The organism is Pseudomonas sp. MTM4 (assembly GCF_019355055.1).
Taxonomy (GTDB): Bacteria; Pseudomonadota; Gammaproteobacteria; order Pseudomonadales; family Pseudomonadaceae; genus Stutzerimonas.
The window spans coordinates 1718185-1774464 of sequence record NZ_CP048411.1 but is presented as its reverse complement, the minus strand read 5'-3'; the positions used below and the strand labels follow the sequence as shown (position 1 = coordinate 1774464).

Below are 56280 nucleotides of genomic sequence, written 5' to 3'. Positions count from 1 at the left end.
TCTTCAGGGACCAGCGCGGTGTGTTCGTCGCCTTCGACCACCAGGGTTTCCAGCACCAGCTCGCCGCCCTTGAGCAGGCAGTCCTTGAGGTCCAGCAGGTGATCGACGGGGGAGCGCCGATGGTAGAGCACGCCCATGGAGAACACCGTGTCGAAGCCTTCGAGCTTGGCCGGCAGTTCCTCCAGGGCCATCGGCAGGTGCCAGACCGGCAGCTCACCGAGGTAACGCTTCATCGCGTGGAACTGGCAGAAGAACAGCCAGTTCGGGTCGATACCCACCACCGAGTCGGCGCCAGCACCGAGCATGCGCCACATGTAGTAGCCGTTGCCGCAGCCGACATCGAGGATGCGCTTGCCGGCGAGATCGAGATGCGGCGACACGCGATCCCATTTCCAATCGGATCGCCACTCGGTGTCGACGTGCACGCCGAACACATCGAACGGACCTTTACGCCATGGCGACAGACCGAACAGCGCATCACGGGTGACGGCGCGGGTAGCGTCGTCGTTGCACTCGGCCTCCAGACGGAAAGCATCGCGCAGTTCGACGGCGCTGGGGTGAATGTCAGGCAGCGCATCGACGGCACGACGCCAGCGCGGCAGATCGCCGTGGCCGATGGCGAGCTTGGCGTCGAGTTGCTGTTGCAGGCCATTGGCCCATGCGGCCAGCGGGGTGCCGGCCAGGCGCCAGGCGAGGGGAGTCAGATCGAGGTTCATGGCAGGGCGATCAACGAGGCGAAATTCAGGCACTGGAACCACGGCACCACCTTGGAGAAGCCGGCGTCCAGCAGGCGCTGGCGGTGGGTTTCCAGGCTGTCGGGCTTCATCACGTTCTCGATGGCGCTGCGCTTCTGGGCAATTTCCAGTTCGCTGTAGCCATTGGCGCGCTTGAACGCGATGTGCAAGTCGGTCAGTAGCGCGTGCTCCTGCTCGTCTTCGAAGCGCAGCTTTTCCGAGAGAATTAGCGCGCCGCCTGGTACCAGCGCTTGGCGAATGGCGCCGAGCAGAGCCGGACGCTGTTCGCGCGGGATGAACTGCAGGGTGAAGTTGAGCGCCACCAGCGAAGTCGGTTGGTACTGCAGCGCCAGCACATCGGCCTCGATCACCTCGACGGGCAGCAATTCCTGAAACATCGAATCCTGAGCATGCAGATATTCGCGGCAGCGCTCGACCATCGCCGATGAGTTGTCGACTGCAACGACTTGGCAATTGTCGGTTTTCACGTGCCGGCGCAGCGCCTGGCTGACCGCGCCCAGGGAACAGCCGAGATCGTAGAGGCAGGTATTCGGCTGGGCGAATTGCGCCGCCAGCACGCCGATGTTCTCGACGATGGTCGGGTAACCCGGCACCGAGCGCTTGATCATGTCAGGGAACACGCGCACCACGTCTTCGTTGAACGCGAAGTCCTGGGGTTGGGCGAGGGGCTGGGCGAACAGGCGGTCTGGGTCGTGGATCACGGCGGTGTCTGGACAGGCTGAAAAACAGGGGCGGCATTGTAGCGGAAAGCCGCTCGTGTCGCCGTTGCCGACTGGACGATCGGCACGGATAAGGCAGTCGCGGTTACTGCACTTCGATACGGCAGTCGAACAGGCCGGCGGGCTCGTCCTCGGTCTCCCATGGACGCTGATAGGTCAGGTACAGCCGACCTGCGCCGGCCTGTTCGGCCTGGAAACGCCAGGTGGAAATACCATCGCCGCCGATCAGATCGTTTTTCGCCGAGCTGAACACCTCGGGACCGAGGCTCTTCAACTGTTCGGACGAAACTTCACGAAGATGCCAGCGATAACCGGTGGCCGGGTTGCTGGGCAGGCTGAGGATCAAGGTCTGGCCACGCTGCAACGACAACGGGCAGGCCGCGTCGTCATTCAGCGCGACACTGCCGGAGGGCTTACTGGCGCAGCCGGCAAGCAGCAGCACGGAGGCGAATGACAGCAGGCGGGGCAGTGTAGACATGGGCGAACGGGGCTCTATATAGGCGGGCTTGCGTCGAACCATAAGGCGCCTGCGGCCAATCGTAAAGGCTGTGCTTTTACCAAGAAGCAGGTTGCTGGCGATGCCTGGGCACGGATCGCCAGCACGCTCGGTGGTCAAGATTGCGGCTATCGGAGCCTGAATGGAAGGGCTCCGACACTGCACTGGATCGTCAGAACAGCACCTTGACCACATCACTGAAGCGCTTGGCGAAATGCATCGTCAGGCCTTCCTTCAGATAGTCCGGTAGCTCCTCGAAATCCCCGCGGTTCAGCTCAGGGATGATCAGTTCATAGAGTTTCAGGCGTCGCGCGGCGATCACCTTCTCGCGCAAGCCGCCGATGGGCAACACCAGGCCGGTCAGGGTCAGCTCGCCGGTCATCGCCACGCCCTTTTTCGGCGCCTGATTACGCGCGAGCGACAGCAATGCGCTGGCCATGCTAATGCCGGCGCTGGGGCCGTCCTTCGGTGTCGCGCCTTCGGGCACATGCATATGCACGAAAGCTTGATCGAAGAACTTCGGATCGCCTTTGAATTCCTTCAAGTGCGCGTTCACATAGCTGAAGGCGATCTCGGCCGACTCCTTCATCACGTCGCCGAGCTTGCCGGTGAGTTTGAATCCGCGGTTGAGCGTATGGATGCGTGTCGCCTCGATCGGCAGTGTGGCGCCTCCCATGCTGTTCCAGGCCAGCCCCGTGACCACGCCGACACCGGTGAGCAATTGTTCGGGATGCCAGAACGGCATGCCCAGATAGCTTTCGACGTTTTTCGGGCCGATCTTGATCTTGCTGTCTGGCTCGTCGAGCAGCTTGACCACCGCCTTGCGCACCATCTTGCCAAGCTGTTTGTCGAGTTGGCGCACTCCTGCTTCCCGCGCGTACCCCTCGATCAAATGGCGCAATGCACTGTCGCTGATGGACAGGCGATTTTTAGGTACGCCGGCCCGCTCCAGTTGCCGCGGCCAGAGATGGCGCTTGGCGATGGCGAGCTTTTCTTCGGTGATGTAGCCGGACAGCCGAATGATTTCCATCCGGTCGAGCAGCGGTCCGGGAATCGAATAGAGGCTGTTGGCTGTGCAAACGAACAGCACCTTGGACAGATCGAGGCGCAGATCCAGGTAATGGTCGAGGAAGCCAACGTTCTGCTCGGGGTCGAGGGTTTCCAGCAGCGCCGAGGCCGGGTCGCCCTGATGGCTGTTGCCGAGCTTGTCGACCTCATCGAGCATGATGACTGGGTTCATCACCTCGACTTCCTTCAGCGCCTGCACCAGCTTGCCGGGCAGGGCACCGATATAGGTCCGCCGATGACCCTTGATCTCCGCTTCGTCACGCATGCCGCCGACGCTGAAACGGTAGAAGGGCCGCCCCAGCGATTCGGCGATGGATTTTCCGATGCTGGTCTTGCCCACGCCTGGCGGACCGACCAGCAGCACGATAGACCCGGCGATCTCGCCGCGGAACGCCCCGACGGCGAGAAACTCGATGATGCGGCTTTTGATGTCGTCCAGCCCGGCGTGATGATCGTTGAGTATTTTCCGTGCGCGTTCGAGGTCGAGCTTGTCCTCGCTGTACAGACCCCAGGGCATCGAGGTCGCCCAGTCCAGATAATTTCGCGTCACCGCGTATTCCGGCGAGCCGGTTTCCAGAACGGACAGCTTGGTCAGCTCATCGTCGATGCGCTTCTGGGCGGCGGGCGGCAGCACCTTGCCTTCGAGTCGTGAGCGGAATTCGTCGGCGTCGGCGCTGCGATCGTCCTTGGTGATGCCCAATTCCTGCTGGATGATTTTCAGCTGTTCCTTAAGGAAGAACTCGCGCTGACGCTCGCCGATCTTGCGATTGACCTCGCCGGTCAGTTCCTTCTGCAGCTTGGCGACCTCGACCTCCTTGCGCAGCAGTGGCAGCACCTTTTCCATACGCTTGAGCACGGGCACGGTGTCGAGCACTTCCTGCAATTCCAGGCCGGGTGCCGTAGTCAGCGCAGCGGCGAAGTCGGTCAGGGGCGACGGTGCGTTCGGGCTGAACCGGTTGAGATAGTTCTTCAGCTCTTCGCTGTACAGCGGGTTGAGAGGCAGCAATTCCTTGATCGCATTGATCAGCGCCATGCCGTAAGCCTTGACCTCGTCGCGCGGGTCCTCATCGCTCTGCGGGTAATCCACCTCGACCAGGTAGGGAGGCTTGCGCCGCAACCAGCCGCGAATGCGCACCCGTGCCATGCCTTGGGCGACGAATTGCAATTTGCCACCTTCCTTCGATGCATGGTGCACGCGGACCATAGTGCCGTGCTCGGGCAGGCTGTCCGGGTCGAAACTGGCGGCGTCCTGCGCCGGCGTGTCCATATAAAAGAGGGCCAGGCCCTGGTGCGGCGTCTTGCCAACCAGCTCCAGCGTTTCAGCCCAAGGGTCTTCGTTGACGATGACCGGCAAGACTTGAGCGGGAAAGAAAGGCCGGTTATGCACCGGAATGATGTACAGCTTGTCCGGCAGGTTCTGATCCGGCAGTACCAGTCCAGTGGATGAATCGTCCTGCTCGAATTGGTGATTGATGTCGTCGTTCATGCGGCACCTGTTGCGAGTACGTGCTCTTTAGATGGGTCTGCGGCAAATGATTTCAATCCAATTGGCCGCGCATTCCCGGCAACTGTAAAAAACCGGTCGGCTCCGGTAGAGTGCGGCGACAAGCCAGGTACCCCGCCATGCTCAACGCACGTCTGCTTCGCCTCGATGATCAGGCCCACGAACACGCACACGATTACCACCAATTGGTGCTGTCGCTGTCCGGCAGTGCGGAGTTCGAAGTGGATGGTTCGGGTGGGGAAGTCTGCCGCATGCGCGCCTGCCTGGTGCCGGGTCATGCCGAGCATGAGTTCGCCGGCAAGGGTGACAACCGCATGCTGATCATCGATCTCGACGAGCAGGACCTGAGCGCCGATGATCCTCGGCTGCTGGCCCAGCTGTTCGAGACCCCGCGTTATCCGGCGCTGGATGCCGATTTTCAGAATCTGCTCAATTACGCCGGTGCCGAACTGGCCCGCTACGGCAGCGATCCATTGCTGGCGCGTGCGCTGGGTGGCGTGCTGCTGCGGGCATTGCATCTGCGAGTGTTCGGTGAATCGACGCGTCGACCGACCGGCGCAATGGACATCGCCCGCCTGGATGCCCATATCGAAACCAACTTGGCGCGCCGCATTACCGTCGCCGAACTGGCCCAGGTCGCCTGCCTGAGCCCCAGCCACTTCCACGCGCAGTTCAAAGACAGCGTAGGCCTCACGCCGCATCAATACCTGCTGAAAAGCCGTCTGGATCGTGCGGCCCGGCTGCTGCGCGAAAGCCCGTTGCCGTTGGTACGCATCGCCGAAGAGTGCGGTTTTTCCAGTCAGAGTGCGCTGACTACCGCGACCCGGCGCTATCTCGGACTCACGCCAAAGCGCCTGCGCAGCAGCGAACGCTGAAGTTTTTCTGGCTAACGCTGAGACGTGCGGTGCAGTCTTGAAATCCCGTAGTTTTTTGCAAAAGTTCAGTAGCTTCGCGCAACAACACAAAACCCTCTCGCCGTAGATTCCCCTACCGTTTGGCGTCCGCTGCCGTGTAATCACTGGCGTGCGCGTCCGCTAATCTGATTCGAACAACACTCCACGAGAGGAGCGGCGCGATGTTCAAAGCCGGTCAAGTCTTGCAGGGCGATTTCGCCAATCTGAAAGCCGCCGAATTCTTCCCCGCCATCAGCGCCAATTACAGCGTTGACGAGGCGGCCTATCTGAATGAGCTACTGCAGCTGGCTGACCCCGGCGATGAGGGCATCGAAGCCATCCGCCGTGAGGCACGCAGCCTGATCGAGGCGGTGCGCGGCCGTGATAACGCCGTCGACACCCTCGATGCGCTGCTGCGTCAGTACAGCCTGGATACCCACGAAGGGCTGATGCTGATGTGCCTGGCCGAGGCGTTGCTGCGCGTGCCGGATTCGGCCACCGCCGACGCGCTGATCCGCGACAAGCTCAACGCCGCCGAATGGGAGCGTCACCTCGGCCAGAGCGACAACGTGCTGGTCAACTTCGCCGCCTGGGGGCTGGTGATGACCGGCAAGGTGGTCGACCCGGACAACACCGACGGCCGCCCGAAGAATGTCATTGGCCGGCTGATCAAGCGCTCCGGCGAGCCGGTGATTCGCGCCGCGATGAACCAGGCGATGAAGTTGATGGGCAAGCAGTTCGTGCTGGGTCGCACCATCTCCGAAGCGCTGAAGAACGGTCGCCCGGAGCGTGAGAAGGGCTACACCTATTCCTTCGACATGCTCGGCGAAGCGGCACTGACCGCCGAGGATGCCGCCAAATACATGGCTGACTACCGTCAGGCGGTTAAGACCGTCGGTGCCGAGCCTCAGGTGGGTTCTGGCCCGCGTCCGTCGGTATCGATCAAGCTGTCTGCACTGCATCCGCGCTACGAAGTGGCCCAGCGCGAGCGCGTACTCACCGAGCTGTTCGAGAGCGTCCGCGAGCTGGCCGTTCTAGCGCGCTCGCTTGATGTCGGCATCACCATCGATGCTGAAGAGGCCGACCGCCTCGAACTATCGCTGGAACTGTATGAAAAACTCATGCGCGACCCTGCCGTTGCTGGCTGGGGCGAGTTCGGTCTGGTCATTCAGGCCTACTCCAAGCGTTGTCTGCCGGTGCTGGTCTGGCTGACGCTGCTGGGCAAGGAGCTGGGCGCGCGCATTCCGCTGCGTCTGGTCAAGGGCGCCTATTGGGACAGCGAGATCAAGCAGTGCCAGGTCCAGGGACTGGATGGCTATCCGGTCTACACCCGTAAGGAAGGCACCGACACCTCCTATCTGGCCTGCGCGCGTTACCTCCTGTCCGAGCACACCCGTGATGTGATTTATCCGCAGTTCGCTAGCCACAACGCGCATACCGTCAGCTGCATCCTGAATATGGTCGGCGAGCTGAAGGCGCCGCGTGAGTTCGAATTCCAACGCCTGCATGGCATGGGCGACGCGCTTTACGACACGGTGATCGAGAAGTACCGCAAGAACGTTCGCATCTACGCGCCGGTCGGTGCTCACAAGGATCTCCTGCCGTATCTGGTGCGACGTCTGCTGGAAAACGGCGCCAATTCGTCGTTCGTCCATCAACTGGTCGACCCGCGCGTGCCGGTGGAAACCCTGATCGACCACCCGGTGACCCAGCTGCGTCAGTTTAAGACCCTCGGTAACCATCGCATTCCGCTTCCGCCGGCGCTGTACGGCAACCGGACCAACTCGCAAGGCATCAACATGAACATCCAGACTCAGTGGAACGAACTGTCCAGCGCCTACCAGACCTTCCTTGATCGTCAGTGGCAAGCGGCGCCGGTCATTGGAGGGCAGACGCTCTCCGGCACACCGAGCAAGGTGCACTGCCCGTATGACTTGGGCAAAGAAATCGGCACCGCGCAGTTCGCCACCGCCGAGCAGGCCAAGCAGGCCGTTGACTGTCTGGCCGCGTTCTGGCCGCGCTGGAACGCCACACCGGTCGAGCAGCGCGCGCGGATTCTCGAGCGCCTGGGTGATCTATTGGAAGCCAACCGTGCCGAGCTGATGACCATGTGCACGCTAGAGGCCGGCAAAACCCTGCAGGACGGCATCGATGAAGTGCGTGAAGCGGTCGACTTCTGCCGTTACTACGCGCAGCAGGCGCGTCTGAAGCTGGGTCGCGAAGAGCTCAAGGGCCCGACCGGCGAGCGTAACGAGCTGTTCCACGAAGGCCGCGGCGTGTTCGTCTGCATCAGCCCCTGGAACTTCCCGCTGGCGATCTACCTCGGTCAGATCACCGCGGCCCTGGTTGCAGGCAACACCGTCCTGGCCAAGCCGGCCGAGCAGACCAGCCTGATCGCTGCGCGCGCATTGGAACTGATGTTCGAAGCCGGCCTGCCGAAGGACGCGATTGCCTTCCTGCCGGGCGACGGCGCCACCCTGGGCGGCGTGTTCTGCCGCGATCCACGTGTGGTGGGCGTGTGCTTCACTGGGTCCACCGACACGGCGCGCATCATCAACCGCCAACTGGCCGAGAAGGAGGGCGCCATCGCCACGCTGATCGCTGAAACCGGCGGCCAGAACGCGATGATCGTCGATTCCACCGCGCTTCCCGAGCAAGTGGTCAAGGATGCCGTCGGCTCGGCTTTCACCAGCGCCGGCCAGCGTTGCTCGGCTCTTCGCGTGCTCTATGTGCAGCGCGACATTGCCGACCGTGTCATCGAACTGCTCAAGGGCGCCATGGCCGAGCTGAAAGTCGGTCCGACTCATCTGCGCGAAAACGACTTGGGCCCGGTCATCGATGCCGACGCCCGTGATGGTCTGCTGGCGCATATCCAGCAGCTCAAGGCCGAAGGCAAGCTGATCGCCGAAGCCAAGCTGCCGGGCAGCCACAATGGTCATTTCGTCGCACCGGTGGCGTTCGAGATTGGCGGGATCCACGAGTTGAAGAAGGAACACTTCGGTCCGGTGTTGCACGTGGTGCGTTTCGATGCGGCGGATCTGGAAAAGGTCGTCGCCGATATCAATGCCACCGGTTACGGCCTGACCCTCGGCATACACAGCCGCAACGAGGAAACTGCGGCGCGCATCGAGGCCTTGGCGCGGATCGGCAACCTCTACGTCAACCGCAACCAGGTCGGTGCGGTGGTCGGCGTGCAGCCGTTCGGTGGCTGCGGCCTGTCCGGCACCGGCCCGAAGGCGGGCGGCCCGAGTTACCTGCTGCGCTTCGCCAACGAGCGCACCACGTCCACCAACACCACGGCAGTAGGCGGCAACGCCTCGCTGCTGTCGCTCGGCGACGATTGAGGTAGACGGCCTGTATTCGCCGCGAGGGCGCGCCTCCCACAACGGTAGCGGTGTCCACCTGCTGCTTTATGTGGGAGGCCCGCCCCGGGGCGAAGCTTCTGGCTTTGCTTGCGGTACTTGATTTACCCCGGCCGCCTCGGCGGCCGGATCAAACAATAGAACAGTTGGCGGATCGCTCTTCCGCCACTGATGGACCCGATTGGGTCCGTCGTCGGTGATGGCGCGAACCGCCATCGCCCTCTGCCAGATGGGATCGGGAATACCCTCGCGCCCATCAACAATAACTAACGAGGGAACAAGATGAGCATCAGTACACCCACTCTGGTCACGTTCGTGATCTATATCGGCGCGATGCTGTTGATTGGCTTCGTCGCCTATCGCGCCACCAAGAACTTCGACGACTATATTCTCGGCGGCCGCAGCCTCGGCAGTTTCGTCACGGCCCTGTCGGCTGGCGCTTCGGACATGAGCGGTTGGCTGCTGATGGGCCTGCCAGGGGCGATCTTCGTCGCGGGCCTTTCGGAAAGCTGGATCGCGATCGGCCTGATCGCCGGGGCCTGGCTGAACTGGCTGTTCGTGGCCGGACGCCTGCGCGTGCACACCGAGCGCAACAACAACGCACTGACCCTGCCGGATTACTTCTCGCACCGTTTCGAAGATGACAGCCGCATGCTGCGCATTTTTTCGGCATTGGTGGTTTTGGTGTTCTTCACCATTTACTGCGCTTCGGGTGTGGTCGCTGGCGCGCGTCTGTTCGAGAGCAGCTTCGGCATTCCCTACGACGTCGCGCTGTGGGTCGGTGCCGCTGCAACCATCCTCTACGTATTCATCGGCGGCTTCCTCGCGGTGAGCTGGACCGACACCGTGCAGGCCACGCTGATGATCTTCGCGCTGCTGATCACACCCGTGTTCGTCGTGCTGGCGCTGGGCGACATGGGCGCCGCGATGGATACCATCGCCACCCAGAACCCGGCTGCCTTCGACATGTTTAGCGGCCTGTCCTTCGTTGCGATCATTTCGCTGTTGGCCTGGGGCCTGGGCTACTTCGGCCAGCCGCATATCCTGGTGCGCTTCATGGCCGCCGACTCGGTGAAATCCATCCCCAATGCCCGCCGTATCGGCATGGCCTGGATGATCCTGACCCTGGCGGGAGCCGTGGCGGTGGGCTTCTTCGGGATCGCCTATTTCGCAGGGCATCCTGAATTGGCTGGGCCAGTCAGCGAGAACGGCGAGCGTGTGTTCATGGAGTTGGTGAAGATTCTATTTAACCCCTGGGTCGCCGGCATCATCCTCTCCGGCGTGCTGGCCGCGGTGATGAGTACCCTCAGCGCGCAGCTGCTGGTGAGCTCCAGCGCCCTGACGCAAGACTTCTACAAAGCCATGTTGCGCAAGAACGCGTCGCAGACGGAACTGGTCTGGGTCGGTCGCGCAATGGTGCTGCTGATCGCGTTCATCGCGCTGGGCATCGCGTCCAATCCGGACAGCAAGGTGCTGGGGCTGGTGTCCTATGCTTGGGCCGGCTTCGGCGCTGCGTTCGGTCCGGTAGTGCTGATTTCGCTGCTGTGGAAAGACATGACTCGCAATGGTGCGCTGGCCGGCATGATCGTTGGCGCTGTCACCGTGGTGGTGTGGAAGGAATTCATCGGCCTGGGGCTGTACGAGATCATTCCGGGCTTCATCCTCGCCAGCATCGCCGTCGTCGTCTTTAGCAAGATTGGCCAGGGCGCCTCGCCCAGCATGATCAAACGGTTCGAAGAGGCAGCGAGCGAATACCACGGCCGCTGATTGAAGGTCGTTGAAAAGACAAACCCCGCTGTCGTTTACCGGCAGCGGGGTTTCTTTTTGTCGGGACGCCGCCGGGTGCGTTCAGTCGTCGGCAATAAGGTTTTCGCGATCATCTTTGGCGCCTGCCGCTATCAGATGTTCGGCCTGGTCTTCGGTGAGGTGCGTGCTGGCGCCGTCGATATGTGCGACCGACATGCGGGCGGCGGGATCGGTGCTGACTCGCACATCCATTATCGCGCTGCGGTAGGTGGTGCCCTGAATGACGGCAGAGCAGGTGCCGGTCGGAATATCGAGAGTGACTGTCATGGCAAGCCTCCGAAACGCTTTCGATGGAGCCGCAGCACGAGCGCGGCTGTTGCAAGTGAGACAGTGCCGGGCGCGATCCGTTTTGCACGGCGGGTCGCGTGTTGGGCTGACCGGCAGGAAATCGGCCTGTCAGGGTCGGCCTGAAGCCGACTGGTCGGTAATTGTCGATACCGCCTGGTCACAAGCGCGGACGGCGCCGAAACGCTATGCTTTCGGCCTGTCGACCATCCGTTTACCAGCACTGCGCAGCCTAGCGCTCGCGCTTCGTCAGTGGAGACGGGGGACAACCTCCGCAGCACAAGGAAATAACAATGAATGTGAGCACCCCAACACTGATCACTTTCGTGATCTATATCTTGGCGATGATCCTCATCGGCTTCATCGCCTATCGCGCGACCAAGAACTTCGACGATTACATTCTCGGTGGCCGCAGCCTCGGCAGCTTCGTCACGGCGCTTTCGGCGGGTGCGTCGGACATGAGCGGTTGGTTGCTGCTGGGCCTGCCCGGCGCGATTTTCGTTGCCGGTCTGTCCGAGAGCTGGATCGCCATCGGCCTGATCGCCGGTGCCTGGCTCAATTGGCTTTTCGTTGCCGGCCGGTTGCGCGTGCATACCGAGCACAATCACAACGCGCTGACGCTGCCGGATTACTTCTCGCACCGCTTCGAGGACACCAGTCGACTGTTGCGGATTTTCTCCGCGCTGGTGATTTTGGTGTTCTTCACCATCTATTGCGCTTCGGGTGTGGTCGCTGGCGCGCGCCTGTTCGAGTCGACGTTCGGTATGTCTTACGATACGGCGTTGTGGGTAGGCGCTGCGGCGACGATTCTCTATGTGTTCATTGGTGGTTTCCTCGCGGTGAGCTGGACCGACACCGTGCAGGCGACGCTGATGATTTTCGCGCTGCTGATCACCCCGGTGTTCGTCATCCTCGCCCTCGGCGATGTAGGCGCAGCCATGAACACCATCGCCGCGCAGGATCCGTCGAACTTCGACATGTTCAAGGGCCTGTCCTTCATCGCGATCATTTCATTGCTCGGCTGGGGGCTGGGTTATTTCGGCCAGCCGCACATCCTGGTGCGTTTCATGGCCGCCGATTCGGTTAAGACCATCCCCAACGCCCGCCGCATCGGCATGACTTGGATGGTTCTGACCCTGGTCGGCGCGGTGGCCGTAGGCTTCCTCGGGATTGCCTACTTCGCGGACAACCCGGCGCTAGCGGGTGCGGTGACCCAGAACGGTGAGCGAGTCTTTCTTGAGCTGGTGAAAATCCTGTTCAATCCATGGGTCGCGGGCATCATTCTTTCTGGCGTGCTGGCGGCGGTGATGAGCACGCTCAGCGCACAGCTGCTGGTCAGCTCCAGCGCCCTGACACAGGATTTCTACAAGGCCTTCCTGCGTAAAGGCGCGTCGCAGACCGAGTTGGTCTGGGTCGGTCGCGCCATGGTGCTGTTGATCGCGCTTATCGCCATCGGTATTGCGTCCAACCCCGAGAGCAAAGTCCTTGGCTTGGTTTCCTACGCCTGGGCCGGCTTCGGCGCTGCCTTTGGACCGGTCGTGCTGATCTCGTTGCTGTGGAAGCGCATGACCCGCAACGGCGCGTTGGTTGGCATGCTGGTAGGGGCGATCACCGTGGTCGTCTGGAAGGAGTTCATCGGCCTGGGGCTGTACGAGATCATTCCTGGGTTCATCCTTGCGAGCATTGCCATCTATGTCGTAAGCCTGATGGGCAAGGAGCCGGCTGCCTCCATTCAGCAGCGCTTCGAAACGGCTGACGCGGAATACCGTGCGGGTTGATCGCGGTGTTGGGCGTTTAGCTCGCCACGAGCATCATCCCTTCGCCTGAAACGGACGGCGCACTCAAAACCCCGGGCTCGCTCCCGGGGTTTTATGTTTCCGGACGATCACAACCGCTGGCAGCGTGACGCAAGGCCAGTGATCGACATTCGAATAAAATCTTAATTGTTACGATATAACATGTTAGATTCTCCGCCGCTCAGGAAGCTCCGCTCCTGCATCGCCACAGTTCGGCGGCCTTGGAAGGCACCGCCACATTCTGGAGAGTCGTATGAAACCGAAACATCACCCACTGGCCTGGGCAATCAGTCTGGCCTTTGTTCCCGCGGTCTGGGCGGCCGATCCGGTCGAACTTGATTCCGTCGTGGTCAGTGCCAGCGGTCTGGCCAAGCAGAGCCATGAGATGACGACACCGGCGGCGGTCATGGAGGGTGATGAACTGGTGCTGCGCCGTGAGGCGACTTTGGGCGAAACCCTGGAAAGCCTGCCTGGTGTACGTTCCAGCAGCTTCGGTGCTGGTGCGGCACGCCCGGTTATCCGGGGCCTGGACGGCGCGCGCGTGAAAGTCCTGAGCGATGGCATCGAATTGCTCGATGCCTCCACCATCAGCCCCGACCACGCTGTCACCAGCGAGCCGCTACTGGCCGAGCGCATCGAAGTGCTCAAGGGGCCGGCGACCTTGCTCTACGGCGGCGGTGCGATCGGCGGTGTGGTCAATGTGATCGACAAAAAGATTCCCACCTACGTCCCGGAAAAGGGCTACGAGGGCGAGCTGGAACTACGCGCCAATAGCGCGGCGAACGAAGGCGCTGGCGTGTTCGGCATCACCGCCGGTAGCGGCAACTTCGCCGTACGAGCCGAAGGCACCAAGCGCCAGGCCGGCGAATACGAAATTCCGGGCTCGCCAGATAAGCAAGCGGGTTCCTACAACGACACCGATAGCTTCACCCTGGGCGCCAGCTTCATTGGTGAGCGCGGTTACATCGGCATGGCCTATGGCGAGCAGAACAACCGCTACGGTTTGCTGGCCCATGAACATGCCGATTGCCATACCCACGGCAGCGACTGGCATTGCGGCGGTCACGATGATCATGCTCACGACGAGCACGGCCACGATGAGCATGACCATGAGCACGGCAGCGTCCCTTACGTCGACATGCATCAGAAGCGCTGGGATCTGCGCGGCGAGCTGAGCGATCCGCTGCCAGGCTTCGAGCTGGCGCGCCTGCGTGTCGGACACAGCAACTATCAGCATGAGGAAATCGAAGGCGGGGAAATAGGCACGCGCTTCAATAACGATGCCACTGACGCGCGCCTCGAACTGACCCATCAGCCACTGTTCGGCTGGCGCGGCGTGGTCGGCGCACAAACGCTGCGCCGCGACTTCGAAGCCCTGGGGGAGGAGGCCTACGTGCCGCCGACACTGACCCGCAACCACGGGCTGTTCCTGCTCGAGGAGTACACCACCGGGGCGTGGCGCTACGAGTTGGGACTGCGGCATGAGTGGCAGGACATCGAGGCCGATGGCCAGCGGGACACCGATCACAGCGGCACCTCGATTTCAGCCGGTGCGGTCTGGACCTTCGCGCCGGAGTATTCCCTGGGCTTCTCGCTGTCGCGCTCGCAACGCCTACCCACAGCCGAAGAGCTCTACGCCAATGGCCCGCACGCGGCGACTCGCACCGTCGAGCTGGGCAATGTCGATCTCGAAGAAGAGACCTCGCACAACGCCGAACTCACGCTACGCAAGTTCGCAGGCCGCACCACCTTCAGTTTCAGTCTGTTCCGCAACGAGGTAGACGACTTCATCTATGCCGCCGATACCGGGAACGACATCGGCGGCGGCTATCGCGAGATCGAATACCGCCAGCACGACGCCGTGCTGACCGGCGCGGAAGGCGAGGTGCGTTTCCAAGCCACCGATGCCACCGCCCTGACCCTGTTTGGCGATCACGTGCGCGGCAAGTTGCGTGACGGCGGCGGCGATCTGCCGCGCATCCCGGCAGATCGTCTCGGGGTGCGTGTAGACCAGCGCTTAACCACTGCCCTGAGCGGCCAGCTGGAGTTCTATCGCGTGCAGCGTCAGGACGAGCTGGCCGACTACGAGACCGAAACCGGCGGCTACAACATGCTCGGCGCTGGCCTCAGCTACAGCGGCTCGTTGCAGCAGACCGACTATCTGCTCTACCTCAAGGCCAACAACCTGCTCGATGAAAAGGCGCGCCAGCACACCTCGTTCATCAAGGACGATGTATTGCTACCCGGTCGCAACCTGACCGTTGGCATGCGCTTGGCTTTCTAAGGCGCTCACGGCGGGCAATGTCATCATTGCTCGCCGACTCGCTCGCGCACATCGGTATCCCACCCTGCTACCGGTCCCGTTGCCTTTATAAGCGCGCCGGCAGTCGAGATATTCCCAATACGACTCACCGGTCGTCTCCTCGGCATTTCCTGCATTTGACAGGTCCAAGCTTTCTGCCACGTTTAGTCGAAGTGCGCGTAGTGCTTCGCTTGGCAGTTCTGGCAAAAGCTCGCATCAATAGAACAAAAACAATAATTCAGGAGACTTCCCATGCTTCCAAGCAAGTTGGCTTCAGCCTGTGCGCGCGCCATTGCCGGCGTGATGCTGGTGGGTACGATCGGCATCGCCGCCGATGTTCAGGCCCGGTCGAAACCCATCAAACCACCGGTGTCCCACAGCGAATCACGTGACCAGGATTCGCGCATCTTTGTTCCCATCGTATCGCCGCTGGCGGCGTTTCCTGGGCTGCCGAGCGAGCGCTGGACCGGCATTTACCAAGGCTCGTCCTACCAAATCGAAGTTCCGCCGAACTGGAACGGCATGCTCGTCATGTACGCCCATGGCTATCGTGGCATCGAACCCGAACTCACCGTCGGACCACCCCCGTTCCGCCCATGGCTGCTGCAACAGGGCTACGCCTGGGCCGCATCCAGTTACAGCAAGAATTACTACGATGTGCGCGCCGGCGTCGAAGATACCAACGCCCTGGCGCTGGCCTTCAGCAGCCTGACCGGCAAGCCCCAGCCGACCAAGACCTACATCACCGGGCACTCCATGGGCGGCCACGTCGCGGCAGCGGCGGTGGAAGCGGAAACCTATGCAACGGCCAACAACCGGGTGCGCTACAGCGGCTCGGTGCCCATGTGTGGTGTGACTGGCGACGTCTATGAGTTCGAATACCTGATGCACTTCACCTTGGCTGCGCAGCATCTGGCCGGCCTGGGCCCGACCACGTTCCCGGCGACGGACTTCCAGGCGAAGCTGCCGCAGATTATCGGCGCGCTGTGGAATAGCTACCCGACCGAGCCATCAGCTCAGGGACTCAAACTCGAAGGCATCGTGCGCGAACTCAGCGGCGGCGAGCGCCCCATCTTCGCCGAAGGCTTCCGCACCGGCCTGCAGAGCGTCGTACTGGGGACCGGCGGCCGGGATGGCTCGGTAGACGGAATTCTCGCCGACTCGCTAACCGGCAACCTCGCCACCCGCTATCAGTTCGATACGAACAAGGCGATGTCCCGCGAGGAACGCGAGTTCAACGACTCGATCATCCGCGTGATCGGCCATCCCCCAGCCAACAGCATCCGCCCGGACGGCCTGCGCTGGATTCCAGTTGTGAACGGCCAGTTCAACGTCCCGGTGGTCAGCATCCACACCCTGGGCGACCTGTACGTGCCGTTCAAACACCAACAAATCTACCGCCGCAACGCCGAAGCCAATGGCAACGGCAACCTCCTGGTACAACGCGCCATCCGCGCACCCAGCCATTGTGATTTCACCTATCAGGAGCAGGTCGAAGCCATGGCCGCGATGCTGCAATGGGAACAGCAGGGCATCAAACCGGCTGGTGATGATGTGATCAATCCACGAGTCGTAGCGAACCCCGCCTATGGCTGCCAGTTCACGCGTAACGATGGCACTCAGAACCGGACGTCGCTGCCGGCTTGTCCGGAGATTTGAAACATTAGCCCTAGGCGACAAGCCCTGCACATGCAGGGCTTTTTATTAACCGAGTACCCTGGTCAGGCTGGCTTTTCTTTGTGAGGCCCGACGCATGACCGAACGCTCAGCAGCATGGGAATTCGTAGCGCCTGGACTTGGCCAACGCCGACGCTGGTCCCTGCGTAACAGTTCAGCGTCGTGGTCGAGAGAACCTCCCGCGAACTGCGCGGCACGCCCTGCCTCGAACGGGGGACGTAACCCCGTTGAAGCAGGAAATCTGCTGCTCACGCATGTTCGGCGACCGCCTGCGCGAGCTCGCCCCGATCCGCGAAGCCGTCGCCACTTACGCCGCCCGCCCGCGCCTGTAAAAAACTGCGCGCCCAACACTCCATGTGCAAACGCGTGCGCGTCAGCATCCGCACCGGCATCTTCAACCCGGACGAACCCCGGTTCGCCAAAGGCATTGTCTGCGAACTGCCATACCCCACCGACGACACCCTCTACATCACCCGCGCCGCAATCGCCGGGCTTGAGCTGATCTATCGCGAGGGCTTCGCCTTCAGCAAAGCAGAAGTGCTGCTGGTGGACCTCTGCCAGCGCGGTGAATACACAGGCGACCTCTTCAGCGAAACCCAACCCGCCGCTTCGGAGCGGGTCATGGGCATGCTCGATGCAGTTAACGCGAAGTGGGGGCGAAACACCCTCAGGCCGGGCCGAATCCCTACAGCGCCGGATTGGGGTATGCGGCGGGAAATGATGAGCCAGAGTTTACGACGAGGTTGGATCAGTTGTGGGAGGTGGGGTGTAAGTAGATGGTCAGTAATAGAAATCCCTGCCAGTGCAGGGCTCTTTGATCCGCAGAGAGCAAAATCGAAACCTTCGCTTAGGGTGTCGTTCCGTCTCTAAGCGTGTTGTTATGCGATTTCCAGCTTGCTCGCAAGCTCGTTTCGGCGCATTCCGTCACAGTGATTTCGGCGCATTATCGACACCACATCTGCAGTCTCGGATACTCACTGCGCTGGCTACAGCTAGCCTATCGACGACATGAATAACCCGCCCAGCGAACGCTTCTAACACTGCCGTAGGCCCGCGACGCAAGGATTAGCATGAAAGTAACGACAGATATTCGAAAAGGCGACCTGATACGGCTCAACGTGTCCGCGCTTCCGAGAGTGAGGTCGACATATATAACTTTCCTTATCCTTGCATGCCTTACTTTTGGCGTTCTGGCGTGGACTAAGGGCCTACCGGAGGACTCACATGAACTATGGGTCCATCTAACAAGCTCTGTTATTGGCGGATTAATAGGGCTGTTCTATTATTGCGGTCCTGTCTTTTTCTAGCGTTAAGAATGGAATTTTAGGCGAGCATACCTATACGTTAACCCCTGAAGGTCTGCATGAAAGAACAATAACTAATGAAGGCTTAACTAGGTGGGGTGGAGTGGCAAGTGTGCGGTATATGGGATCTTGTCTACTGGTTCAAATAGGGAGCTGCTTGTACCACATCATGCCTAGACGAAGCTTCGAGTCATCACAGGCTTTTGACGAGTTCGCAGCACAAGCAAGAGCATACTGGCAGCAAGCGCAAACCGAATAGGTGGCGAGGGTTAGTTGCGCTGTAAGTTCGATGAGCTTAATTAGATTTCCTATCCGGTTAGGTTAAAGCTGCTCGTTGGTCAAAGTAAAGGGTCTTCATCGGGTCGTTATGATCTGCACCTTAAATGATGATAATTATGAAACGATTTTTTATTGCATGCTTGCTAGTTATATTTACAACATCTTTGATTGCTTTTTTGCTGACGGCAGTAAGCTCTTTGTTTGATGGGTTTTCAACTATAAATTTTGCTGTTCTTGTTGCTACCATTGCAGGAGCGGTTTCTGTCGTGATAGTTGTTGTGTGGGTGGCTCCTATATATTTAATATTAGTCAAGCGGAATGTTGTGGGTTTAGGTTGGTATATCCTTTTGTCTTTAGTTCCCAGCTTAGCATTCCCCGTTTTCTACAGTATGTGGGCTGAGATAGATTTTGAGGCCACCATATTTGCTAGCTGTCTTATATCGGGTACCGCAAGCGCACTAGTGTTTTGGTATGTCGCAGTGCGCAATCAATGAAATTTTTCCGAAAGGTAGATGCAGCGATGGCATTATCGGTTGCCCTCATACCTGCCGTTGCTCAGCTGTTATTTGGCGATCCGCTTTACATCGGTACTTGGTACTACCTGGTCGTGCCTGTAACGGCAATTGCCATCGGTCTCATAGCCCGCGCAACACCGCTGTTTTTGCTAGGCACATCTGTAGCCATTTCTGTAACGCTTTTGGCATATGTCGCCATCAATCTATCGCTAGCCAGGCCTGAGGGTTTGCTTACTCTCGGCCACCTGTTCTCATTGCCGGGTGCCGCTATAGGTACGCTAATCGGTGCTTTGCTGTCGCGGCGACTTAGCAGGCTGTTTTCGGCTATGGCCCTTGGTTTCGCTGGGGCGCTAGTCGGCTTCTTCCTCAATCAGCTAGTTGTATGCAATACGCTCATGTGGTGCGGCGCGTTCTCCCTACCGGCTCGCTAAGGACTGATGGTTAAGTTGCTCGCTGTGTTAACCGCCGTACCGAGGTTTACGGCATGAAATTATTTTCCGCTGCGCATGCTGGCTGGTATTGGTCGCACATTTGCTTGAACGCAACCTTCGCACCCTTACGGCAGTCACGGTAGATCAGTGAGCCGCGTTTGTAGTTTTGACACACGCTGTTGTAGTCGATCTGGCCGTTAACCACTGTCCACGCGAACCTGCCGCCGACGCGCTGTTTGTTGTGGCCGTTTCCCCAGCTCCAGGGGCTTAGGTGGGGCTGGCGAGAAACGGGGCGTTTATGCGTATTGCTGGATGAGCTTGCGGCGTAGTAGCGGGCCGGGGGTGGCTGCATCGTATTGGCGATGGGGCGGGGCGTGTAGTTATCATCATTAAACGATGTTTGGCGGGACTGCGCTTCCGACGTACGCTTGTCGAACCGGTCGATTTCCTCCTGGCTCAGCTGTCGCTGCTCGGGGGCTGGTGACGGTGCTACTGCCGGGGCTTCGTAGCTTGCAATGGAAGTCTGCTGGCTAGCCGGCTGCATAGCTTGTGCTGGCTCTTGGTTAAACCAAGGCTTGCCGCCGACATGAATGCTCTGCTTGATCATACTCATGTCCAGCACGATCGGCTTTCCGAACGTTAATGCCAGTGCCGTAATGACCGCTGAACCGAACCCCAGTATCGCTAGGAATAGCCATGGCCCTTGCTTTTTCCTGCTGCGTAGATATTCGGGTGCATCGTCCCAGTCTGATCTCATGTCGTCTCCTTGCGTTCAATTCAGGATCAGTAGATAAAATATCTGTCCCTATTCTTGTTATGCAGAATTCTTGCCCTGGCAGCGGGTTAAACAAACCTGTCCTCCGCTTATCTAAATTACTAAATGCTCTTTATTTATCTTATCTTTATAGGCTAGATGCAAAGTTTCTAGATAGCGCTGTCCAATTCCGGTGATTTCGAAGCTCACTTTAATCTGGCTTTCAGCGGGTTGCGATAGGCCGAAAGACTTTACTTCTACCATTTCTATTTTTCGTTTGACAATTCGATGCGCTACTAGCTCGTCGCCTAGATGATCTGAAAGCGTATGGCTATTATGGTAGGCATGCATGAGCGTATGTAAGCTTGTTATTCGAATGTAGTTCGTGAATTGTACTTGATCGTTAAAGACTCCATAGTCGATGTCTCCCTTGATTAGCCTTCGTAAGGCTGTACCGATAATTGCGGACTTTTGAGCTGACTCCGCGCTGTCGATGGCGTCTAATATTTCATCTAGAAACTCAGCCCTTGCCTCGTCAGATAGCTGAGCTGCAAACTTCTAAGATTCCCCGTCATCTATGCCTTCGCTTGCTGCTTCAAGAAATGCATAGACTTTTTGTCGTAGCTTTCTTTTCTTAAAACTTCCAAACGCCTTATACATTCCGTGCGCTATAGATATTACTGGTATTGATTTTAGTGTTTCGTCATCTATAGCTACGTCAATTGCCAGCTCAGCATATTCGCCGATTGGGAGGTCTTTAAAAACTTCTATTGCTGATAATTTTTTTTACCATTGTCCATTTTGGTGCCTCAAATGCTAGTCCATCAACGGGCGTACCAGCGCCTAGCAACTTTTAATGTGTCGCTATCCCGCGTTTTGATTTGGCAAGTTTGAATCCGGTAAGGGGACAGCCAAAGCCGCTAGCAACCCCAATCTGAAACAAGCCAAACTCTAAACAGAAAAGCCCTGCAAGTGCAGGGCTTTTCTAATCTGGAGCGGGCGAAGGGAATCGAACCCTCGTCATGAGCTTGGGAAGCTCAGGTAATGCCATTATACGACGCCCGCGTAGGGAGCTTTTTTACCAGAAGGGCGAGGCGAGTAGAAGCGGTGCGGCGTTTATTCCTACTGCTATTTCAGATCTGTTCGATTTCGTCCGGCGTGAGGCTGCGGTATCCGCCGGGGGCAAGGGTGGGGTCGAGCAGCAACGGGCCCATGCGTTCGCGGTGCAAGGCGATGACCTTGATATTGAAGTGGCCGAACATGCGTTTGACCTGATGGTAACGGCCTTCATGCAGGGTCAGGCGGGCTTGATGCGAGCCCAGCAGTTCAAGTTCGGCGGGCCGGGTGGTGAGGTTCTCGAAGCGAAAGTAGAGGCCTTCGGCGAAGCGGTCGACGCAGATCGGATCGATGGGGTCTTCCGTTTCCACAAAGTAGGTTTTACCCAGCAGGCTTTCCGGCTGGGTGAGGCGCCGGGACCAGAGTCCGTCGTTGGTGATGATCATCAGTCCGGTGGTGTTGAAGTCCAGCCGACCGGCGATGTGCAGTTCTTCCTTGTCCTGTTCGTTCAGCAGATCCAGCACCGTGGGGTATTGCGAATCGGCGGTGGCGCTGACGCAGCCGACCGGTTTGTTCAGCATAAAGAAGCGCGCGGGTTTGCCTGCCTGCAGCACCTCGCCATCCAGCTCGATACGGTCGAAGATGCGGACGTCATGGGTGCCGTCCCAGACCGTTTTGCCATTCACCAGGGCACGGCCCGAGGCCAGCAACAGACGCGCCTGTCGGTGGCTGCAGTGGGGCAGGTTGGCGAGGAAGCGGTCGAGGCGCATTACGGGTTTGCAGGCGACTCGCCGCGAGCGCAGCGCGGGCAGATGCAGGCTTTATTAAGCGCGTCGTCAGGAATCCGTTCACGGGCTTCGGGCGCTATCTCGGCAGTGAAGCACCAGCACGGCTGGGTGGCGGTGGCAGGATTGCTGAGACCACATGTGTTGGGCTCGCCACAGATAGGGCAGCGGCTGGTATCAGGCGAATCAGTCATAACCGCCTCCGGGCTGTGGCAGCGCTTAATCTGTTGGATTCCAAAAAGAAGCCCGGCGTTGCGCCGGGCTCCCGTGCTATCGCGTCGTTACTTGACGCGCTGACCGGGCTTGGCGCCGCTGTCAGGGCTGAGCAAGTAGATTTCTTCACCGCCAGGGCCGGCGGCCAGCACCATGCCTTCGGATACGCCGAACTTCATTTTGCGCGCGGCCAGGTTGGAAACGTACAGGGTCAGGCGGCCTTCCAGCTTGCTTGGGTCCGGATAGGCGCTCTTGATACCGGAGAAGACGTTGCGCTTGGCGTCGCCAATGTCCAGCGTCAGGCGCAGCAGCTTGTCAGCGCCTTCAACGAACTCGCACTTTTCGATCAGGGCGATGCGCAGGTCCACGGCGGCAAAGGCGTCGAAGGCGATCTCGGCGGCGATGGGCTCTTTGGTCAGCTCGCCATTGCCTTGTGCAGGCGCGGCGGTTTCGGTGGAGGCGAGGTCTTCCTTGGATGATTCGATCATGGCTTCGATTTTGGCAGGCTCGATACGGGTCAAAAGCGGGGTGAAGGCGTTCAGCTGGTGGTTGGCCAACAGCGTCTCCAGGTCAGTCCAGCTCAGCGGCTCGACGTTCAGGAAGCGCTCGGCGTCAGCGGCCAGGTTCGGCAGCACCGGCTTTAGGAAGATCACCAGCTGGCGGAACAGGTTGATGCCGGTGGCGCAAATGGCCTGGACTTCATCCTGCATGCCGTCCTGCTTGTTCAGTGCCCAGGGCGCCTTGTCGGCGATCCAGGCATTGGCGCGGTCGGCCAGCGCCATGATTTCGCGCATGGCGCGGGCGAAATCGCGGTTCTCGTAAGCGTCGGCAATGGATGGTGCTGCCGTCTGGAAGGCGTCGGTCAGTTCCGGCGCGGCGTTGCGGTCGACCATCAGGCCGCCGTTGCCCTTGTGGATGAACCCTGCGCAACGGCTGGCGATGTTGACGACTTTGCCGACTAGATCGGAATTGACCTTTTGCACGAAGTCTTCGAGGTTCAGGTCCAGGTCATCGACGCCACGACCGAGCTTGGCCGCGTAGTAGTAGCGCAGATACTCGGGGTTCAGATGATCGAGGTAGGTGCGCGCCTTGATAAAGGTGCCGCGCGACTTGGACATCTTCTGCCCATTCACCGTCAGGTAACCGTGCACTGCGACGGCGGTGGGCTTGCGGTAGCCGGCGCCTTCGAGCATGGCGGGCCAGAACAGCGTATGGAAGTTGATGATGTCCTTGCCGATGAAGTGGTACAGCTCGGCGCTGGAATCCTTGTTCCAGAACGCATCGAAGTCCAGCTCCGGGCGGCGCGCGCAGAGGTTCTTGAAGCTGGCCATGTAGCCGATGGGCGCGTCCAGCCAGACGTAGAAGTATTTGCCGGGCTCGTCGGGGATCTCGAAGCCGAAGTAGGGTGCATCGCGGGAGATGTCCCATTCGTGCAGGCCGCCATCGAGCCATTCGGCGATTTTGTTGGCGACGGAATCCTGCAGGCTACCGCTGCGGGTCCATTCCTTCAGCATCGCCTCGAAGTCGGGCAGCTTGAAGAAGAAGTGCTTGGAGTCACGCAGCACCGGCGTGGCGCCGGAAATGGCCGAGCGTGGGTTCTTCAGCTCGGTGGGCTCGTAGGTCGCGCCGCACTTTTCGCAGTTGTCGCCGTATTGGTCCTCGGCCGCGCACTTCGGGCAGGTGCCCTTGATGAAGCGGTCGGCGAGGAACATGCCCTTTTCAGGGTCGAAATACTGGGTCACCGAGCGGGTGGCGATGTGGCCGGCGTCGCGCAGCTTCGTGTAGATCAGGCTCGACAGCTCGCGGTTCTCTTCGGAGTGGGTCGAGTGGAAGTTGTCGAAGTCGACCAGGAAGTCGGCGAAGTCGGCGCTGTGTTCGGCTTGCACGTTGGCGATCAGCTGCTCTGGCGTGATGCCTTCCTTTTCAGCGCGCAGCATGATGGCCGAGCCATGGGCGTCGTCGGCGCAGACATAGATGCACTGGTTGCCACGCAGTTTCTGAAACCGCACCCACATGTCCGTCTGGATGTACTCAAGCATGTGGCCTAGGTGAATCGAACCGTTGGCGTAGGGCAGGGCACTGGTAACGAGGATCTGGCGAGCTTCGGACATTGGGAAAATCTGCAGTCGGGGTTGCGAAGTGAGTCGGTCACTATAAAGGTGCGAGGTTTTTTTTTCACCCGCACTGGCGCGGCTGGCGCCGGTCGAATACCGAGTGCCGCGCCATGTTGACGCGGTTGATGGGCCCATACGGCACCACGGGGTAAGATGCCCGTCTGTTTTACTAGGCTTTCTTGGGAGTAGTCATGACCGTCACACGCGAAGCTGTCGAAGCCGTACTGCGCCAGTACACCGACCCGAACTTGAACCAGGACCCGGTGAGCGCCGGTTGTGTACGTTCCATAGAGGTTCAGGGCGATCGCGTGGGCGTGCAGCTCGAGCTGGGTTATGCCGCCGGACTGTTTCGTAGCGGTTGGGCGCAAATGCTTGCGATGGCGATCGAGCAGCTCGAAGGCGTGACGCGTGCTGACGTCCAGGTCGACTGCGTAATCAAGCCGCACAAGGCGCAGGACCAGGTGCCGGCGCTGGCTAATGTGAAGAACATCATCGCGGTGGCCTCCGGCAAGGGCGGGGTGGGCAAGTCCACCACGGCGGCCAACCTGGCGCTGGCACTGGCGCGCGAGGGCGCGCGGGTCGGCGTGTTGGATGCCGATATCTACGGGCCGAGCCAGGGCATCATGTTCGGCATTCCCGAGGGGACCAAGCCGCAGATTCGCGACCAGAAATGGTTCGTGCCGTTGGAGGCGCATGGTGTGCAGCTGATGTCCATGGCGTTTCTGGCCGACGACAAGACGCCGATGGTCTGGCGCGGCCCGATGGTTTCCGGCGCCTTGTTGCAATTGATCACCCAGACCGCCTGGAGCGATCTCGACTATCTGGTGGTGGACATGCCGCCGGGTACCGGTGACATCCAGCTGACCCTGGCGCAGAAGGTCCCGGTGACCGGTTCGGTGATCGTGACCACGCCGCAGGATCTGGCGCTACTCGACGCCAAGAAAGGGGTCGAGATGTTCCGCAAGGTGAATATTCCGGTGCTGGGAGTGGTGGAGAACATGGCCATTCACATCTGCTCAAATTGCGGCCACGCCGAGCATTTGTTCGGTGAAGGGGGCGGCGAGAAGCTGGCGGGCGAATACAACGTCGACCTGCTGGCTTCGCTGCCGCTGTCCATGGCCATCCGCAGCCAGGCCGATGCTGGCAAGCCGACGGCAATTGCTGACCCGGAAAGCCAGATCGCCATGATCTATCAGGAAGTGGCGCGAACAGTCGGTGCGCGAATCTCGCAGAGCGGGCAGATCATCGCCCAGTCGATGCCGAACATTGTGGTGTCCGACGACTGATCCGTTTCACGGCGGCGGAAGCCTTTAGCGGCAGGGGCACGGTAAAAGTAGTTTTGCGGGTTGGTATGGTTTCGGTGTAAGGCGTGGTTCGCGGCAAGCGACACAAGTGCCTGCGCCGATTCCATTCTAGAAAGCCAATCCGCAATTTCAGCCAGCGTTCCGCTGGGCAGGTATGCGCTTGTGATCGTGTCTTCAGCCAAATCGCAGGCACAAAAAAGCCCCGCCGAAGCGGGGCTTTTTCAGAGAAGACTCAGGTTAGATAACCTGAACTTCCTCAGCTTGCATGCCCTTCTGGCCGCGAGTAGCGACGAAGGAAACTTGCTGGCCTTCTTTCAGGCTCTTGAAACCGTCGCCTTGGATGGCGCGGAAGTGTACGAAGAGGTCGTCACCGGATTGCGGAGTGATGAAGCCGAAGCCTTTTTCATCGTTGAACCACTTAACGGTACCGGTTTGGCGATTGGACATTTGAATGTCTCCTTGAACAATGTAGAGATGATTTGAACGGGCAAATACCCCGAACGGTGACTGTGTGCAAGGAGTTAGGAGTCGTAGCAATGATCGGATCGAAATCTAAACATGTAGCGATTCACGGTGACACATGCAGCAGCAGCCAAGGAAAGATACTCCATTTCTGTCGCAATGCGAGCATTATTTTCAGTTTCCGGCCAAAGCGTCAGAGATGCGACGCAAGGTCCTGAGTCACGGCCTTTGAACCGGCTTCATGGCCTCGGTAAGATGCGCACCTTATCTAACGCCCACCAGCCAAATCAGGACGCCCGCCATGAGCATCAAATCGGACAAGTGGATTCGCCGGATGGCCCAGGAGCACGGCATGATCGAGCCCTACGTTGAGCGCCAGGTGCGCACCGAGGGTAACGAAAGGCTGATTTCTTACGGCGTGTCCAGTTATGGCTACGACGTGCGCTGCGCCGATGAATTCAAGGTCTTCACCAACATCAACTCAGCGACCGTCGATCCGAAGAATTTCGACGAGAAGAGCTTTGTCGATATCAAGAGCGACGTCTGCATCATTCCGCCGAATTCCTTTGCGCTGGCCCGTACCGTCGAGTACTTCCGCATTCCACGTAACGTGCTGACCATTTGCCTCGGCAAAAGCACCTATGCCCGTTGCGGCATCATCGTCAACGTGACGCCGCTTGAGCCGGAGTGGGAAGGGCATGTGACGCTGGAATTCTCCAACACCACTACGCTGCCGGCGAAGATCTACGCCAACGAAGGCGTGGCGCAAATGCTCTTCCTTGAATCGGATGAAGAGTGCGAGACGTCTTACCGTGATCGCGGCGGCAAGTATCAGGGCCAGCGCGGAGTGACGCTGCCAAAGGCGTAAGCCTCAAGCCCCGGATCGCTGGTAGATCCCTCGATGCGAGTGATGACTAACGTTGCCACTCGCATCGTCGTTTCTGCGTCTGAACGGCACCGGTTCATTGCTTCACCAAGGCAATGGCTCGCCCTGATAGTCAATGAAGCGGTGACCGCCCTGACCGGCAGCGCGCTTGACCTGCTCGACCATGCCGCGGCAACTGGTTTCGACGTCCAACGGTGCCTCCGCTCCGCCCATATCGGTCTTGACCCATCCCGGATGCATCGACAGCACCGTAAGGTGCGTGTCTTCGCCGAGTTCGGCTACGAAGGTTCGGGTCAAATGGTTGAGGGCCGCCTTGCTGGCGCCGTAGAGCGGCATGCCCATGCCGGGGCCGGTTTCGACGCTGCCCATGATCGAACTCATGAAGGTAATAACGCCGGTGCGCGGATTAACCAGCGGCAGCATGTGCCTGGCCAGCCGCACCGGCGCGATCGTGTTGGTCATGAACAGCTGGCTAATGTCTTCGGGTGTGGCGGTGCCGGCTGAGAGCGCGCGCGAGCCGGAAACGCCTGCATTTATGTAGAGCACGTCCAGGGTGATGCCGGACAACCGCTGGGTGAGGGCGTCAACGCCCGCGACATCGTCTATGTCCAGCGCTTCGATACGAACATTCGCGACGGTCTTCAGCGCATCCGCACGCTGTGGATCGCGGACGGTCGCGATCACGTGCCATCCTTCATTGGCGAACTGCTTGGCCAGGCCCAGGCCGAGACCGCGTGATGCGCCGATGATCAACACTGTGTTGGACATTGGGAAAGCTCCGAGAGAGACGGGCTGACAAGCATAGTCGATACCGTCTAGGCACTCGCCGGGGCCTGGCAGTTGCGCGTGTGCCTGAAACGAAAATGCCCGCATCACCGGGATGCGGGCATTTCGGTTGCGAGCGCCACGGAGCGGGGTGAGCCGTCCCGTGTTGCTAGCGTGGCGACTCAGCCAGCGAAGTTCTTCGCGACGAAGTCCCAGTTGACCACGTTCCAGAATGCTTCGACGAACTTCGGACGCGCATTGCGGTAGTCGATGTAGTAGGCGTGTTCCCAGACGTCGCAAGTCAGCAGCGGCTTGTCACCAGCGGTCATCGGGTTGCCGGCACCGATGGTGCTCGCCAGGCCGACGCTGCCGTCGGACTTCTTCACCAGCCAGGCCCAGCCGGAGCCGAAAGTGCCGATGGCGGTCTTGGTGAACTCTTCCTTGAACTTGTCGAAGTCGCCGAAAGCGGCGTTGATGGCATCAGCCAGGGCGCCGGTCGGCTGGTCACCGGCGTTCGGTGCCATGCAGTTCCAGAAGAAAGTGTGGTTCCAGACCTGAGCGGCGTTGTTGAAGATACCGCCGGACGAAGTCTTGATGATGGTTTCCAGATCCTTGCCTTCGAACTCGGTGCCCGGGATCAGGTTGTTCAGGTTGGTGACGTAAGCCTGGTGATGCTTGCCGTGGTGGTATTCGAAAGTCTCGGCGGAAATGTGCGGCTCGAGGGCATTCTTTTCAAACGGAAGCGGCGGCAATTCGAAAGCCATGGTGTATCTCCTGCTCAGGTGTCGAGAATAGATGCGGCTCGGAAGGAGGCAGTCTGCGCTGGTGATCAGCGCCTCGCGGAACGGGGAAACTACTGCACTGATGTTCGTCCGTTGACGCCTGTTGTTCCCTTCGCTCGCTACATGCGTGCGTATTCTTTCGGCCGTTCACGGGCACGACCGTAATGGCGGGCTGAAGCATTCCGCTCCATACCCGCGAACCAGGGATCATAGCACCCACCCTGTGGCAAAACCACGCGCCAACTGTGTGGAAAACCGAAGCCAGAGCGCCCCAGTGAAGGCCAGGGCAGGGTGTGGTGGTGCCGTAAGCCCTCTGCGTGGACACCCGATCCGGGCGGGTGTTCCTCAGGCGTAGACAACCAGTTGTGCGGCAATGGCGAACATCATTCCCGCCACTCCCAGATCGATCAGCCGCCAGGTCATCGGTCGCGCAAGCCAGGGTGCAAGCCAGGCCCCTCCGAGCGCGAGAATCAGGAACCACAGGGTCGATGCGCTCGCAGCACCTAGAGTGTAAGCACCGGGCTCGGGCTGCTGGGCGCCGAGGGAGCCGATCAGCAGCACTGTATCGAGATAAACGTGCGGGTTGAGCAGCGTGACCGCCAACGCCGCAAGCAGCACGCTGCGCAGTGAGCGCGGAGCGCGCTGGGCATCTTCAAGCAAGGCTTGCGGTCGTGCCGCACGGCGCAGGGCGATGACGCCATAAAACAGTAGGAACGTGACGCCACCCCAACGGGTGATTTGCAGCAGCAACGGGTTCTCTGCCAATACAGCGGCGAGACCGAAGACCCCGACGCTGACCAGCAGGATGTCGCAGAGAATGCACAGCGCGGCGACAGGCAGATGGTGTTCGCGTCGTAGGCTCTGGGCCAGGACGAAGGCGTTTTGCGCGCCGATGGCGATGATCAAGCCCGCCGTGACCAACAGCCCATTGAAATAACTCTGCCACATGTCGTGCTGCCTGTTTCCATTGAAAGACGGCTCGCAGTCTCGGCGGCTCTTGCGTATAAGGAAAACGAAATATGCTGATGCCATATAAGGAAATCTGATGTTCGATTACAAACTGCTGGCGGCTCTGGCTGCGGTGGTCGAGCAGGCTGGTTTCGATCGGGCAGCGCAGGCGCTGGGACTGTCCCAATCGGCGATATCCCAGCGCATCAAATTGCTCGAGGCTCGGCTGGGCCAGCCGGTACTGCTGCGCGCCACGCCACCGCAGCCGACCGAGGTGGGCCGACGTCTGCTCAACCATGTGCAACAGGTGCGTCTGTTGGAGCGCGATTTACAGGGTCAGGTGCCGGAGCTGGATGAAAACCGTCTGCCCGAGCGGCTGCGCATCGCCTTGAACTCCGACAGCCTCGCGACTTGGTGGGCAGAAGCGGTGGCCCCGTTCTGCACCGAGCACGGGGTTGTGCTCGATCATGTGTTGGAAGATCAGGCGGTAGGTCTCAAGCGTATGCGAGCCGGGGAAGTGGCTGCCTGTGTTTGCGCTGTGGAGCGCCCCTTGGCCGGAGCTCGCAGTCAGTTTCTTGGTGCCATGCGCTATCGCGCCCTTGCCAGCCCAGCATTTATTGCGCGTCACCTCGCTAGCAACGCACCGGCGGAAGCCTTGTTGCGGGCCCCGGCCATTGTCTTCGGGCCGGATGATCAGCTGCAGCATCGCTATCTGGCTTCGCTGGGTTTGAGCGGCGCCTTCAGCCACCACCTTTGCCCGTCGTCGGAGGGATTCGTTCGCTTGTTGGAGAGTGACTTGGGCTGGGGCCTGGTGCCTGAACTTCAGGTGCGCGCCGAGCTTGCCAGCGGAGCTCTGGTGGATGTGTTTCGTGGTAAGCCGATCGACGTGCCGCTCTACTGGCATCACTGGCGCAACGGTGGTGAGCTGCTCGGTGAACTGACCCGGCAGCTGACGCGCTCGGCGAGGCAATGGCTGGTGGGCTGAGCGCTCAGCCGAGAACCCGTTGCCCGCGATAGATGCGTACCGAAGGCTCATGCCCGCTGCCATCGCCGATTGAGGTCGGTTTAGCTGTAACTGGCGTATGTGTGTCGGTGAAGGTGGCCAATTGTCTGCCCAGATCGCGCGTCGCCTCATCTGTTGAGCGGAGGCAGGCCGTCAACATTGCCTGAATGGCATCGGGCTGGCTCAGGCGGATGTCCAGCTGCTGCTCGTCGCGCAGCCGGCGGCGCAGGTTCCGCATGCAATCCAGTAAAGCCTTATTGAACTCCATGGCGATTCGTCCTTCTGATGCTGCCGCAGAACACGAATTTCAGGGCCCGACATCCATGTCGGAAAGCGCTATCCAATGGCAAGACTGACGAAGCAATGGGCGTACCAAGTCCAGCTTTAGCAGCGCCCACATCGGTGGGATTTCCTTGTCAGTCCCGTCGCGTCTGGGTTTGACGGTTTCGCCTTGTTTCAAGAGCAACGGAGCAGTCCCGTTATCGCACCGCATTGTTGCGCCTGGACTGCACGATCTTGAGCCGCGGCCGCGCCAAACGCGTGATCGAGGTGCACTGATTGCCTCATTCACACCGCTGAAGTGGCTTCACTGAATCGTTATACTGCGCGCTGTCTCTCGCTTCGCGCTACCAAAGGTATCCCATGCGCAACGATGCTCACGACGAACTGGACCACGTACCCAGCCTCACCGCCGGCCGTGACCGCGACCCCTATCCTGCGCCTGAACTCGATCCGGTCATCCGGCCTGCCAGTGGCCGTACCGACGATGTGCGGCATAAGCGCCGTGCGGCCAGCACCGCGCCGTTGTGGATCATGATCGTGGCGCTTTTCGCCCTGTTGGCGGCGCTGGGCTGGTGGAGCATGCAGCAGATTTCCCGGCTGGAGGTGCAACTGGTTGCCACGCAGGAAAGCTTTGCGCGCATCAGCGAGGACGCCGCCGGCCGGCTGCAGGATATTTCCGGAAAGATGGTTGCCACCGAGTCCAACGTGACGACCGAAGGCGAAGCCTTGAAGTTGCGCATCAAGCAATTGGAAAAACAGGCGCTGGATCTGGCCGAGCAGCAACGTGCGATCACGACCCAACAGCAGAGCCTGACCGGCAAACAGGGCAATCAGGACCAGCGCCTGGATGAGCAGGGGATACGTATCGGTCGCGTCGCCACCGACGTGCGGGATCATCAGTCCGCTACCGCAACGCTCACCGAGACCGTCAAAGGCGTTGCCGGTGAACAGGCTGGGCTCAAGTCTTCGGTAGCGAGTCTGCAGGGCTCGGTGGCTGAGCTGAACAAACTGTCGGCGCAGATCGATGGGCTGAGTAATTTGTCTGCCCGGATCGACGGGTTGAGCAAGGACATCGCAGCGCTGAAACAGCGAGGCGACGGCAGCCAGGCGGTCAGTCGGCTGGAGCAGGACATGTTGATTCTGCGCAGTGAGCTGGACAACCGGCCCGCTGCCACGCCTGGCGTCAATACCGCCGAATTCGATGCCTTCCGGGCGCAGATGACCCGCAATATCAGCACCCTGCAATCGCAAATTGCCAATTTGCAGGGGCAAATCAGCGGTCGTTGAAGCTGGCCGAGGAGCAACGGCGGGAATTTGCTCTGAGCGGCAGTATCAAGCCGTTCATAGAAACGCTACCGGCCAAGCTGCCCCCCGGTGCAATGGTGAGATCTCCGCGCCCGGCCTTGGCCGGGCGCTGTACGGAATTCAACGGTCCTCGTTCACGCCGAAAACATGTTTGAGATAGGCGACGAAGGCCTCGTCGCGACACATGGTTTTGCCTGGCGAGTCGGAGATCTTGGCCACCGGTTGGCCGTTGCAGCTGGTCATCTTGATCACCATGTTGGTTGGCTGCACGCCCGATATGTCGCAGGTCAGCTGCGTGCCGATACCGAAGCTGGTGTTGCTGCGTCCGGCCAGTGCGCGGTAAATGCCAAGCGCTCTGGGGAAGTCGAGACCATCGGAGAACACCAGTTGCCGCGTCATCGGGTCGATGCCGAGACGGCGGTAGTGGGCGATGGCTTTTTCCGCCCATTCGATGGGGTCGCCCGAATCGTGGCGCAGGCCATCGAAGAGTTTCGCCAGATACAGATCGAAATCTGCGGTGAAGGCGTCCATGGTGATGCAGTCGGTAATGGCGATGCCCAGCGCGCCGCGGTATTCACGAGCCCAGCAATCCAGGGCAGCGCTCTGGCTGTCGATGAGTCTGGGCCCCAGCTGCTGGTGCGCCATGATCCATTCATGCGCCATGGTGCCCATGGGCTTTAGATCGAGCGTCCGGGCGAGATGAACATTGCTGGTGCCGACGAAATTACCGGGAAATCGGTGCTTCAAGCGTTCGACGATCAGCGCCTGCACGGCAAAGGAGAAGCGTCGGCGGGTGCCGAAGTCGGCGAGATTGAACCCCGCCAGCTCTTCATCAGTGGCTTCGTCGCGCAGCCACTGGAGTTTTTCGTCGAGCCGCGCGCTGGCCTGTTCGAGCGTTACGTTCGGGTAGCGGGCTCGATTGCGCACCTCGCTGATGATGGCTAGCAGCGGCACTTCGAACAGAATCACATGGAGCCATGGCCCGCGTAGGTAGATCACCAGTTCGCCTGCTTCGAGTTCGGCGCGCACGTAGCGCAGGTCGAAGCGGAACAAGCCGAGGAAACGGATGAAATCCGGCTGCATATAGGGGATGCGATCGAGAAAGGCGAGTTCGTCCTGGCTGATTTTGAGTTCAGCGAGCGCCTCGATCTGCTGACGAATGTCGTTCAGGTAGGGCGCCAGATCTTCCTTGGATCGGCTGCGGAAGGCCCATTCGACCTCGGCGTTGGGGTAGTGATGCAGCACCGCTTGCATCATCGTCAGTTTGTAGTAATCGGTATCCAGCAAGCTCTGAATGATTCGGTCGGAGAAAATGCTGGCGCTCATTGGCTGCTCCTGATGCTGGAAAGGCTGGTATCAGGCCCCGCCGATACCTTCGATCACCTTACCCGTGCCGCCACAGTTTTGACATTCTCCGGACTCGTTGCGTCCACTGCCGTTACATGTCGGGCAGATATTTTCACCAGTACCCGGTGTGCCCGGAACGGCTTCATCGCCCGGATTGAGCGGCGACGTTTCGTTGGTTATTTGGCTCATGTCCTGGGCCTTTTCAGTTCTTTAGTTATTAATTAATGGTTCATATAGGGCGTTAATTGTCGCGTCGGTTTATTGTCGTGATGCTAATAACGATTATTTAACCCGATAAACAAAAAGGGCAAAGGTTTTACCCTTTGCCCTTTTTGTAACGAGGCGCATCAGCTGTTGCTGTTGCGTCCACCGCCGTGGCTGTTCTGACCACCTTTGCGGCCTGCTTCAGAGGCCTTTTCACGGTCGTTGGCGAAGTTGCCGCCGCTGTTATGGCCGCCCTTCTTACCAGCTTCAGACGCCTTTTCGCGGTCGTTGGCAAAGTTGCCAGGATTTTTGTTTGCCATGTCTTTTTCTCCTCGATGGATAGAGACTTTCTGCGGGGCTGTACTACTTCACCAGCCTTCATGGATACAGAGCTTGGTTGCGTCTCAGGAGTTTCCAGAAAAGAACAAGCGGCAGACGAATGGTTACTAACTGCTCTTTATTAATGGCGTTATGGTTGCACAGCGAAACGGCAATATCGAAGTTTTATAAAGTTATTAAGCGGCCAGCGTTAACTGACGCTGTGCCAGTAACCGCATCACATAGCCGATCTTGAGTGCGGTGGGGCCCAGAATCACCAGCGCATGGCAGCCGACCACCGCGCCTAGAGCCAGATGCCGATCGAAGACGTAGGCACCTGCAACGCCGAACAGAAGCAGAACCAGGCCGATCGCCATGGAGAGATTGGCGATGCTGAGCAGACGGTGCGGGTCGAGCGGTTGCAGGGTCATCGTAATTACCTCGTGACGATGGTACGGATGACGGGCCGGTGTAGGCGGCCCGTCCGGGTTGAATCACTCCAGCGCTGACGCCGGCCCGAAAAACTCGTAGCGGGCTTGCTGTTCCGGTACGCCAAGCGCTCGCAGCTGTCGACGAATCGCCGACATGAAGGGTTTAGGACCCAGGAAATAGGCGTCCAGATCGCGATCGGCAGGCAGCCAGGCGTCCAGCCGCTCCTCGGTCATCAGGCCGACGGCGTCTGGTTGGCTGTCGTCGCCCTGATGCTCGTCGTAACAATAGAAACGCTTGAGCTGGCCGTGCCGCTCGACCAGCGTGTCGATGGTCCGGCGGAACGCATGAGCGTCGGCATTGCGGGCGCAGTGAATGAAATGTATCGGTCGAGCCGTCTTGACCGCTTCCTCGAGCATCGCCAGGGTCGCCGTGATCCCGACACCGCCACTGATGAGCACCAAGGGCTTGTCGCTGTGCTGTAGGGTGAAGTCGCCAGCAGGCGCGAACAAATCGAGGCTTTGGCCTTCCTCCATGCGGTGCAGCGCGTTGGAGGCGACGCCGTTAGGCTCGCGCTTGACGCTGATGCGGTAGTCACGACCGTTGCCCGCAGCGGAGAGCGAATAGTTGCGGCGTATCTCCTCGCCATCTACCAGCAGGCGCAGGCCGATGTACTGGCCAGGCTGGTGTGCAACGACCGCGCCGCCGTCTTCGGGCTCCAGATAGAACGAGGTGATCTCGCTGCTCTCGACTACCTTGCGAGCAATCCGGAACGCGCGCGCGCCACGCCAGCCGCCGGGCGCCTCGGCCGTCACGCTGTACATCTGTTCTTCAGTGTCGATGAGGATATCGGCGAGCTGTCCATAAGCGGCGGCCCAGGCATCGATGACCTCGTCGGTCGCAATCTCTTCGCCCAGCACTTCGCGAATCGCTCGTAGCAGGCAGGAGCCAACGATAGGGTAGTGCTCCGGCAGTACTTGCAGGGCCACGTGCTTGTTCACCACCTGGGATACCAGCCCGCCGAGGTGATCCAACCGATCGATATGCTTGGCATACATAAGCACGCCGTTGGCCAACGCTCGTGGTTGATCGCCGCTGGCTTGGTGCGCCTGATTGAACAGGGGGCGCACTTCGGGGTGCTCGGCCAGCATCAGCTTGTAGAAGTGATTGGCCAGGGCTTCTCCACCGGTCTCCAGCAACGGGACGGTGGCTTTGATCAGGGCACGTTGTTCAGCACAAAGCATGGATAACTCCAGTAGTTGGGAGGGCCCGTCTCTCTTGTGCGCACAATCGATGTGTAGCAGCCGGACGGGTCGTAGTGACCCTTGCGATATTCGTTCCAGGCTGGAATTGACCGGATCAAGGGCGCCGCAACGGCCCTTGGTGAATACGACCCTGGTAGATGCGGTTTTAATGACCCCATGTGGTCATGATTACCCTGCTTATTCGCCGCGAAGGTATCGAACCGCTACGCGCGCCCGCGTTCCAAGCTTCGACTATCGAGAAGCTTATGGAGGCAACTATGGAGAACTACCACATCACGCACGACGGCGATCGCTGGGTGCTGCGCGAGGAAGGGGACAAGCGGGCGTTGCTGGAGGCGTCGACCAAGGAGGACATCGTCAACGAGACGCGGGACTACATGAAGCTGCGTACCGCGTCGGTGAAGATTCACACCCTCGACGGGCAGATCGAAGAAGAGCGGACCTACCCGCGCGATCAGGATCCGCGTGCGACCAAGGGCTAAACACGTTCACTTCGCCTGGATCGCCAGCGCTGTCCCAGCGCGACCAGCCAGCAAGCCATGATGAATGGCATGGTCAGTGGCGGCAGACCCAGCCCGTCGAATCCCGCCCTGAGCAGCACTGCCGCGATGATCGCCAGCAAGGGTGCCACCCACGAACGATGGACCTGGCTGACCGCCAGCGCGGCGAGGGCCGGGTTGTAGCCGGCCAATCCTGCCAGGGCCTGCTGCTCCGAACCGCCTGCCATCAGCGCCAGGGCAAGGCCACCGACCGAGCCGCAAAGCATCCAGGCCGCGGCTCTGCGATCAGCTAGCCATACAGCCACCAGCAACAACAACCCGGCCAGCGGTTGGCCGAGGAAGATCACCTGTCCGATACCCGAGGCGACCGCGAAGAGCAGCCCCGGGCCATCCAGTATCAGCGGCGCGTCGAGCCGCGCCTGGGTGACCAGATCGAGTGCCCCCGCCAGGCCCAGCGCAAGCCAGCCGAACAGTACGAAGGGCAGGGTGAAGCCGGGCAGCCAGTTGCGTTCGCGCATGGCAGCCATCAGGCGCACCTGCAGCAGATTGGCGATTACGGACCCGAACGCAATCAGCCCAAGCGTGAGCACCGACAGCCCCAGCAACAGCACGAACAGCAAGCCCAGCAGCGCCGCATTGTAGCCGTAGAGTCCGACATCGATATCGGACTGGCGATAACCCAGTGCGACGGCGCTGAAGGTACCCACCAGCGCGCCGATCGCTGCCCCGACCACCGACGCGGGCGCATGAAAAGCGATAGCCAGCAGGACCAGGAATCCGCAGCCGGGATGTGCCTGCAGAAATATCTGACTGAAACCGTTCAGAACGGCAAGAGTGCAACGCGATGGGCTAAAAGTGGGCATTAACTGTTATGGCAGGAGGTGAGTGGGCTGCGTTGCAGGAAGGAATCGCGCTGGTAAACGAAGAACGACGAGCCGAAGCTCGCCGTTATGGATGAACACAATCACAAGGCCCGTAGGGTGCGCTCCGCGCATCGTATAAGGGCTCAAAAGGGCCGCGTCTGCAGACACAATTCGTCGCTGGCCTCGACTCGCTTGGTGCGCGGAGCGCACCCTACATCTAACCGGCCTCAGTTGAGCGTTTCGATCCTTAGCGAGTTGGTCGTCCCCGGCTGGCCGAGCGGCACCCCGGCGGTGATCAGCACCGTATCACCGGTGCCGGCCATGCCTTGGGCGCGGGCCAGTTCGAGTGCGTTGAGGCAGACGTGCTCCATGTCCTGCATCGGCGCATCGATCACCGAGTAGACGCCCCAGGCCACTGTCAGCTTGCGCGCGGTGGTGACGTTCGGCGTCAGGCTGAGGATCGGCGTGCTGGGCCGCTCGCGTGAGGCGCGCAGGCTGGAGCGCCCGGACTCGGTGTAGTTGACCAGCACCGCGATCGGCAAGATGCCACTGATCCGGCGGATCGCACAGCTGATGGCATCGGGTAACGTCGCTTCGGCGCTCGGGCGGTTTACATCACGCTGAGCCTGGAAGTCCGGGCCGCTTTCGACCTGGCGGATGATCTTGCTCATCATGCTCACAGCCTCCAGCGGATAGTCGCCCGACGCGGTTTCCGCCGAGAGCATCACCGCGTCGGCACCTTCTGCCACGGCGTTGGCCACGTCGGTGACTTCGGCGCGGGTCGGAGCCGGGGAGAAGCGCATGGATTCGAGCATCTGCGTCGCCACCACCACCGGCCGGCCGAGCTGGCGGCAGGTGCGGACGATGTTCTTCTGGATGCGCGGCACGCTTTCGGCCGGTACTTCCACGCCCAGATCGCCACGCGCGACCATGATCGCGTCGCATAGGCGGGCTATTTCGCGCAGGTGCTGCACCGCGGACGGTTTCTCGATCTTGGCCATTAGGAATGCGCGGTCGCCGATCAGTTCGCGTGCTTCGTGAATGTCCTGCGGACGTTGGACGAAGGACAACGCCACCCAGTCGACGCCCAGTTCAAGACCGAAGCTCAGGTCGCGGCGGTCCTTCTCGGTCAGCGGGCTCAGTTCCAGCACCGCCTCGGGCACGTTGACGCCCTTGCGGTCGGACAGCTCGCCGCCGGCCACCACGCGCGTCTCGATGGCGTCTGCATGCTTGGCGATCACCGTCAGGCTGAGACGCCCGTCATCCACCAGCAGGCTCATGCCCGGCTGCAGGGCGTCGATAATTTCCGGGTGCGGCAGGTTGACCCGGCTGGCATCGCCAGGCGTCGGGTCGAGGTCCAGGCGCAGGGTCTGCCCGCGCACCAGTTGCACCTTGCCTTCGGCGAAACGCCCGACGCGCAGCTTCGGCCCCTGCAGATCCATGAGGATGCCGATCGGCTGGTTCAGCTGGCGCTCGACCTCGCGAATCCAGCCGAAACGCTCGGCATGGTCGGCATGCTCGCCGTGGCTGAAGTTGAGGCGGAACAGGTTGACCCCAGCTTCCACCAGCGCGCGCACATCATCGATGCTGCGTGTGGCCGGGCCGAGGGTGGCGAGGATCTTGACCTTCTTGTCGGGTGTCATGGCAGGCTCTATCGGCAGTTGTTGTTATGGGACGCGCGTAGCTGGCGCGCGCAGCAGACACGCGCTGGATCCGTTTTCAGGCGGACGGTGGCAGTACCAGAATCGCGCGGAAATCGTTGACGTTGGTTCGGGTCGGGCCGGTGATCAGCAGCGCGTCGAGCGCCTGGAAATATCCATAGCCGTTGTTGTTGGCCAGTTCGTCGGCCGCGCTGAGCCCCTGCGCCTCGGCGAGGGCGTAGGTGTCCGGGGTCATCAGCGCGCCGGCATTGTCTTCCGAGCCGTCGATGCCATCGGTATCGCCAGCCAACGCATAGACGCCGGGCAGGCCCTTGAGATTCTCGGTCAGGCTCAGCAGAAACTCGGCGTTGCGCCCGCCGCGACCTTCGCCACGGATCGTCACCGTGGTTTCGCCGCCGGAGAGAATCACGCAGGGCGCCGGGAGCGGCTGGCCGTGAAGTACTACCTGACGGGCGATGCCGGCATGGACCTTGGCCACTTCCCGCGACTCGCCTTCCAGATCACCGAGGACCAGCGGCGTGATGCCGGCGGCACGGGCTTTCACGGCGGCCGCTTCCAGCGATTGCTGCGGTCTGGCGATCAGCTGGAAATGGCTACGCGACAGGCAGGGGTCGTCCGCCTTCACCGTTTCCGAGCGTGGGTCTTCCAGCCACTGGCGCACGTTGGCCGGAATCTCGATGTTGTAGCGGGCAAGGATTTCCAGGGCTTCGGCGCTGGTGGTCGGGTCCGCTACCGTCGGGCCGGAGGCGATCACCGTGGCTTCATCGCCGGGTACGTCGGAAATCGCGTAGGTGTAGACGCTGGCCGGCCAGCAGGCCTTGGCCAGGCGCCCACCCTTGATCGCTGAAAGATGCTTGCGTACGCAGTTCATTTCGCCGATGTGAGCGCCGGAGCGCAGCAGCGCCTTGTTGATCGCCTGCTTGTCGGCGAGGCTGATGCCTTCGGCCGGCAGCGCCAGCAAGGATGAGCCGCCACCAGAAAGCAGGAAAATCACCCGATCACTTTCTTGAAGATTGCTGACCATCTCCAGCACGCGGCGGGCGACGCGCTCGCCGGCATCGTCTGGCACCGGATGTGCGGCTTCCACCACTTCGATCTTGTGGCAGTCGGCGCCATGACCGTAACGGGTCACCACCAAGCCAGAAATCTCGCCTTCCCAGGCCGCTTCGATGGCTTCGGCCATGGCGGCGGCGGCCTTGCCCGCGCCGATGACGATGGCCCGTCCGCTGCGGTCGGCGGGTAGATGGTCGGCCAGCACCTGGCGTGGATGGGCGGCATCGATGGCGGCGGTGAACAGCTCGCGCAGCAGGGCTTGGGGATCGAGGGTCATGTGAAGTTCCTTGTATGAGGTCTGGGGCCGATTCCAGACCTTAGGGCTCGTCAATGCAAGCCCTAAGGTTTGGAATCGACCCACCCGGCAATCGGGCCGTGACTCCTTCTGCCGAGCGGGTCGAAAGGGGTGCCGTCCGAAAACGGCGGTGAACGCCGGCTGCGCAAGGGCCTGGTCGTGGGGGACGCTGTGATCCCGGCCTTGCACACCCGTGTTCAACTCTCGGAGCGCCGCTGACGTCGAGTATCGCGGTAACCCACCACCTGGGTTCTGTCTGTCCTGAAGGTGGGTGCGCTAGTTCGACTCAGCGGGCTCGGAGCTGTTTCAACCCTTGCGGATCGAGAAGTTGGACATATGCTCCAGGCCCTTGATCAGCGCCGAGTGGTCCCAGCCGCTGCCACCGAGGGACGCGCAGGTGCTGAACACCTGTTGCGCATTGGCGGTGTTGGGCAGGTTCAGGCCCAGTTCGCGGGCACCGGCCAGCGCCAGGTTGAGGTCCTTCTGATGCAGGTTGATGCGGAAGCCCGGATCGAAGGTGCCCTTGATCATGCGCTCGCCGTGTACTTCGAGAATCTTCGAGCCGGCGAAACCGCCCATCAGCGCTTCGCGAACCTTGGCCGGGTCGGCGCCGTTCTTGGCGGCGAACAGCAGCGCTTCGGCTACGGCCTGGATGTTCAGCGCGACGATAATCTGGTTGGCCACCTTGGCGGTCTGGCCGTCGCCGTTGCCACCGACGCGGGTGATGTTCTTACCCATGGCTTCGAACAGCGGCAGGGCGCGGGCAAAGCTTTCTTCGCTGCCGCCGACCATGATCGACAGGCTGCCGGCCTTGGCGCCGACTTCACCGCCGGAAACCGGGGCGTCGAGGTACTGCGCGCCAGTGGCGTTGATCTTCTCGGCGAACTGCTTGGTGGCGCTCGGGGAAATCGAGCTCATGTCGATCACCAGCTTGTTCGGGCCAACGCCTTCGGCGATGCCGTTTTCGCGGAACAGCACGTCTTCTACATGCGGGGTGTCCGGCACCATGACGATGATGAACTCGGCTTCCTGGGCCACTTCCTTCGGGTTGGCCAGGGCCACGGCACCGCCCTCGACCAGTGCGGCCGGAGCGGGATCGTGATGGGTGGAAACGAAGATACTGTGACCGGCTTTCTGCAGGTTCTGAGCCATGGGCAGGCCCATGATGCCGGTGCCGATAAATCCGATTTTAGCCATGAGTGTTCTCCTCTTTATTCGTCTGGGTCGCGTCAGTTCAGATCGCGTTATGCGCTTTCATCCAGCCAAGGCCGGCTTCGGTGGTGGTGGCCGGCTTGTATTCGCAGCCGATCCAGCCCTGGTAGCCGATGCGGTCCAGATGGTCGAACAGGAAGCGGTAGTTGATCTCGCCCGTGCCCGGCTCGTTGCGGCCAGGGTTGTCGGCCAGCTGCACGTGGTTGATCACCGCCAGGTTGTTTTCCATGGTGCGGGCCAGGTCGCCCTCCATGATCTGCATGTGGTAGATGTCGTACTGCAGGAACAGGTTGCTGCTGCCGACCTTGTCGCGAATCTCCAGCGCCTGAGAGGTGTTGTTCAGGAAGAAGCGCGGGATGTCGCGGGTGTTGATCATTTCCATGACCAGGCGGATGCCGGCCTCTTCGAGCTTCTTCGCCGCGTAGCGCAGGTTCTCGATAAGGGTCATCTCCAGCTTGCCGATGTCGGCGCCCTTGGGGGCGATGCCGGCCAGGCAGTTGACCTGGGTATTGCCCAGCACCTTGGCGTAGGCGATGGCCTTGTCGACGCCGGCGCGGAATTCCTCGACCCGCTCCGGATCGCAGGCGATGCCACGATCGCCGCCCGCCCAGTCACCGGCTGGCAGGTTGAACAGCACCTGGGTCAGGCCGTTGGCGTCCAGCTGAGCCTTGATCTCCTCGGCGGGGAAGTCGTAGGGGAACAGGTACTCGACACCGCTGAAGCCGGCCTTGGCGGAAGCGGCGAAACGATCCATGAAGTCCAGCTCGGTGAAGAGCATGGACAGGTTGGCGGCAAAACGTGGCATGGGTATCTCCTGTCTGTCTGTAGGGACATTTCCGGACGGGTTGGAAGCTTCCGTCCCGTCCGGCTGTGGTGGTGGATACGCTTCGCGATAGCCACCCTCGGCTTACTGCCTGTTGCGTTGCTAAATCAGTCCAGCAGTGCGACCGCGGTCGGCGCATCCTCGCGACCGTTGGCCAGCTCCTCGAACTCGTTGATGGCGTCGATCTCGGTGCCCATGGCGATGTTGGTCACACGCTCCAGGATCACTTCGATCACCACCGGTACCTGATGCTCGGCCATCCAGGCCTGGGCCTGTTCGATGGCCGGTTGCAGGTCTTCCTGCTTGAACACGCGGATCGCCTTGCAGCCCAGACCCTCGACCACCGCGACGTGGTCGACGCCGTAGCCTTCCATGCCGCTCTGGTCGGCATTGATGTTCTCGAAGCCCAGCTGCACGCAGTAATCCATCTCGAAGCCGCGCTGCGCCTGGCGAATCAGGCCCAGGTAGGCGTTGTTCACCAGGATGTGGATGTAGGGCAGCTTGAACTGCGCACCCACCGCCAGCTCCTCGATCATGAACTGGAAGTCATAGTCGCCCGAGAGCGCCACGACCTTGCGCGACGGGTCCGCCGCAACCACGCCCAGCGCCGCCGGAATGGTCCAGCCGAGCGGGCCGGCCTGGCCGCAGTTGATCCAGTGGCGCGGCTTGTAGACATGCAGGAACTGCGCGGCGGCGATCTGCGACAGACCGATGGTGCTGACGTAGCAGGCGTCCTTGCCGAAGGCGTTGTTCATGCACTGGTACACGCGCTGCGGCTTCATCGGCACGCTGTCGAAATGCGTCTTGCGCAGCAGGGTGCGCTTGCGCTCCTGGCAGTCGGCAGCCCATGGCGTGCGATCTGGCAGCTTGCCGGCAGCCTTGCGTTCCTTGGCCACTTCGACGAACAGCTTCAGCGCGGCGCCCGCATCGGAAGTGATGCCGAAGTCCGGCGAGAACACCCGGCCGATCTGGGTTGGTTCGATATCGACGTGTACGAACTTGCGGTCCTTGGTATAGACCTCGACCGAACCAGTGTGGCGGTTGGCCCAGCGGTTGCCGATGCCGAGCACGAAGTCCGAGGCCAGCATGTTGGCGTTGCCGTAGCGATGGCTGGTCTGCAGACCGCACATGCCGGCCATCAGCGGATGGTCATCGGGAATCGAACCCCAGCCCATCAGGGTCGGGATCACCGGCACGCCAACGGTCTCGGCGAACTCCACCAGCAATTCTTCGGCACCAGCGTTGTAGATGCCGCCACCGGCAACGATCAGCGGGCGCTCGGCGGCGCAGAGCATGTCGATGGCTTTCTCTACTTGCTTGCGGGTCGCTGCCGGCTTGTAGACCGAAAGCGGTTCGTAGGTGTCGACGTCGAACTCGATCTCGGCCATCTGCACGTCGAATGGCAGGTCGATCAGCACTGGGCCGGGACGACCGGAGCGCATCACATGGAAGGCCTGCTGGAACACGCGCGGTACCAGTGCCGGCTCGCGCACGGTGACGGCCCACTTGGTGACCGGTTTGGCGATGGATTCGATATCTACGGCCTGGAAGTCTTCTTTATACAGACGGGCACGTGGCGCCTGGCCGGTGATGCAGAGAATCGGGATGGAATCGGCCCAGGCGGAATACAGGCCGGTGATCATGTCGGTGCCGGCCGGGCCGGAGGTGCCGATGCACACGCCGATGTTGCCGGCCTTGGTGCGGGTGTAACCCTCAGCCATGTGCGAGGCACCTTCGACGTGGCGCGCCAGGATGTGGCGGATGCTGCCGTCAGCGCGCAGGGCGGAATACAGCGGGTTGATCGCGGCACCGGGGATGCCGAAGGCGGTGTCGATGCCTTCCTTGCGCAACACCGCGACGGCAGCATCAATTGCTCTCATTCGGGCCATGGGTCGTTCCTCCTGACTTTTAGAATTTTGTTCACGATCTGCTGCGCGTCGGCCCTGCTGCGTTAAAACCAGGCTCGGAATGCTCATTTGCACCAGCAAACTCCGCTTCCTCGCCTGCTTTTGCCTTGCAGGTCTCTAGCTCGCAAGATCGTGGCTGTTTTCTTGTTCGATAGTTTTTATACGTGGCCCAAGGATGCAGGGCTGGAACGAAAGGCGGAATTGGTCGAAACTTCAGTTCTGTCGATATCAGGAGTATCGAATGGATCGTTACACAGCCGTACACAGTTTCGTGCTGGTCGCAGAAGCGGGCAGCTTCGCCGCCGCAGCATTGAAGGAAGGAGTAACGCCTGTGGTGATGGGGCGCCGGCTAGATGCGCTGGAGCGCCACCTGGGCGTCAAGCTGATGCACCGCTCCACCCGTGGCCTGGCGCTGACCGACCTGGGCGAGCAGTACCTGGAGCGGGCACGCGGGTTGCTCAAAGATTTCGACGAGGCCGACGCCAGCATCGCCAAGGACCGTACCTCGGTGCGCGGTCACCTGGTGATCTCGGCGCCGGCGGCATTCGGTCGCCGGCATATCGGCCCGCATGCGCCGGCCTTCCAGGCGCGCTTCCCCGATCTGCAGCTGTCCTTCAACTTCACTGACAGCGTGGTCGACCTGGTGCGCCATGGTTACGACATGGGCATCCGCATCGGCGAGGTCACCGATCCCAACTATGTGGCGGTCAAGCTGTTTCCCAATCGCCGGGTGGTCTGCGGCGCGCCGGATTACTTCGAGCGCCAGGGCGTGCCGCGCGAGCTGGAAGACCTGGCGCGGCACAACTGCCTGGCGTTCAACCTGCAGGGTGGGCAGCAGCGCGGCTGGACCTTTCTGCGCGACGGCAAGCAGGTGGCGGTGCGGGTGGACGGCAACCTCGACTGTAACGATGGCGAGCTGCTGTTCGACTGGGTCAAGCAGGGCCTGGGGATCGGCTGGCGCTCGACCTGGGAAATCCAGGCCGAACTCAAGCGCGGCGAGCTGGTGACGGTGCTCGACGAGTACGCACTGCCAGCCTACGACATCCAGGCGGTCTACCCGCAGCAGCGCTACCTGCCGGCCAAGGTGCGCTTCTTCATCGATTACCTGAAAGCGATCTACAACGCACCGGGCTATTGGGAAACTCGCTGAGCCGAACCTCGATGTTGGGGTGGATCGGAGCACATTCCGACCTTCCATCCTCGCCTTCCAGGGCGCTTTTGGTGGGCTGAAGCGGAGCGCCGCCCGACCCACCCTACGTCTGAGCCGAACCACGTAGTGCCGTAGGGTGGGCTTCAGCCCACTGCATTTGCCCTCTAGAGGGGTCGGTCGGAATCTTTCATATGGGCGTGTTTCGGTGCGCTAAAGCCCACCGTACGACTGAGCCGAACCACGTAGTTGGGGTGGGCTTCAGCCCACCGTTATCGCCGAAAAGGCGTGTCGTCCTGCAGAGTTCCACGCAAGGCCAGCTGACGCGAACCTCGCACCGTCACCGCGAGTCACAACAAGGGTCATCTATCGGTGCGAGGCAGCCTGTGGACTCCCTGAAAATCGCCACCTTCAACATCAACGGCATCCGTGCGCGCCGCACCAATCTGCTCGAATGGTTGGAGCGTGAGCAGCCCGACGTGGTCTGCCTGCAGGAGCTGAAGGCGCAGGACGCCGACTTTCCCATCGACGATATCCGCGCCGCCGGCTACGGCGCGATCTGGCACGGGCAGAAATCCTGGAATGGCGTGGCGATCCTGTCGCGCGGCGACGATCCGCTGGAGATCCGCCGCGGTCTGCCGGGCGATCCGGACGACAGTCACAGCCGCTATCTGGAAGCCGCAGCCCACGGCATCATCGTTGCCTGCCTCTACTTGCCCAACGGCAACCCGCAGCCGGGACCGAAGTTCGAGTACAAGCTGGCCTGGTTCGAGCGCCTGATTCAGCATGCCGGAGGGCTGCTGAACAGCGGACATCCGGTGGTGCTGGCCGGCGATTACAACGTGGTGCCCACCGACGAGGACATCTACAACCCGCGCTCGTGGACCAAGGATGCGTTGCTGCAGCCGGAAAGCCGCGAGTGCTATCAACGTCTTCTAAGCCAAGGCTGGGCCGACGCCCTGCGTGCCAAATATCCCAACGAGCGCATCTACACCTTCTGGGACTACTTCCGCCAGCATTGGCAAAAGAATTCCGGCCTGCGTATCGATCATCTTCTGCTCAGCAAAGACCTGGCGCCGCGCCTGAAAGACGCTGGCGTGGATCGCTGGGTTCGCGACCAGGAACACGCCAGCGATCATGCACCAACTTGGGTCGAATTAGCCTCTGACGCGCCGCCAAAAAAGCCGACCAAGCGCCGGTCGTCGACGAAAGCGGAGTAGCTCAAGAAGGGCACTAGGCTCAAAACAAGGCTCTGCTGCGTATTTCTCTGAAGCCGCCAAGGCGCCTTGATTCTTCCGATGGAAGATGGCGAGGGATGGTTATGTTGAACCGCGATTCTGATGGGGTTACCGGCAGCGATATGTCGTTGATGGTCGACGGGTTTGAGCGTGGCAGGCTGTCCATTGGCGAGATGCTTACCGAGGCGCTGGAGCTGGTTCGCCAGCATCTACGAATGGAAGTGGCGTTCATTGGAGAATTTCGGGACGGAAGGCGGGTATTTCGTTATATCGAAGGGCAATACCGCTCGATGTCGCTGGCCGTCGGCGACGGCAGATTGCTAGAGGAAAGCTACTGCCAGCGCATCGTCGATGGACGTTTACCGGAACTCATCCGCAACGCTGGCGAATTACAGGAAGCGCTGGCACTCCCGGCGACCCGGGCGTTGCCCGTCGGTGCACACATGAGCGTACCGATTCGCTTCAGTGATGGTTCGCTTTACGGGACCTTTTGCTGTTTCAGTACGCAAGCCGACGAAACCCTGAACGAGGCCGACCTGGAAACCTTGCGCCTGTTCGCCCGTTTTGCCGGAAGAGTACTCGAGCGACACGCGCTCAGCGAACAGCAGCGCAATGAAAAACTCGAGCGCATCAAGGCGGTGATCGCCCAACGTGATTGCTGGATGGTCTACCAGCCGATCTTCCATCTGGTGCACAACACCATCATCGGCTACGAAGCACTGGCGCGCTTTCGTCCCGAGCCATACCGCTCACCGGACCTCTGGATGGGCGAGGCAGGCGAGGTCGGGCTTCGCACGAAACTTGAAGTCATGCTGCTCGAAACGGCGCTCGAGGCGCTGCCGTTGATTCCCGAAGATGTGTACCTGTCCCTGAATGTCTGCCCCGATGCACTATTGGATGGCTCGGTAGTGGCACTGCTCGCCAAGCAGCCGCTGCATCGCCTGATGCTGGAGGTAACGGAGCACAGATCCATCGTCAACTACGCGCTGCTCGCCGCGATTCTCGAACCGCTACGCCAAGGTGGGCTGCGGCTGGCAGTCGACGATGCGGGCGCCGGCTATGCCAGCTTTCGCCACATCCTCAAGCTCAAGCCTGATGTCATCAAGCTCGACCGCAGCCTGATCAGCAACGTCGATAGCGACAACGATACCTGCGCGCTGGCTGCTGCGCTGATCCGCTTCGCCGAACAGACCGGCAGTAACATCATTGCCGAGGGCGTCGAGACGGATGCAGAGCTGACGACCCTGCGCGGCCTGCAGGTGACCAAGGCGCAGGGCTTTCTGCTTGGAATGCCGAAGCTTTTGGACGAAGCGGCAGGCTGAGCGTCCAAACCGCTGAATGTCTGGTTACCTTGCCGAAGAAGTGCGCGCGTTCGGGATAGGGCGGGTCAGTTCTATCGTTGTGGCGTGGCGCGCACCAACCGGGAAATCTACAATCCAATTCGCCACGCACCGCCTCCAGAGCCGTTATTCAGTCATTGCTCTGTGAGATTGCCGTGTTTCATCCTGCCGGAGCTATCAGTTTCCCCATGCACCGTCCCCGTCGCGCCCCGATCTGGATAGCCGCTCTGGCCCTGCTGCTGCATCTGTTTGCGATGCCGTTAATGGGGAGCGGTGCTCTGGGCATGCCCGGGCACTGTCCGATGGCCGAGGCCAGCCGGCACGTTTCTTCCCATTTCACCGCGCATAACGGCCACGCGACGGCTATTGACCACGCCGCGCAGGGCAGCGAGTCCGCACCGAAGCCACTGCATCACCTCGGCATGCCTTGCTGTTGCGCCGGCTCGGCATCGATGGCTGCGATCCCCGCCACCGCGACGGAGCTGCACGAGCGGCGACTGATGCAGCGCAATGCCTTGCCGTTCGACCTGGCACCGCCGTTGTCGCTGCGTTATCGCTGGCCCAGCCTCAACCCTCGCGCTTCTCCGCTCACCTGATCGTATCTGCTGAATCTGACCACCGCGGGTAGCGGTCGTCCGCTTCGCCAATCCTGCAGCGCCGGGTTGGTTGTATTTTCTCGATTCGAGTGAGCTTTCATGCCGTCTTCCCATGCCCAGCCGGAGGCACCGCCTCTTGCATCCCGGACGCAGCGACCCTTGCTAGCGCTGCTGATCCGCCTGCACCTCTACGTTGGCCTATTCGTCGGGCCTTTCATCCTCATCGCGGCCTTGAGCGGCTTGATCTATGCGCTGACGCCACAGCTGGAGAGCCGGCTCTATGCCGAACAACTGTTCGTCGACAGTGGCGGACCTTCGCTGCCCCTGGCGCGGCAGATCGAAGTCGCGCAAGCGCACGTCGGCGAGGCCGCGACGCTGTCGGCGGTGCGTCCGGCACCGCAGTCCGGCACCACCACGCGGGTGATGTTCAGCGCGCCGGAGCTGGGGCCGTCGGAGAGCCGCGCCGTGTTCATCGATCCGGTAACGGCTGAGATCCGCGGCGATCTTCTGGTTTACGGTACCACTGGGGTATTGCCGCTGCGCACATGGCTCGATCAGTTTCACCGCAGCCTGCTATTGGGCGAGCCGGGCCGGATCTATAGCGAGCTGGCTGCCTCTTGGTTATGGGTCGCGGCGCTGGGTGGGCTGGCGCTCTGGGTTATCCGGCGCCAGGGTAATCGCAAGGCGAGCGTGGCTAGGACGCAACGGTTGCGGCGCTGGCATGCCACGCTGGGGCTGTGGCTGGTGGTGGGCTTGCTGTTCTTTTCTGCCACCGGCCTGACCTGGTCGCGCTGGGCGGGGGACAACATCGGCGTGGCGCGGGCGGCCTTCGGTATGTCCACGCCGAGCGTATCCACGGCGCTGACCGGCGAGCCGGTGGCACCAGCGGGTGAACATGCCCATCACGCCGGAATGCAGATGGCTGCGGCTGAGCCGGGCGATCCTGCCTTATTCGATGCTGTGCTGGCTGCTGCGCGCCGCGCCGGTATCGACGCTGGCAAGCTGGAAATCGTCCCGGCGGCAGGCCCTGATCGAGCATGGACGGTGACCGAGATCGACCGCAGCTGGCCGACTCAGGTCGACGCGGTAGCCATCGATCCGCGCTCGCTGGCGGTCACCGATCGCATCGATTTCGCCACTTTCCCGCTGGCGGCCAAGCTGACGCGCTGGGGCATCGATGCGCACATGGGCTCGCTGTTCGGCCTGGCCAATCAATTGTTGCTTGCCGTCACCGCGCTCGGTCTGGTGACGCTGGTGATCTGGGGTTATTTGATGTGGTGGCGTCGTCGTTCAACTGTGCGCCGGCCCGGTATGTTGCACGCGTTGCGCGATCTGCTGCCGACTGCTCGGGTGGTGACGGTGGGGCTTGCGGTGCTGTTCGGTTACTGCCTGCCGGTGCTTGGTGGCAGTCTGGTTCTGTTCCTCTTTGCCGAGTGGGTACTCGGCGGTATACGGCGCACCGATCACGAAACCCTGCGTCAGTCGGGCTGAGCTTTCAGCGCTCGGCGGCGGCCTGCCAGCCACCGCCGAGCACCTGGTAGAGGCCGATCAGCGCATTGAGCTGGCTTTCGCGCAGTTGTACGGCGGTCAGCTCGGTGTTGAACAGGTTGCGCTGGGCGTCGAGGGTTTCCAGGTACGACGAATAGCCAGCACGGTAACGGTCTTCGGCGAAGGTCAGCGAGCGCTCAAGAACTGCGCGGCGAGCCTCGACGCGCTCGATCTGTTGTCGCAGATTGCCCACCGCCGAAAGGCTGTTTTCGACCTCCGCGAATGCTTGCAGCGCAGTCGCGCGATAGGCGAAGGCCGCTTCATTGCGTTGCGCGACCGCGATGTTCACGCCCGCTTCCAAGCGCCCGGCATCGAAGATCGGTGCCAGCACGCTGGCACCGATATCCCAGACGCGAACCGGGTCGTAATCCAGCGAATTGACGAACAGCTGGCCGAGGCTGGCCGATACCTGCACCTGCGGCAGGAAGCGGTCGCGCTGGGCTTGCAGGTTGAGGTCGCTGGCCGCCAGCAGCAGTTCGGCCTGATGAATATCCGGACGCCGTCGCAGCAGTTCCGAAGGCAACGCGACGGGCACGTCGGGCGGCTCGATGGCAAGCAATCCGGCTCCGCGCTGCACCGCGCCCGGGAGCGCTCCGGTGAGCAGACGCAAGGCATGTTCCTGCTCGCGAATCGCCTGCTTCAATTGAGGCAGCAATTGCGCCGCGGCTTCGTATTCGGACTGCGCCTGGGTCAGCTCCAGCTGTGAGGTGTAGCCGAGGCTGGCGCGGTCTTCGGCGACACGCAGCGCCTGCTGACGCGACTCGACGGTTTCGCGGGTCACGTACAGCTGCCGGTCCAGCGACAGCAGCGAGACATAAGCGCGTGCCGTGGTGCTGGCGACAGCCAAGCGCACCGCGTCGCGTTCAGCCTCGCTGGCCTGATATTGCAATTGCGCGGCTTCGCGCAGACGCCGTAGCCGGCCCCAGATATCCAGCTCGTAAGACACCTGCAGCGAGGGCTGCACTGCCGTGGTGTGGGCGATGCCGAGCACGCTGAGCTCGCGTGTGCGTTGCGCACCCAGCACCGCGTCCAGATTCGGCAGCAGCGAGGCGTGGGACAGACGGATCTGCTCGCGTGCCTGTTCGACCCGCGACGCGGCGATCAGCACGTCGGTGTTATGTGCCAGCGCCGCTTCGACCAGTGTCGTCAGCTGCGGATCACCAAAAGCCTGCCACCAGTTCGCGGAGATTTCGGCTGTGCGCGCCGCCTCGTCGCGCCATTGCGCTGGTGGAGTGACTGTGGCGTCAGCCGGCAGCGGCTGCCTCGGTGGCATGCAGCCCGCCAACATGATCAGCAGCAGGCCCGGCAATAATCCCGGAACGCGAAACGGACGTCTCATCGCGCGTCTTCCGCTGCGGTTTCAATGGCTTCGGCGTCGCCGCTGGTATCCACGTGCGTGACCACCGAAAGCCCCGGTCGCAGGCGTTGGCTCAGTGGCTGGTTCGGATCGATGGAAATGCGCACCGGTATCCGCTGCACCACCTTGGTGAAGTTGCCGGTCGCATTATCCGGGCGCAGCACGCTGAATTCCGAGCCGGTGGCCGGTGCCAAACGCTGTACACGCCCGCTCAGGCGAGCACCGTCCAGCGCATCGACCTCAATGGAAACCGGCTGGCCTGGGCGCATGGCGAAGGTTTGGGTTTCCTTGTAATTGGCGATGATCCAAAGTTGCTCCGGCACTAGATAGAGCAGCTGCGAGCCGGCCGCGACGTACTGGCCCTGGCGCACCGTGACTTCGCTGATCTGGCCGTCGCGCGGCGCTTCGATGACCGTGTTGTCCAGGTCAATCTGAGCCCGCTTCAATGCCGCTTCGCCAATCTCCACTTGCGCCTGAAGCCCGCCGCGTGAGACTTCGCTAGCCTTCAGCGTCTGCTCGGCAATGGCGATGGCAGCCTGGGCCTGCTTCACGTTTGCCGCTGCGGCGCGAGCGCTGGCGCGGATCTGGTCGCGTTCGCGAATCGAGACCGAGCCACGTTCGGCCAGCTCGTTGACGCGTTTTTCGTCGGCCAGGGCGCGTTGCAATTCGGCTTCAGCGGCGGACAACTCGGCGCGGCGTGACGCCAGCGTGGCGCGGTTGGAGGCCAGGGTTTGCTCGAGGTTCTCCAGTTCGAAACGCTGCGCAGCCAACTCGGCACGGCGCTGCTCGACCAGCTGGCGATACTGTCGATCATCGATGCGCACCAGCGGCTGGCCGCGCGCGACTTGCTCGAAATCCTGCACCGGCACCTCGGTGACGTAGCCGTTGACCTGCGGCGCGAGCACGGTGATCTGCCCTCGCACATAGGCGTTTTCGGTGACCGCGACACGGTTGCTGAACGGCCACAGCTGCCAGGCGTAGAGGATCGCCAGAATGCCGGCCAGGGCGACCAGTACCATCAGAATGACCGTGCGCCGGCTCGGCTTGATCGTCTTCGGCGGATCGTCCGGCGCTGGGCCGGCGTCCGTCATCGCGGCTGAGGGCTGCGGTGGTTGAGCCGTCTGCAAGACTTCTTCTTCGTCGGGTCGTTTGGTTTCACTCATGGAGGCGGGGCATTCCTGTTCTGCCGCGCGATGCGCAGTGTGTGGTAGAGCGACCAGCCGAACACGCCGATGGCGAGCATACCGATCAGCCGGAATACATCATTGAAGGCCAACACATTGGCTTCGCGCGTGGTCGCTTGGCTCAGCTGCGCCGCGCTCTGTGCTTGGCGCAATTGAGGGTCGCTTTGGCGCGGCGCCAGCGCCTGGCTCTGGGCTTGCAGCCGTTGCGCGATGCGCGGATCGCCCGGCACCACCTGCTCGGTCAGATGGCTGGAATGGTATTTCTCACGCATCACCTGATAGGTGCCGAACAACGCTGGCGCCGCGAGCCCGCCGAGGCTTTGGGTCATGGTGAACAGCACGATGAAGCTGACCAGATAATTCGGCCCGTTGCGCAGCGCCTTGCCGATGCCGGTGATCAGCAGCGGGCCGAGGAACATGCCACTGGCGAAGGCCAGCAGGCCCTGGCTAAGAAACATGTCGTGCGGGCGGGTGAGGTTGGTGGCGTCGATGTCGAGGAAACTGGCGATTGCGATCAGCACGATCGACAGCAGGATTTGTGGCAGGGCGGTGGTCGGGCTGAAGGTCATCGCGCTGCCGGCGATACCCATGCTCAACCCGAGCAGAATCACTGCATACAGCGGCTGTAACTGCTCAGTGCCCATGCCTAGCGTTTGCAGCAGGCCGACCGCGCCGTAGGTTTGCTCTGACAACAGCAGACGCAGCGCCAAGGCACCGAAGGCGAAGCGCAGCATTTCAGCGGTGCCGAGCCAGCGGGTATGCAGCAAGGGATTGCGTCTGTGGTGTTCGATCATGAATGCTGTGCACATCAGCACCAGCGCGACGATCAGCGCGTAGCCGAGCCAGGGCTGCTCGGTCCACCAAAGTATTCGACCCTGGGCCAGCACCGCAGCGATCAACGCCAGCGCCGGGGCGAGCAGGGCGAAGGTGAGAAAATCCAGCGGCTCGAAGACCTTGATGCGTTCGCCCAGGGGCAACTTGAGCACCACCACTGCCGCCAGCGAACAAAGTGCCAGGCCGCTCTCGAACACGTAGAGGCGGTGCCATTCGCCCATGTCCAACAATGTCGGCGACATCAGCCAGGCCAATGGCGTGCCGAGCTGAGAAATGCCGAAACCGAGGATGACCCCCTTTGGCAGATCCGCTTTGCGGAACGCCTGCAACATGTAGAACAGCCCGAGGGAAGAGGTGGTGGCCGCCGCCAGTCCACTGGCAGCGCGAACGAACACCGCCATTTCCAGCCCTTCGACGAATACGTGAGCGATGCTCAGCAGCGCATAGAGCGTCAGCCCGATCTCGGCGAAGCGGCGCAAGCCGTACTGCTGGCGGAACTTGATCATCAGCAAATTGGCGGAGACGTTGACCATGAAATACGCTGCCGGCAGCCAGGCGGCTTGCGACGGCGTCAGGCCAAGGTCGCCCTGAATGCTCGGCAGGTTGGCGATGAACAGCGCGTTGCCCAGGCCGCCGGTCAGCCCGACCAGCACGGCGACACAGGCATAGGCGATGCGCATCGGCATCGGATGCAGCAGGATCGCCGGCGAACCGGGCATGGATGGACGTTCGTGGGGTTCCCAACGGGGAACGGGGGCGAGGTATTCCGGCATGTTTCGCAGGGCTCGACGGCGATGGCTCAGGATTATGTGCGCTTCTGCCGGGACGGCAGTCATTCTTGGGACAATCGCGAGCGCGAAACGGTTGTTCGAAGTTATCGACAGGGCACATCGCCGAGGCAGGCGGGCTGAACCTTTGACGAAGCGGGGCAGTCGACTTAACAGGTTGGCCGTGCTGTTTCCGGCCGTTTTAGCAAGCCCCAGGAGGACTATTCAATGGATACCAAAGACACCATTTCCGTGCTCAACGATCTCATCGAAACCAGCAAGGACGGCGAGAAAGGCTTCCGCGAATGTGCTGAAGACCTCAAGAACCCCCAGCTGAAGACCACCATGACCCAGCGTGCGCAAGACTGCGCCACGGCCGCCGCCGAACTGCAGCAACTGGTGCGCACCCTGGGTGGTGACCCGGAGACTTCCACCAGCGTTGCGGGAGACATGCACCGTCGCTGGGTCGACCTCAAATCAATGATCACGGGTAAAAGCGACGAAGCGATTCTCAACGAATGCGAGCGTGGCGAAGACGTGGCCCTAAAGAGCTATCGCAAGGCGCTCGAAAAGGACCTGCCAGCCGATATTCGCGTGGTGGTCCAGCGCCAGTTTCAGGGCGTGCAACGCAACCACGATCAGGTCAAAGCCTTGCGCGACGCAGAACGCGCCCGTAGCTGATCGTTCATTGCTTCGAAAATTGCCGGCTAACGCCGGCTTTTTTTTGGAAGATAATTGGTGGCAGGCGGCATAGCGGGTCAACAACAGCTACGCTGATTCCCTTCGCATCAAGGAGCCTGCCCATGAATTCATTCATCGCTCCGTCAGACGATGAAACCCTGGCACAGCGCGCCGAGCTGGCGCAGCTAGTCGAACGTTTCGTCGATGGCGATGGCGTGCACCCGACCGCCATTGATCCCCTGCATCTGATTTGCTGCGCGGAGCCGGGCGAGCCGGTCTGGGGCGTGCACAAGCCGGCGCTGTGCATCATCGTGCAGGGCGGCAAGGAAGTGCGTTTGGCCGACGAGCTGTACTGCTATGACCCGCTGCATTACCTGGTGGTCTCGGTCACGCTCCCGGTGGGAGGTTGCGTAGTGCGCGCCTCGCCGCAAGAGCCTTACTTGTGCATCAGACTCGACATCGATCCGTCGCTGATTGCCGGGTTGATCAGTGAATCCGGCCAGCTCGCTGCAGTGGACGAGGCACCAGGGCGCGGCCTGTATCTGGACCGTATCGACGCGTCGTTGCTCGACGCGACCCTGCGTCTGGTGCGCTTGTTGGATAAGCCAAAGGACATTCCGGTACTGGCGCCACTGGCGCTGCGCGAGATCTTCTATCGCCTGCTCTGCGGGCCACAGGGCCAGCATCTACAGGAGGTCGCATTGCAGGGTAGCCAGTCGCATCGGGTAACCCGCGCCATCGAGTGGCTCAACCAGAACTATGTCGCGCCGCTGCGCATCGAGGATCTGGCGCGGCGGGTCAATCTCAGCAGTTCCAGCCTGCATCACCGTTTCAAGGCGCTGACCGCCATGAGCCCGCTGCAATACCAGAAACAGCTCAGGTTGCAGGAGGCTCGGCGGTTGTTGATGGCCGAAGGGGTGGAGGTGTCGGTCGCGGGTTACCGGGTCGGCTACGAAAGCCCCTCGCAATTCAGCCGCGAATACAGCCGGTTGTTCGGCGCCTCCCCGATCAAGGACATGGCGCGGCTACGCAGTATCGCCTGAGCCTCAACGCGTCGCTGTCGGGTCCGGCACTTCCCGCAGCGCTTGCGCCGCATCGATGGCGCGCGGAAAACCAGCGGTAACGGTGGTCAGATAGATCACCTCTTTCAGTTCATCGCGCGTGACCCCGAGCCGCAGCGCATAGCCGGCATGGATCTTCAGGTACGGCAGGTTGCCTTGCGCGGCGAACGCAGCGACGGTCGCCAGCTGGCGAGTGCGATCATCCAGACCTGGGCGAGCCCAGACATCACCGAGCGCGTAGGCGGTAACGCTTTCGGCGAGAAAGGGATAATCCTGTTGCAACGCATCGAGCACCGGTTGCCCGGCGCCGCCGGAGAGCCGCTCCATCACCTTCAGACCTCGCTCGTGCCGCTCGCTCTCGTCGGCTGCGCAGGAAGCGGCCGTCGACAAGCCAGCGAGCAATGCCAGTCCAGCCGCTATCAGGGTTCTGCTTGCATTGCCATTCATGAACGTCTCCTCAGTAAGGGCTGGCGGTGGGGCGCACGATCAGCTCGCTGACATCCACATCGGCTGGCTGATCGATGGCATAGGCAATCGCACGGGCAATGGCCTCGGCGGGAATGGCGATCTGGCGGAAATCGCGCATGGCCGAGCGCGCGTCTGCATCAGAGATGCTCTCGGCCAGTTCGGATTCAGTCACGCCGGGGGATATCAAGGTGACGCGGATGTCGCCACCGACCTCCTGGCGCAGCCCTTCGCTGATGGCGCGTACTGCATATTTGGTCGCGCAATACACCGCAGCGGTCGGACTCACCGCGTAGGCACCAATGGAGGCGATGTTGATGAACTGACCGCTGCG

49 protein-coding genes, 1 tRNA gene and 2 pseudogenes (2 of these 52 cut by a window edge) are annotated in these 56280 nt (G+C 61.2%); 21 read left to right on the top strand and 31 right to left on the bottom strand.

The features are described 5' to 3' along the window. From cmoB to lon, 4 genes are all read right to left on the bottom strand, one after another. Positions 1-716 carry the 5' portion of a tRNA 5-methoxyuridine(34)/uridine 5-oxyacetic acid(34) synthase CmoB gene (cmoB, locus tag GYM54_RS08045; RefSeq protein WP_181100573.1) on the bottom strand. The gene continues 250 nt to the left of window position 1, outside the view, so the window shows 716 of its 966 coding nt (coding positions 1-716); the start codon lies at positions 714-716; its stop codon lies off the left edge, out of view. Next, positions 713-1453: a carboxy-S-adenosyl-L-methionine synthase CmoA gene (cmoA, locus tag GYM54_RS08040; protein WP_181101468.1), complete on the bottom strand. Its 741-nt coding sequence runs from the start codon at positions 1451-1453 to the stop codon at positions 713-715. The genes cmoB and cmoA overlap by 4 nt, the downstream gene beginning before the upstream one ends. 106 nt (positions 1454-1559) lie before the next feature. Continuing rightward, positions 1560-1952: a protease inhibitor I42 family protein gene (locus tag GYM54_RS08035; protein ID WP_197445585.1), complete on the bottom strand. Its 393-nt coding sequence runs from the start codon at positions 1950-1952 to the stop codon at positions 1560-1562. Between the two features lie 190 nt (positions 1953-2142). Further along, entirely contained in the window at positions 2143-4524 is a 2382-nt protein-coding gene (gene lon, locus GYM54_RS08030; RefSeq protein ID WP_197445586.1) for an endopeptidase La, read from the bottom strand. Positions 4525-4661: 137 nt separating this feature from the next. On the opposite strand from lon, the gene GYM54_RS08025 reads away from it, so the two are divergent. The 3 genes from GYM54_RS08025 (at position 4662) to putP (GYM54_RS08015) (ending at position 10564) form a co-directional block, all read left to right on the top strand. Beyond that, positions 4662-5417, top strand: coding sequence for an AraC family transcriptional regulator (locus GYM54_RS08025; protein WP_197445587.1), 756 nt, complete (start codon positions 4662-4664; stop codon positions 5415-5417). A gap of 200 nt (positions 5418-5617) precedes the next feature. Beyond that, positions 5618-8779, top strand: coding sequence for a bifunctional proline dehydrogenase/L-glutamate gamma-semialdehyde dehydrogenase PutA (gene putA / locus GYM54_RS08020; RefSeq protein WP_181100587.1), 3162 nt, complete (start codon positions 5618-5620; stop codon positions 8777-8779). A 300-nt stretch (positions 8780-9079) separates the two neighbouring features. Next, complete coding sequence (gene putP / locus GYM54_RS08015) at positions 9080-10564, top strand: sodium/proline symporter PutP (protein ID WP_131650618.1); 1485 nt, start codon at positions 9080-9082, stop codon at positions 10562-10564. An 81-nt stretch (positions 10565-10645) separates the two neighbouring features. Here the strand turns inward: putP (GYM54_RS08015) and GYM54_RS08010 are convergent, their stop codons facing one another. Beyond that, a complete protein-coding gene (locus GYM54_RS08010) occupies positions 10646-10870 on the bottom strand; it encodes a DUF3203 family protein (protein ID WP_181100590.1) in 225 nt (74 codons plus the stop codon). A gap of 311 nt (positions 10871-11181) precedes the next feature. On the opposite strand from GYM54_RS08010, the gene putP (GYM54_RS08005) reads away from it, so the two are divergent. The 6 genes and pseudogenes from putP (GYM54_RS08005) (at position 11182) to GYM54_RS07980 (ending at position 19192) form a co-directional block, all read left to right on the top strand. Beyond that, positions 11182-12666 carry a sodium/proline symporter PutP gene (gene putP / locus GYM54_RS08005; RefSeq protein ID WP_181100594.1) on the top strand — a complete coding sequence of 495 codons (1485 nt, stop codon included), beginning with the start codon at positions 11182-11184 and terminating at the stop codon, positions 12664-12666. Positions 12667-12937: 271 nt separating this feature from the next. Then, positions 12938-14968 (top strand): TonB-dependent receptor, encoded by a 2031-nt coding sequence (locus GYM54_RS08000; RefSeq protein ID WP_181100596.1) that lies wholly within the window; start codon positions 12938-12940, stop codon positions 14966-14968. 270 nt (positions 14969-15238) lie between these two features. Then, the gene (locus GYM54_RS07995) at positions 15239-16645 is read left to right on the top strand and encodes an alpha/beta hydrolase (protein ID WP_197445588.1); all 1407 of its coding nucleotides are present in this window, start codon (positions 15239-15241) and stop codon (positions 16643-16645) included. An 88-nt stretch (positions 16646-16733) separates the two neighbouring features. Then, positions 16734-17439 (top strand): annotated as a pseudogene (locus GYM54_RS07990) (DUF4113 domain-containing protein); the annotation flags it as partial. Between the two features lie 923 nt (positions 17440-18362). Next, positions 18363-18740 (top strand): hypothetical protein, encoded by a 378-nt coding sequence (locus GYM54_RS07985; protein WP_197445589.1) that lies wholly within the window; start codon positions 18363-18365, stop codon positions 18738-18740. Continuing rightward, on the top strand, positions 18737-19192 hold the full coding sequence (locus GYM54_RS07980) for a hypothetical protein (RefSeq protein WP_197445590.1): 456 nt from the start codon (positions 18737-18739) through the stop codon (positions 19190-19192). Before GYM54_RS07985 ends, GYM54_RS07980 begins: the two co-directional genes overlap by 4 nt. Positions 19193-19238: 46 nt before the next feature. On the opposite strand, the gene GYM54_RS07975 is transcribed toward GYM54_RS07980, so the two are convergent. The 5 genes from GYM54_RS07975 to metG all read right to left on the bottom strand — a co-directional run bounded on the left by GYM54_RS07975 (position 19239) and on the right by metG (position 24111). Continuing rightward, a complete protein-coding gene (locus tag GYM54_RS07975; protein ID WP_197445591.1) occupies positions 19239-19949 on the bottom strand; it encodes a hypothetical protein in 711 nt (236 codons plus the stop codon). Positions 19950-20937: 988 nt separating this feature from the next. Further along, positions 20938-21011: transfer RNA gene (locus tag GYM54_RS07970), tRNA-Gly, on the bottom strand. Positions 21012-21079: 68 nt separating this feature from the next. Then, complete coding sequence (locus GYM54_RS07965; RefSeq protein ID WP_197445592.1) at positions 21080-21772, bottom strand: pseudouridine synthase; 693 nt, start codon at positions 21770-21772, stop codon at positions 21080-21082. Beyond that, a complete protein-coding gene (locus GYM54_RS07960; RefSeq protein WP_197445593.1) occupies positions 21772-21981 on the bottom strand; it encodes a cysteine-rich CWC family protein in 210 nt (69 codons plus the stop codon). Before GYM54_RS07960 ends, GYM54_RS07965 begins: the two co-directional genes overlap by 1 nt. A gap of 87 nt (positions 21982-22068) precedes the next feature. Next, on the bottom strand, positions 22069-24111 hold the full coding sequence (gene metG, locus GYM54_RS07955) for a methionine--tRNA ligase (protein WP_197445594.1): 2043 nt from the start codon (positions 24109-24111) through the stop codon (positions 22069-22071). A gap of 194 nt (positions 24112-24305) precedes the next feature. Between metG and apbC the strand changes: the two genes are divergently transcribed. Beyond that, on the top strand, positions 24306-25400 hold the full coding sequence (gene apbC / locus GYM54_RS07950) for an iron-sulfur cluster carrier protein ApbC (protein WP_131650609.1): 1095 nt from the start codon (positions 24306-24308) through the stop codon (positions 25398-25400). Positions 25401-25655: 255 nt separating this feature from the next. Here the strand turns inward: apbC and GYM54_RS07945 are convergent, their stop codons facing one another. Continuing rightward, positions 25656-25865 (bottom strand): cold-shock protein, encoded by a 210-nt coding sequence (locus tag GYM54_RS07945; RefSeq protein WP_003282211.1) that lies wholly within the window; start codon positions 25863-25865, stop codon positions 25656-25658. Between the two features lie 316 nt (positions 25866-26181). Here GYM54_RS07945 and dcd point away from each other — a divergent pair, with 316 nt between their 5' ends. Beyond that, positions 26182-26748, top strand: coding sequence for a dCTP deaminase (gene dcd, locus GYM54_RS07940; RefSeq protein WP_021207353.1), 567 nt, complete (start codon positions 26182-26184; stop codon positions 26746-26748). 102 nt (positions 26749-26850) lie between these two features. Here the strand turns inward: dcd and GYM54_RS07935 are convergent, their stop codons facing one another. The 3 genes from GYM54_RS07935 to GYM54_RS07925 form a co-directional block, all read right to left on the bottom strand. Beyond that, positions 26851-27534 (bottom strand): SDR family oxidoreductase, encoded by a 684-nt coding sequence (locus tag GYM54_RS07935; protein ID WP_181100618.1) that lies wholly within the window; start codon positions 27532-27534, stop codon positions 26851-26853. Between the two features lie 179 nt (positions 27535-27713). Continuing rightward, positions 27714-28295 (bottom strand): superoxide dismutase, encoded by a 582-nt coding sequence (locus GYM54_RS07930; RefSeq protein WP_197445595.1) that lies wholly within the window; start codon positions 28293-28295, stop codon positions 27714-27716. A 363-nt stretch (positions 28296-28658) separates the two neighbouring features. Then, positions 28659-29261 (bottom strand): LysE/ArgO family amino acid transporter, encoded by a 603-nt coding sequence (locus GYM54_RS07925; protein WP_131650607.1) that lies wholly within the window; start codon positions 29259-29261, stop codon positions 28659-28661. A gap of 97 nt (positions 29262-29358) precedes the next feature. On the opposite strand from GYM54_RS07925, the gene GYM54_RS07920 reads away from it, so the two are divergent. Continuing rightward, positions 29359-30246, top strand: a complete 888-nt coding sequence (locus tag GYM54_RS07920; RefSeq protein ID WP_181100620.1) for a LysR family transcriptional regulator ArgP — start codon at positions 29359-29361, stop codon at positions 30244-30246. A gap of 4 nt (positions 30247-30250) precedes the next feature. On the opposite strand, the gene GYM54_RS07915 is transcribed toward GYM54_RS07920, so the two are convergent. Beyond that, positions 30251-30532, bottom strand: coding sequence for a hypothetical protein (locus GYM54_RS07915; protein ID WP_181100622.1), 282 nt, complete (start codon positions 30530-30532; stop codon positions 30251-30253). Positions 30533-30906: 374 nt separating this feature from the next. On the opposite strand from GYM54_RS07915, the gene GYM54_RS07910 reads away from it, so the two are divergent. Beyond that, positions 30907-31833, top strand: a complete 927-nt coding sequence (locus GYM54_RS07910) for an ATPase (protein ID WP_181100625.1) — start codon at positions 30907-30909, stop codon at positions 31831-31833. A 138-nt stretch (positions 31834-31971) separates the two neighbouring features. Here GYM54_RS07910 and pncB read toward each other — a convergent pair whose 3' ends face one another. The 5 genes and pseudogenes from pncB to hmpA form a co-directional block, all read right to left on the bottom strand. Next, the gene (gene pncB, locus GYM54_RS07905) at positions 31972-33177 is read right to left on the bottom strand and encodes a nicotinate phosphoribosyltransferase (protein WP_181100627.1); all 1206 of its coding nucleotides are present in this window, start codon (positions 33175-33177) and stop codon (positions 31972-31974) included. Between the two features lie 30 nt (positions 33178-33207). Next, positions 33208-33387: a hypothetical protein gene (locus GYM54_RS07900; RefSeq protein WP_181100630.1), complete on the bottom strand. Its 180-nt coding sequence runs from the start codon at positions 33385-33387 to the stop codon at positions 33208-33210. A 158-nt stretch (positions 33388-33545) separates the two neighbouring features. Then, a pseudogene (locus GYM54_RS07895) lies at positions 33546-33704 on the bottom strand (general stress protein); the annotation flags it as partial. 213 nt (positions 33705-33917) lie between these two features. Next, a complete protein-coding gene (locus tag GYM54_RS07890; protein ID WP_131650601.1) occupies positions 33918-34151 on the bottom strand; it encodes a hypothetical protein in 234 nt (77 codons plus the stop codon). 63 nt (positions 34152-34214) lie between these two features. Next, positions 34215-35393, bottom strand: coding sequence for an NO-inducible flavohemoprotein (gene hmpA / locus GYM54_RS07885; protein ID WP_197445596.1), 1179 nt, complete (start codon positions 35391-35393; stop codon positions 34215-34217). Between the two features lie 278 nt (positions 35394-35671). Between hmpA and GYM54_RS07880 the strand changes: the two genes are divergently transcribed. After that, positions 35672-35896, top strand: a complete 225-nt coding sequence (locus GYM54_RS07880; RefSeq protein WP_131650599.1) for a DUF2188 domain-containing protein — start codon at positions 35672-35674, stop codon at positions 35894-35896. Here the strand turns inward: GYM54_RS07880 and GYM54_RS07875 are convergent. The 6 genes from GYM54_RS07875 to gcl form a co-directional block, all read right to left on the bottom strand. Further along, positions 35893-36777: an urea transporter gene (locus GYM54_RS07875; RefSeq protein ID WP_197445597.1), complete on the bottom strand. Its 885-nt coding sequence runs from the start codon at positions 36775-36777 to the stop codon at positions 35893-35895. The genes GYM54_RS07880 and GYM54_RS07875 overlap by 4 nt on opposite strands. A gap of 227 nt (positions 36778-37004) precedes the next feature. Continuing rightward, a complete protein-coding gene (pyk, locus tag GYM54_RS07870) occupies positions 37005-38420 on the bottom strand; it encodes a pyruvate kinase (protein ID WP_197445598.1) in 1416 nt (471 codons plus the stop codon). Between the two features lie 76 nt (positions 38421-38496). After that, the gene (locus tag GYM54_RS07865; RefSeq protein WP_197445599.1) at positions 38497-39768 is read right to left on the bottom strand and encodes a glycerate kinase; all 1272 of its coding nucleotides are present in this window, start codon (positions 39766-39768) and stop codon (positions 38497-38499) included. Positions 39769-40092: 324 nt separating this feature from the next. Then, complete coding sequence (locus tag GYM54_RS07860) at positions 40093-40983, bottom strand: 2-hydroxy-3-oxopropionate reductase (protein ID WP_131650595.1); 891 nt, start codon at positions 40981-40983, stop codon at positions 40093-40095. A gap of 37 nt (positions 40984-41020) precedes the next feature. Continuing rightward, entirely contained in the window at positions 41021-41803 is a 783-nt protein-coding gene (hyi, locus tag GYM54_RS07855) for a hydroxypyruvate isomerase (protein ID WP_197445600.1), read from the bottom strand. A gap of 125 nt (positions 41804-41928) precedes the next feature. Then, the gene (gcl, locus tag GYM54_RS07850; RefSeq protein ID WP_181100642.1) at positions 41929-43710 is read right to left on the bottom strand and encodes a glyoxylate carboligase; all 1782 of its coding nucleotides are present in this window, start codon (positions 43708-43710) and stop codon (positions 41929-41931) included. A 259-nt stretch (positions 43711-43969) separates the two neighbouring features. Between gcl and GYM54_RS07845 the strand changes: the two genes are divergently transcribed. From GYM54_RS07845 to GYM54_RS07825, 5 genes are all read left to right on the top strand, one after another. Further along, entirely contained in the window at positions 43970-44878 is a 909-nt protein-coding gene (locus GYM54_RS07845; protein ID WP_058074176.1) for a LysR family transcriptional regulator, read from the top strand. Positions 44879-45261: 383 nt separating this feature from the next. After that, complete coding sequence (xth, locus tag GYM54_RS07840) at positions 45262-46095, top strand: exodeoxyribonuclease III (protein WP_131650592.1); 834 nt, start codon at positions 45262-45264, stop codon at positions 46093-46095. Positions 46096-46235: 140 nt separating this feature from the next. Next, positions 46236-47435 (top strand): EAL domain-containing protein, encoded by a 1200-nt coding sequence (locus GYM54_RS07835; RefSeq protein WP_181101473.1) that lies wholly within the window; start codon positions 46236-46238, stop codon positions 47433-47435. Positions 47436-47641: 206 nt separating this feature from the next. Next, the gene (locus GYM54_RS07830; RefSeq protein WP_181100647.1) at positions 47642-48049 is read left to right on the top strand and encodes a DUF2946 domain-containing protein; all 408 of its coding nucleotides are present in this window, start codon (positions 47642-47644) and stop codon (positions 48047-48049) included. A gap of 99 nt (positions 48050-48148) precedes the next feature. Continuing rightward, positions 48149-49540, top strand: coding sequence for a PepSY domain-containing protein (locus GYM54_RS07825; RefSeq protein ID WP_181100649.1), 1392 nt, complete (start codon positions 48149-48151; stop codon positions 49538-49540). A gap of 4 nt (positions 49541-49544) precedes the next feature. On the opposite strand, the gene GYM54_RS07820 is transcribed toward GYM54_RS07825, so the two are convergent. The 3 genes from GYM54_RS07820 to GYM54_RS07810 are packed head-to-tail and all read right to left on the bottom strand — an operon-like array spanning position 49545 to position 53691. After that, positions 49545-50936, bottom strand: a complete 1392-nt coding sequence (locus tag GYM54_RS07820; RefSeq protein WP_181100652.1) for an efflux transporter outer membrane subunit — start codon at positions 50934-50936, stop codon at positions 49545-49547. Further along, complete coding sequence (locus tag GYM54_RS07815) at positions 50933-52117, bottom strand: HlyD family secretion protein (RefSeq protein ID WP_181100654.1); 1185 nt, start codon at positions 52115-52117, stop codon at positions 50933-50935. The genes GYM54_RS07820 and GYM54_RS07815 overlap by 4 nt, the downstream gene beginning before the upstream one ends. Then, positions 52114-53691: an MFS transporter gene (locus GYM54_RS07810; protein WP_181100657.1), complete on the bottom strand. Its 1578-nt coding sequence runs from the start codon at positions 53689-53691 to the stop codon at positions 52114-52116. Before GYM54_RS07810 ends, GYM54_RS07815 begins: the two co-directional genes overlap by 4 nt. Before the next feature lie 276 nt (positions 53692-53967). On the opposite strand from GYM54_RS07810, the gene GYM54_RS07805 reads away from it, so the two are divergent. Both GYM54_RS07805 and GYM54_RS07800 read left to right on the top strand, forming a co-directional pair. Then, entirely contained in the window at positions 53968-54420 is a 453-nt protein-coding gene (locus GYM54_RS07805; RefSeq protein WP_197445601.1) for a PA2169 family four-helix-bundle protein, read from the top strand. Positions 54421-54542: 122 nt separating this feature from the next. Further along, the gene (locus tag GYM54_RS07800) at positions 54543-55463 is read left to right on the top strand and encodes an AraC family transcriptional regulator (protein ID WP_131650585.1); all 921 of its coding nucleotides are present in this window, start codon (positions 54543-54545) and stop codon (positions 55461-55463) included. Between the two features lie 3 nt (positions 55464-55466). Here GYM54_RS07800 and GYM54_RS07795 read toward each other — a convergent pair whose 3' ends face one another. Then, the gene (locus tag GYM54_RS07795; RefSeq protein ID WP_197445602.1) at positions 55467-55928 is read right to left on the bottom strand and encodes a carboxymuconolactone decarboxylase family protein; all 462 of its coding nucleotides are present in this window, start codon (positions 55926-55928) and stop codon (positions 55467-55469) included. A gap of 10 nt (positions 55929-55938) precedes the next feature. Then, a protein-coding gene (locus GYM54_RS07790) for an SDR family oxidoreductase (RefSeq protein ID WP_197445603.1) crosses the window boundary here: on the bottom strand, positions 55939-56280 show its end. It continues 396 nt past the right edge of the window; the window shows 342 of its 738 coding nt (coding positions 397-738); its start codon lies beyond the right edge, outside the window; it ends in the stop codon at positions 55939-55941.

Excerpts from the sequence above, each read along its gene's own strand:
- GYM54_RS08035 (WP_197445585.1), bottom strand. The coding sequence starts at position 1,952 with ATGTCTACACTGCCCCGCCTGCTGTCATTCGCCTCCGTGCTGCTGCTT.
- lon (WP_197445586.1), bottom strand. The coding sequence starts at position 4,524 with ATGAACGACGACATCAATCACCAATTCGAGCAGGACGATTCATCCACT.
- GYM54_RS08025 (WP_197445587.1), top strand. The coding sequence starts at position 4,662 with ATGCTCAACGCACGTCTGCTTCGCCTCGATGATCAGGCCCACGAACAC.
- putA (WP_181100587.1), top strand. The coding sequence starts at position 5,618 with ATGTTCAAAGCCGGTCAAGTCTTGCAGGGCGATTTCGCCAATCTGAAA.
- putP (WP_131650618.1), top strand. The coding sequence starts at position 9,080 with ATGAGCATCAGTACACCCACTCTGGTCACGTTCGTGATCTATATCGGC.
- GYM54_RS08010 (WP_181100590.1), bottom strand. The coding sequence starts at position 10,870 with ATGACAGTCACTCTCGATATTCCGACCGGCACCTGCTCTGCCGTCATT.
- putP (WP_181100594.1), top strand. The coding sequence starts at position 11,182 with ATGAATGTGAGCACCCCAACACTGATCACTTTCGTGATCTATATCTTG.
- GYM54_RS08000 (WP_181100596.1), top strand. The coding sequence starts at position 12,938 with ATGAAACCGAAACATCACCCACTGGCCTGGGCAATCAGTCTGGCCTTT.
- GYM54_RS07995 (WP_197445588.1), top strand. The coding sequence starts at position 15,239 with ATGCTTCCAAGCAAGTTGGCTTCAGCCTGTGCGCGCGCCATTGCCGGC.
- GYM54_RS07985 (WP_197445589.1), top strand. The coding sequence starts at position 18,363 with ATGAAACGATTTTTTATTGCATGCTTGCTAGTTATATTTACAACATCT.
- GYM54_RS07980 (WP_197445590.1), top strand. The coding sequence starts at position 18,737 with ATGAAATTTTTCCGAAAGGTAGATGCAGCGATGGCATTATCGGTTGCC.
- GYM54_RS07975 (WP_197445591.1), bottom strand. The coding sequence starts at position 19,949 with ATGAGATCAGACTGGGACGATGCACCCGAATATCTACGCAGCAGGAAA.
- GYM54_RS07965 (WP_197445592.1), bottom strand. The coding sequence starts at position 21,772 with ATGCGCCTCGACCGCTTCCTCGCCAACCTGCCCCACTGCAGCCACCGA.
- GYM54_RS07960 (WP_197445593.1), bottom strand. The coding sequence starts at position 21,981 with ATGACTGATTCGCCTGATACCAGCCGCTGCCCTATCTGTGGCGAGCCC.
- metG (WP_197445594.1), bottom strand. The coding sequence starts at position 24,111 with ATGTCCGAAGCTCGCCAGATCCTCGTTACCAGTGCCCTGCCCTACGCC.
- apbC (WP_131650609.1), top strand. The coding sequence starts at position 24,306 with ATGACCGTCACACGCGAAGCTGTCGAAGCCGTACTGCGCCAGTACACC.
- GYM54_RS07945 (WP_003282211.1), bottom strand. The coding sequence starts at position 25,865 with ATGTCCAATCGCCAAACCGGTACCGTTAAGTGGTTCAACGATGAAAAA.
- dcd (WP_021207353.1), top strand. The coding sequence starts at position 26,182 with ATGAGCATCAAATCGGACAAGTGGATTCGCCGGATGGCCCAGGAGCAC.
- GYM54_RS07935 (WP_181100618.1), bottom strand. The coding sequence starts at position 27,534 with ATGTCCAACACAGTGTTGATCATCGGCGCATCACGCGGTCTCGGCCTG.
- GYM54_RS07930 (WP_197445595.1), bottom strand. The coding sequence starts at position 28,295 with ATGGCTTTCGAATTGCCGCCGCTTCCGTTTGAAAAGAATGCCCTCGAG.
- GYM54_RS07925 (WP_131650607.1), bottom strand. The coding sequence starts at position 29,261 with ATGTGGCAGAGTTATTTCAATGGGCTGTTGGTCACGGCGGGCTTGATC.
- GYM54_RS07920 (WP_181100620.1), top strand. The coding sequence starts at position 29,359 with ATGTTCGATTACAAACTGCTGGCGGCTCTGGCTGCGGTGGTCGAGCAG.
- GYM54_RS07915 (WP_181100622.1), bottom strand. The coding sequence starts at position 30,532 with ATGGAGTTCAATAAGGCTTTACTGGATTGCATGCGGAACCTGCGCCGC.
- GYM54_RS07910 (WP_181100625.1), top strand. The coding sequence starts at position 30,907 with ATGCGCAACGATGCTCACGACGAACTGGACCACGTACCCAGCCTCACC.
- pncB (WP_181100627.1), bottom strand. The coding sequence starts at position 33,177 with ATGAGCGCCAGCATTTTCTCCGACCGAATCATTCAGAGCTTGCTGGAT.
- GYM54_RS07900 (WP_181100630.1), bottom strand. The coding sequence starts at position 33,387 with ATGAGCCAAATAACCAACGAAACGTCGCCGCTCAATCCGGGCGATGAA.
- GYM54_RS07890 (WP_131650601.1), bottom strand. The coding sequence starts at position 34,151 with ATGACCCTGCAACCGCTCGACCCGCACCGTCTGCTCAGCATCGCCAAT.
- hmpA (WP_197445596.1), bottom strand. The coding sequence starts at position 35,393 with ATGCTTTGTGCTGAACAACGTGCCCTGATCAAAGCCACCGTCCCGTTG.
- GYM54_RS07880 (WP_131650599.1), top strand. The coding sequence starts at position 35,672 with ATGGAGAACTACCACATCACGCACGACGGCGATCGCTGGGTGCTGCGC.
- GYM54_RS07875 (WP_197445597.1), bottom strand. The coding sequence starts at position 36,777 with ATGCCCACTTTTAGCCCATCGCGTTGCACTCTTGCCGTTCTGAACGGT.
- pyk (WP_197445598.1), bottom strand. The coding sequence starts at position 38,420 with ATGACACCCGACAAGAAGGTCAAGATCCTCGCCACCCTCGGCCCGGCC.
- GYM54_RS07865 (WP_197445599.1), bottom strand. The coding sequence starts at position 39,768 with ATGACCCTCGATCCCCAAGCCCTGCTGCGCGAGCTGTTCACCGCCGCC.
- GYM54_RS07860 (WP_131650595.1), bottom strand. The coding sequence starts at position 40,983 with ATGGCTAAAATCGGATTTATCGGCACCGGCATCATGGGCCTGCCCATG.
- hyi (WP_197445600.1), bottom strand. The coding sequence starts at position 41,803 with ATGCCACGTTTTGCCGCCAACCTGTCCATGCTCTTCACCGAGCTGGAC.
- gcl (WP_181100642.1), bottom strand. The coding sequence starts at position 43,710 with ATGGCCCGAATGAGAGCAATTGATGCTGCCGTCGCGGTGTTGCGCAAG.
- GYM54_RS07845 (WP_058074176.1), top strand. The coding sequence starts at position 43,970 with ATGGATCGTTACACAGCCGTACACAGTTTCGTGCTGGTCGCAGAAGCG.
- GYM54_RS07835 (WP_181101473.1), top strand. The coding sequence starts at position 46,236 with ATGTCGTTGATGGTCGACGGGTTTGAGCGTGGCAGGCTGTCCATTGGC.
- GYM54_RS07830 (WP_181100647.1), top strand. The coding sequence starts at position 47,642 with ATGCACCGTCCCCGTCGCGCCCCGATCTGGATAGCCGCTCTGGCCCTG.
- GYM54_RS07825 (WP_181100649.1), top strand. The coding sequence starts at position 48,149 with ATGCCGTCTTCCCATGCCCAGCCGGAGGCACCGCCTCTTGCATCCCGG.
- GYM54_RS07820 (WP_181100652.1), bottom strand. The coding sequence starts at position 50,936 with ATGAGACGTCCGTTTCGCGTTCCGGGATTATTGCCGGGCCTGCTGCTG.
- GYM54_RS07815 (WP_181100654.1), bottom strand. The coding sequence starts at position 52,117 with ATGAGTGAAACCAAACGACCCGACGAAGAAGAAGTCTTGCAGACGGCT.
- GYM54_RS07810 (WP_181100657.1), bottom strand. The coding sequence starts at position 53,691 with ATGCCCGGTTCGCCGGCGATCCTGCTGCATCCGATGCCGATGCGCATC.
- GYM54_RS07805 (WP_197445601.1), top strand. The coding sequence starts at position 53,968 with ATGGATACCAAAGACACCATTTCCGTGCTCAACGATCTCATCGAAACC.
- GYM54_RS07800 (WP_131650585.1), top strand. The coding sequence starts at position 54,543 with ATGAATTCATTCATCGCTCCGTCAGACGATGAAACCCTGGCACAGCGC.
- GYM54_RS07795 (WP_197445602.1), bottom strand. The coding sequence starts at position 55,928 with ATGAATGGCAATGCAAGCAGAACCCTGATAGCGGCTGGACTGGCATTG.